Annotated in this window: 56 protein-coding genes (1 of these 56 only partly in view); 34 read left to right on the forward strand and 22 right to left on the reverse strand. The window is 67.1% G+C overall.

Going from position 1 to position 55973, the window contains the following annotated elements:
* The 4 genes from B4L36_RS15390 to B4L36_RS15405 all read left to right on the forward strand — a co-directional run.
* The coding region (locus B4L36_RS15390) for an acyl-CoA dehydrogenase C-terminal domain-containing protein (RefSeq protein WP_292958976.1) at positions 1-402 on the forward strand (402 nt) is incomplete at its 5' end.
* A gap of 35 nt (positions 403-437) precedes the next feature.
* Complete coding sequence (locus tag B4L36_RS15395) at positions 438-1421, forward strand: MBL fold metallo-hydrolase (RefSeq protein ID WP_292959096.1); 984 nt, start codon at positions 438-440, stop codon at positions 1419-1421.
* A 62-nt stretch (positions 1422-1483) separates the two neighbouring features.
* Positions 1484-1636, forward strand: coding sequence for an aa3-type cytochrome c oxidase subunit IV (locus B4L36_RS15400; RefSeq protein ID WP_292958978.1), 153 nt, complete (start codon positions 1484-1486; stop codon positions 1634-1636).
* 20 nt (positions 1637-1656) lie between these two features.
* Positions 1657-2283: a hypothetical protein gene (locus B4L36_RS15405; RefSeq protein WP_292958980.1), complete on the forward strand. Its 627-nt coding sequence runs from the start codon at positions 1657-1659 to the stop codon at positions 2281-2283.
* Here the strand turns inward: B4L36_RS15405 and B4L36_RS15410 are convergent.
* Both B4L36_RS15410 and B4L36_RS15415 read right to left on the reverse strand, forming a co-directional pair.
* Positions 2268-2603 carry an AzlD domain-containing protein gene (locus B4L36_RS15410; RefSeq protein ID WP_292958982.1) on the reverse strand — a complete coding sequence of 112 codons (336 nt, stop codon included), beginning with the start codon at positions 2601-2603 and terminating at the stop codon, positions 2268-2270. The two genes, B4L36_RS15405 and B4L36_RS15410, sit on opposite strands and share 16 nt — an antisense overlap.
* On the reverse strand, positions 2600-3280 hold the full coding sequence (locus B4L36_RS15415) for an AzlC family ABC transporter permease (RefSeq protein WP_292958984.1): 681 nt from the start codon (positions 3278-3280) through the stop codon (positions 2600-2602). Before B4L36_RS15415 ends, B4L36_RS15410 begins: the two co-directional genes overlap by 4 nt.
* A 160-nt stretch (positions 3281-3440) precedes the next feature.
* On the opposite strand from B4L36_RS15415, the gene B4L36_RS15420 reads away from it, so the two are divergent.
* The 3 genes from B4L36_RS15420 (at position 3441) to B4L36_RS15430 (ending at position 7315) form a co-directional block, all read left to right on the forward strand.
* A complete protein-coding gene (locus B4L36_RS15420) occupies positions 3441-3956 on the forward strand; it encodes a GNAT family N-acetyltransferase (RefSeq protein WP_292958986.1) in 516 nt (171 codons plus the stop codon).
* Between the two features lie 69 nt (positions 3957-4025).
* Positions 4026-6830, forward strand: a complete 2805-nt coding sequence (gene polA / locus B4L36_RS15425) for a DNA polymerase I (protein ID WP_292958988.1) — start codon at positions 4026-4028, stop codon at positions 6828-6830.
* A gap of 278 nt (positions 6831-7108) precedes the next feature.
* Positions 7109-7315 (forward strand): cold-shock protein, encoded by a 207-nt coding sequence (locus B4L36_RS15430; protein WP_292959097.1) that lies wholly within the window; start codon positions 7109-7111, stop codon positions 7313-7315.
* A gap of 145 nt (positions 7316-7460) precedes the next feature.
* On the opposite strand, the gene B4L36_RS15435 is transcribed toward B4L36_RS15430, so the two are convergent.
* Together B4L36_RS15435 and miaB are read right to left on the reverse strand one after the other, a co-directional pair.
* Positions 7461-8300: a universal stress protein gene (locus tag B4L36_RS15435; RefSeq protein WP_292958990.1), complete on the reverse strand. Its 840-nt coding sequence runs from the start codon at positions 8298-8300 to the stop codon at positions 7461-7463.
* 103 nt (positions 8301-8403) lie between these two features.
* Complete coding sequence (gene miaB / locus B4L36_RS15440; protein WP_292958992.1) at positions 8404-9738, reverse strand: tRNA (N6-isopentenyl adenosine(37)-C2)-methylthiotransferase MiaB; 1335 nt, start codon at positions 9736-9738, stop codon at positions 8404-8406.
* 62 nt (positions 9739-9800) lie between these two features.
* Between miaB and B4L36_RS15445 the strand changes: the two genes are divergently transcribed.
* The 4 genes from B4L36_RS15445 (at position 9801) to B4L36_RS15460 (ending at position 11835) form a co-directional block, all read left to right on the forward strand.
* Complete coding sequence (locus B4L36_RS15445) at positions 9801-10127, forward strand: TfoX/Sxy family protein (RefSeq protein WP_292958993.1); 327 nt, start codon at positions 9801-9803, stop codon at positions 10125-10127.
* A gap of 66 nt (positions 10128-10193) precedes the next feature.
* Positions 10194-10829: a TetR/AcrR family transcriptional regulator gene (locus B4L36_RS15450; RefSeq protein WP_292958994.1), complete on the forward strand. Its 636-nt coding sequence runs from the start codon at positions 10194-10196 to the stop codon at positions 10827-10829.
* Positions 10826-11290, forward strand: a complete 465-nt coding sequence (locus B4L36_RS15455; protein ID WP_292958996.1) for an SRPBCC family protein — start codon at positions 10826-10828, stop codon at positions 11288-11290. The genes B4L36_RS15450 and B4L36_RS15455 overlap by 4 nt, the downstream gene beginning before the upstream one ends.
* A 74-nt stretch (positions 11291-11364) precedes the next feature.
* On the forward strand, positions 11365-11835 hold the full coding sequence (locus tag B4L36_RS15460; protein ID WP_292958998.1) for a VOC family protein: 471 nt from the start codon (positions 11365-11367) through the stop codon (positions 11833-11835).
* Here B4L36_RS15460 and B4L36_RS15465 read toward each other — a convergent pair.
* The gene (locus B4L36_RS15465; protein ID WP_292959000.1) at positions 11832-12287 is read right to left on the reverse strand and encodes a DUF2380 domain-containing protein; all 456 of its coding nucleotides are present in this window, start codon (positions 12285-12287) and stop codon (positions 11832-11834) included. The genes B4L36_RS15460 and B4L36_RS15465 overlap by 4 nt on opposite strands.
* Before the next feature lie 73 nt (positions 12288-12360).
* A complete protein-coding gene (locus B4L36_RS15470; RefSeq protein WP_292959002.1) occupies positions 12361-14568 on the reverse strand; it encodes a ComEC/Rec2 family competence protein in 2208 nt (735 codons plus the stop codon).
* Positions 14569-14685: 117 nt separating this feature from the next.
* Here B4L36_RS15470 and gltX point away from each other — a divergent pair, with 117 nt between their 5' ends.
* The 3 genes from gltX to B4L36_RS15485 all read left to right on the forward strand — a co-directional run bounded on the left by gltX (position 14686) and on the right by B4L36_RS15485 (position 17892).
* On the forward strand, positions 14686-16083 hold the full coding sequence (gene gltX / locus B4L36_RS15475; RefSeq protein ID WP_292959004.1) for a glutamate--tRNA ligase: 1398 nt from the start codon (positions 14686-14688) through the stop codon (positions 16081-16083).
* Positions 16084-16160: 77 nt separating this feature from the next.
* Complete coding sequence (gene gltA, locus B4L36_RS15480) at positions 16161-17453, forward strand: citrate synthase (RefSeq protein ID WP_292959006.1); 1293 nt, start codon at positions 16161-16163, stop codon at positions 17451-17453.
* Positions 17440-17892 carry a DUF1284 domain-containing protein gene (locus B4L36_RS15485; RefSeq protein ID WP_292959008.1) on the forward strand — a complete coding sequence of 151 codons (453 nt, stop codon included), beginning with the start codon at positions 17440-17442 and terminating at the stop codon, positions 17890-17892. Before gltA ends, B4L36_RS15485 begins: the two co-directional genes overlap by 14 nt.
* 192 nt (positions 17893-18084) lie before the next feature.
* Here the strand turns inward: B4L36_RS15485 and B4L36_RS15490 are convergent, their stop codons facing one another.
* Positions 18085-20382: a transglycosylase domain-containing protein gene (locus tag B4L36_RS15490; protein ID WP_292959010.1), complete on the reverse strand. Its 2298-nt coding sequence runs from the start codon at positions 20380-20382 to the stop codon at positions 18085-18087.
* 399 nt (positions 20383-20781) lie between these two features.
* On the opposite strand from B4L36_RS15490, the gene B4L36_RS15495 reads away from it, so the two are divergent.
* Positions 20782-22110 carry an ammonium transporter gene (locus tag B4L36_RS15495; protein WP_292959012.1) on the forward strand — a complete coding sequence of 443 codons (1329 nt, stop codon included), beginning with the start codon at positions 20782-20784 and terminating at the stop codon, positions 22108-22110.
* 106 nt (positions 22111-22216) lie between these two features.
* Here the strand turns inward: B4L36_RS15495 and B4L36_RS15500 are convergent, their stop codons facing one another.
* A complete protein-coding gene (locus tag B4L36_RS15500) occupies positions 22217-23218 on the reverse strand; it encodes a polyprenyl synthetase family protein (RefSeq protein ID WP_292959014.1) in 1002 nt (333 codons plus the stop codon).
* Between the two features lie 75 nt (positions 23219-23293).
* Here B4L36_RS15500 and B4L36_RS15505 point away from each other — a divergent pair, with 75 nt between their 5' ends.
* From B4L36_RS15505 to B4L36_RS15515, 3 genes are all read left to right on the forward strand, one after another.
* Complete coding sequence (locus B4L36_RS15505; RefSeq protein ID WP_292959016.1) at positions 23294-23503, forward strand: DUF2007 domain-containing protein; 210 nt, start codon at positions 23294-23296, stop codon at positions 23501-23503.
* Entirely contained in the window at positions 23496-24254 is a 759-nt protein-coding gene (locus tag B4L36_RS15510) for a tRNA1(Val) (adenine(37)-N6)-methyltransferase (RefSeq protein ID WP_292959018.1), read from the forward strand. Before B4L36_RS15505 ends, B4L36_RS15510 begins: the two co-directional genes overlap by 8 nt.
* A gap of 61 nt (positions 24255-24315) precedes the next feature.
* Entirely contained in the window at positions 24316-24480 is a 165-nt protein-coding gene (locus B4L36_RS15515; protein ID WP_292959020.1) for a YdcH family protein, read from the forward strand.
* A gap of 80 nt (positions 24481-24560) precedes the next feature.
* On the opposite strand, the gene phbB is transcribed toward B4L36_RS15515, so the two are convergent.
* From phbB to B4L36_RS15530, 3 genes are all read right to left on the reverse strand, one after another.
* Positions 24561-25286: an acetoacetyl-CoA reductase gene (gene phbB / locus B4L36_RS15520; protein WP_292959022.1), complete on the reverse strand. Its 726-nt coding sequence runs from the start codon at positions 25284-25286 to the stop codon at positions 24561-24563.
* Positions 25287-25374: 88 nt separating this feature from the next.
* The gene (locus tag B4L36_RS15525) at positions 25375-26547 is read right to left on the reverse strand and encodes an acetyl-CoA C-acetyltransferase (protein WP_292959024.1); all 1173 of its coding nucleotides are present in this window, start codon (positions 26545-26547) and stop codon (positions 25375-25377) included.
* A 561-nt stretch (positions 26548-27108) separates the two neighbouring features.
* The gene (locus B4L36_RS15530) at positions 27109-27879 is read right to left on the reverse strand and encodes an EAL domain-containing protein (protein ID WP_292959098.1); all 771 of its coding nucleotides are present in this window, start codon (positions 27877-27879) and stop codon (positions 27109-27111) included.
* Positions 27880-28018: 139 nt separating this feature from the next.
* Between B4L36_RS15530 and B4L36_RS15535 the strand changes: the two genes are divergently transcribed.
* Positions 28019-28600, forward strand: a complete 582-nt coding sequence (locus B4L36_RS15535; RefSeq protein WP_292959026.1) for a DNA-3-methyladenine glycosylase I — start codon at positions 28019-28021, stop codon at positions 28598-28600.
* On the opposite strand, the gene B4L36_RS15540 is transcribed toward B4L36_RS15535, so the two are convergent.
* Entirely contained in the window at positions 28575-29123 is a 549-nt protein-coding gene (locus B4L36_RS15540; protein ID WP_292959028.1) for a TlpA disulfide reductase family protein, read from the reverse strand. The two genes, B4L36_RS15535 and B4L36_RS15540, sit on opposite strands and share 26 nt — an antisense overlap.
* A 23-nt stretch (positions 29124-29146) precedes the next feature.
* On the opposite strand from B4L36_RS15540, the gene argH reads away from it, so the two are divergent.
* The 4 genes from argH (at position 29147) to B4L36_RS15560 (ending at position 34508) form a co-directional block, all read left to right on the forward strand.
* Positions 29147-30553 (forward strand): argininosuccinate lyase, encoded by a 1407-nt coding sequence (gene argH / locus B4L36_RS15545; protein WP_292959030.1) that lies wholly within the window; start codon positions 29147-29149, stop codon positions 30551-30553.
* Positions 30550-30699 carry a lipoprotein gene (locus B4L36_RS15550; protein WP_292959032.1) on the forward strand — a complete coding sequence of 50 codons (150 nt, stop codon included), beginning with the start codon at positions 30550-30552 and terminating at the stop codon, positions 30697-30699. The genes argH and B4L36_RS15550 overlap by 4 nt, the downstream gene beginning before the upstream one ends.
* Complete coding sequence (gene lysA / locus B4L36_RS15555; protein ID WP_292959034.1) at positions 30700-31965, forward strand: diaminopimelate decarboxylase; 1266 nt, start codon at positions 30700-30702, stop codon at positions 31963-31965.
* Positions 31966-32060: 95 nt separating this feature from the next.
* Positions 32061-34508, forward strand: coding sequence for a DUF4175 domain-containing protein (locus B4L36_RS15560; RefSeq protein WP_349675831.1), 2448 nt, complete (start codon positions 32061-32063; stop codon positions 34506-34508).
* Positions 34509-34535: 27 nt separating this feature from the next.
* Here the strand turns inward: B4L36_RS15560 and B4L36_RS15565 are convergent, their stop codons facing one another.
* Complete coding sequence (locus tag B4L36_RS15565) at positions 34536-35300, reverse strand: zinc-ribbon domain-containing protein (RefSeq protein WP_292959038.1); 765 nt, start codon at positions 35298-35300, stop codon at positions 34536-34538.
* Positions 35301-35396: 96 nt separating this feature from the next.
* Here B4L36_RS15565 and B4L36_RS15570 point away from each other — a divergent pair, with 96 nt between their 5' ends.
* The 4 genes from B4L36_RS15570 to B4L36_RS15585 are packed head-to-tail and all read left to right on the forward strand — an operon-like array spanning position 35397 to position 38803.
* Complete coding sequence (locus B4L36_RS15570) at positions 35397-36071, forward strand: cell division ATP-binding protein FtsE (RefSeq protein ID WP_292959040.1); 675 nt, start codon at positions 35397-35399, stop codon at positions 36069-36071.
* Positions 36068-36997, forward strand: coding sequence for a cell division protein FtsX (locus B4L36_RS15575; RefSeq protein ID WP_414692193.1), 930 nt, complete (start codon positions 36068-36070; stop codon positions 36995-36997). The genes B4L36_RS15570 and B4L36_RS15575 overlap by 4 nt, the downstream gene beginning before the upstream one ends.
* The gene (locus tag B4L36_RS15580; protein ID WP_292959042.1) at positions 36994-37818 is read left to right on the forward strand and encodes a lysophospholipid acyltransferase family protein; all 825 of its coding nucleotides are present in this window, start codon (positions 36994-36996) and stop codon (positions 37816-37818) included. Before B4L36_RS15575 ends, B4L36_RS15580 begins: the two co-directional genes overlap by 4 nt.
* 34 nt (positions 37819-37852) lie before the next feature.
* A complete protein-coding gene (locus B4L36_RS15585) occupies positions 37853-38803 on the forward strand; it encodes a dihydrodipicolinate synthase family protein (RefSeq protein WP_292959044.1) in 951 nt (316 codons plus the stop codon).
* Here the strand turns inward: B4L36_RS15585 and glcF are convergent.
* From glcF to B4L36_RS15600, 3 genes are read right to left on the reverse strand one after another with little or no spacing between them, the layout of a single operon-like run.
* The gene (glcF, locus tag B4L36_RS15590) at positions 38800-40092 is read right to left on the reverse strand and encodes a glycolate oxidase subunit GlcF (RefSeq protein ID WP_292959046.1); all 1293 of its coding nucleotides are present in this window, start codon (positions 40090-40092) and stop codon (positions 38800-38802) included. The genes B4L36_RS15585 and glcF overlap by 4 nt on opposite strands.
* 1 nt (position 40093) lies before the next feature.
* Entirely contained in the window at positions 40094-41224 is a 1131-nt protein-coding gene (glcE, locus tag B4L36_RS15595) for a glycolate oxidase subunit GlcE (protein WP_292959048.1), read from the reverse strand.
* Positions 41221-42663 carry an FAD-linked oxidase C-terminal domain-containing protein gene (locus B4L36_RS15600; protein ID WP_292959100.1) on the reverse strand — a complete coding sequence of 481 codons (1443 nt, stop codon included), beginning with the start codon at positions 42661-42663 and terminating at the stop codon, positions 41221-41223. Before B4L36_RS15600 ends, glcE begins: the two co-directional genes overlap by 4 nt.
* Before the next feature lie 138 nt (positions 42664-42801).
* On the opposite strand from B4L36_RS15600, the gene B4L36_RS15605 reads away from it, so the two are divergent.
* Complete coding sequence (locus tag B4L36_RS15605) at positions 42802-43587, forward strand: FCD domain-containing protein (RefSeq protein ID WP_292959050.1); 786 nt, start codon at positions 42802-42804, stop codon at positions 43585-43587.
* Here B4L36_RS15605 and B4L36_RS15610 read toward each other — a convergent pair.
* From B4L36_RS15610 to B4L36_RS15625, 4 genes are read right to left on the reverse strand one after another with little or no spacing between them, the layout of a single operon-like run.
* Positions 43584-45086: a tripartite tricarboxylate transporter permease gene (locus tag B4L36_RS15610; protein WP_292959052.1), complete on the reverse strand. Its 1503-nt coding sequence runs from the start codon at positions 45084-45086 to the stop codon at positions 43584-43586. The genes B4L36_RS15605 and B4L36_RS15610 overlap by 4 nt on opposite strands.
* Before the next feature lies 1 nt (position 45087).
* Entirely contained in the window at positions 45088-45519 is a 432-nt protein-coding gene (locus B4L36_RS15615; protein ID WP_292959054.1) for a tripartite tricarboxylate transporter TctB family protein, read from the reverse strand.
* Positions 45516-46481, reverse strand: coding sequence for a Bug family tripartite tricarboxylate transporter substrate binding protein (locus tag B4L36_RS15620; protein WP_292959056.1), 966 nt, complete (start codon positions 46479-46481; stop codon positions 45516-45518). The genes B4L36_RS15615 and B4L36_RS15620 overlap by 4 nt, the downstream gene beginning before the upstream one ends.
* A 33-nt stretch (positions 46482-46514) precedes the next feature.
* Positions 46515-47201, reverse strand: a complete 687-nt coding sequence (locus tag B4L36_RS15625; RefSeq protein ID WP_292959058.1) for a GntR family transcriptional regulator — start codon at positions 47199-47201, stop codon at positions 46515-46517.
* 74 nt (positions 47202-47275) lie between these two features.
* Between B4L36_RS15625 and B4L36_RS15630 the strand changes: the two genes are divergently transcribed.
* Both B4L36_RS15630 and B4L36_RS15635 read left to right on the forward strand, forming a co-directional pair.
* Positions 47276-48229: a hydroxymethylglutaryl-CoA lyase gene (locus tag B4L36_RS15630; RefSeq protein ID WP_292959060.1), complete on the forward strand. Its 954-nt coding sequence runs from the start codon at positions 47276-47278 to the stop codon at positions 48227-48229.
* Positions 48222-49421, forward strand: coding sequence for a CaiB/BaiF CoA transferase family protein (locus B4L36_RS15635; RefSeq protein ID WP_292959062.1), 1200 nt, complete (start codon positions 48222-48224; stop codon positions 49419-49421). The genes B4L36_RS15630 and B4L36_RS15635 overlap by 8 nt, the downstream gene beginning before the upstream one ends.
* Positions 49422-49528: 107 nt before the next feature.
* Here the strand turns inward: B4L36_RS15635 and B4L36_RS15640 are convergent, their stop codons facing one another.
* Positions 49529-50488, reverse strand: a complete 960-nt coding sequence (locus B4L36_RS15640; protein ID WP_292959064.1) for an acetyl-CoA carboxylase carboxyltransferase subunit alpha — start codon at positions 50486-50488, stop codon at positions 49529-49531.
* Between the two features lie 162 nt (positions 50489-50650).
* Positions 50651-51901, reverse strand: a complete 1251-nt coding sequence (locus tag B4L36_RS15645; RefSeq protein WP_414692194.1) for an RsmB/NOP family class I SAM-dependent RNA methyltransferase — start codon at positions 51899-51901, stop codon at positions 50651-50653.
* A gap of 70 nt (positions 51902-51971) precedes the next feature.
* Here B4L36_RS15645 and B4L36_RS15650 point away from each other — a divergent pair, with 70 nt between their 5' ends.
* The 4 genes from B4L36_RS15650 to B4L36_RS15665 all read left to right on the forward strand — a co-directional run.
* On the forward strand, positions 51972-52148 hold the full coding sequence (locus tag B4L36_RS15650) for a DUF1674 domain-containing protein (protein WP_292959066.1): 177 nt from the start codon (positions 51972-51974) through the stop codon (positions 52146-52148).
* Positions 52149-52162: 14 nt separating this feature from the next.
* Positions 52163-53497: an amidase gene (locus B4L36_RS15655; protein ID WP_292959068.1), complete on the forward strand. Its 1335-nt coding sequence runs from the start codon at positions 52163-52165 to the stop codon at positions 53495-53497.
* Between the two features lie 148 nt (positions 53498-53645).
* Positions 53646-54839: an aminotransferase class I/II-fold pyridoxal phosphate-dependent enzyme gene (locus tag B4L36_RS15660; RefSeq protein WP_292959070.1), complete on the forward strand. Its 1194-nt coding sequence runs from the start codon at positions 53646-53648 to the stop codon at positions 54837-54839.
* A 20-nt stretch (positions 54840-54859) separates the two neighbouring features.
* Positions 54860-55973 carry the 5' end (the start) of a DNA translocase FtsK gene (locus B4L36_RS15665; protein WP_292959072.1) on the forward strand. It continues 1511 nt past the right edge of the window, so only the first 1114 of its 2625 coding nucleotides appear in the window; its start codon is at positions 54860-54862; its stop codon lies off the right edge, out of view.

Raw genomic sequence — 55973 nt, forward strand, 5'->3', positions numbered from 1 at the left:
GTCGGGCGCAAGCTGTCGGACGAGGGCGAGGCGGCGATGCGCCTGCTGGACGAGGTGCTGGATTGCGCCAAATCGGCGCAGGCCGATCATCCGCGACTGGCCAATGACCTGTGGCAGGCGGCCGAAACCCTGCGCGAGGCGACGCAGACGCTGCTGGACCGCGATCTGCCGGACCGGTTCGCAGGGGCCGTGCCCTATCTGGCGGCCTTCGCGCGGGTTCTGGGCGGGTGCTATCACCTGCGGGCGGCGCAGGCGGGTGGTGGGGCGCATCTGGCACTGGCGCGGATCTTCATGGCCCGCGTGCTGCCGCGCAACTCGGGCGATCTGGCCGAGGCGCTGGCCGGGCTGGACGACCTCTCGGCGATCAGCGATGCGGCGCTTGCCGGCGATTTCGGCGCGTGATCCACTATCCCTGGCAGGAGCCCCCGGCGGAGGGCATGGCGGTCGAGGTCGCGCCGGGCATCCTGTGGATGCGGCTGCCGCTGCCGATGGCGCTGGATCACGTCAATGTCTATGCGCTGGACGACGGCGATGGCTGGACGATTGTCGATACCGGCTTCGACACCGGTCGCGGCCGCGCGATCTGGGACGTGCTGCGGGCTGGTCCGCTGGCGGGGCGGCGGATCAACCGGGTGGTCGGGACGCATCACCATCCGGATCATATCGGGCTGGCAGGCTGGTTCATGGATCGCGACGGCGCCGAACTGGCCATCAGCCGCACTGCCTGGCTGATGGCGCGGATGCTGCAACTGGACGTGCAGGAACGGCCCAGCCCGCAGGCGCTGGATTTTTGGCGCCGCGCCGGAATGCCGCCCGCGATGCTGGCCGAACGCGCGGCGCAGCGGCCCTATAACTCGGCCGATGTCGTCCATCCGCTGCCCCTCGGGTTCACGCGCATCGCCGAGGGAGACGAGATCGCGGTGGGCGGGCGGCGCTGGCGGGTTGCGATGGGCCATGGCCATGCGCCCTGCCATGCGACCCTCTGGTCGCTGGATGACGATCTGGTGATCGGGGGCGACCAGCTTCTGCCCTCGATCTCGCCCAATCTCGGCGTCTATCCGACCCAGCCCGAGGCCGATCCCGTCGGCGAATGGCTGGAAAGCTGCACCCGGCTGGCCGGTCTGGCGCGGCCCGGTCACCTGGTCCTGCCCGGCCACAAGCTGCCCTTCACCGGGCTGCCCGACCGGCTGCGGCAATTGATCGACAACCATCACGGCGCGTTGCGGCGGATGCGCGAGGCGCTGGCAGAAAGGCCGCGCAGCGCGGTCGAGTGTTTCGACATCCTGTTCAAGCGCCGCATCGGTCCGGCGGAATACGGGCTGGCGCTGGTCGAGGCGGTGGCGCATGTGAACCATCTGCGGCGATCGGGCGCGATCCGGGCCGTCGGCACAAGGCAGGGTGCGACCCTTTGGGGGGCGTGACAGGACGGCGGGCATCCGCTATGGCAGGACAGGACCAGGAAAGATCGCGGAGAGCAGGGAACATGGCGAGCGAACACGACAATCAGGATCACAAGCACGGCTCGATGGATATCAGCCAGCAGCAGGCGACCTTCCACGGGTTCATCCGTTTCGCGACCTGGGTGGTGATCCTGTCGCTGCTCGCCCTGATCTTCATGGCGCTGACCAACGCCTGAACCATTCGGAACCAATCCCCATGAAAAGACGTGTCTTCCTGGCGGCCTCGCTGCCGGCCCTTCTGACAGCCTGCGGCGCCGACAACATCTGGGCCAGCGACGAGCGGGTGCGCGCTGCCCGCTACGTCTCGCCCGAGCCGCCTTCGATCGCGCTGTTCACCGTGATCGGGATTCCGCGCGGCCAGGGCGGGCATTCGGCACTGATGATCAATGGCAGCCAGCGGGTGATCTATGATCCGGCCGGCAGCTGGAGCCATCCGCAGATCCCCGAACGGTATGACGTGCTTTATGGAATTACCGACAATTTCAAGCGGTTCTATATCGATTATCACGCCCGCAGCACGTTCTGGGTCGCTCAGGACACGGTTCCGGTCAGCCGCGAGGTCGCCGACCTGGCGATTCGCCGGGCCGAGGAGAACGGCGCCGCGAACAAGGCGTTCTGCGCGATCGAAACCAGCGCCGTGCTGCGCGGCGTCCCGGGATTCGAAGGCGCGCCCTTCGGTTTCTCGCCGATCAGGCTGCGCAACTGGTTCCTGACCCTGCCGGGCGTGCAGTCGCAGAAATTCCAGGACGGCGACCCGGCCAACAACCATGACGTCCTGATCCGCCAGAAGAACGGCGTGCTTACCGGCTATCCCAGAACGTAAAGCATCGCGAACAGCACCGTCGCGCCTGCCACGATCGAAAGGATCACGTTCTTCGTCAGCACGCCGACGGCGATCGTGACCGCGGCGGCGGACAGGCGGGCGGGTTCGGGCTGGCCCCCGGTCGCGGCGGGCCACATCACCAGCGGCGCGACCAGCGCGGGCAGAACCGCGACGGCGGTATAGCGCAGCATCCGGATGACGATGGGCGGCAGATCGCGGTCGCCCAGCGTCGCGAGAAAGGACCAGCGGATCAGGAATGTCCCGATCCCGAGCGCCAGGATCACGATCCAGATGGACAGGTCCGAGGTGACCGGGCTCATCCCTGGGTCGCCTTTCCGCGTTCCATGACCGTCTCGACCAGCGCGCCGGTCGCCATGCCTGCGAGGGCCGCGATCATCAGCCCCAGCCCCGAGGGCAGGCCCGCGAAGACCAGCGCCAGCACGATCGCCACCCCGCAGGCCGCCAGATGCGCGGGCGTGCGCAGCATCGGCGCGATCATGGCCAGAAAGGTGATCGGCATGGCAAAATCCAGCGCGATGTCATCCGGGATGGCGCGGCCCAGCGTGGCGCCGGCCCATGTCGCAAGGCTCCAGGGCAGGCACAGCAGGGTCGCGCTGCCGAAGAAATAGGCCAGACGCTGCGGCAGCGTCAGCCGGGGATGGCGTTCGTAGTGCTGCAAGGACAGGGCAAAGCTTTGATCGATCAGCAGATAGGCGATCAGCACCTTCTTGCCGGCCGAAGCCCCGCGCAGCCATGGCACCAGCGAGGCCGAATACATCGCCATGCGCAGATTGACCGCCAGTCCCGACAGGATCACCAGCAGCGCGGGCGCCTGGTCGCTGATCAACTGGACCGCGGTGAATTGCGAGGCGCCCGCGAAGACCAGGATCGAAAAGCCCATGGTCTGCGCCAGATCCATCCCCGCCTCTTGCGACATGACCCCGAAAAGCAGCGCGAAGGGCACGACCACGATGAGAAACGGCGTCGTGGCGATCATGCCATGCAAGAAGGATGCGCGCGGGCTGCGGGCCAGCGCGCGAATCTCGGCCGGCGCCCGGGGCGGCGCTTTGCCGGCCCCGCCACCGCGGGCCGGCCCTGGGGCGGGAAAAGGTGCCATGGCACTTTCATTCACGGACGGTTCGCGCCACCTTGCTTGCATGACGCGCAACCGGACGCAAGACCGACCCGTGACCCTCGAAAGCCCGATTTCCGCGGCGCATCTGCCGGCGGCAGCCGCCCTGTGGGGGCGCCACTTCGCATGTCCGCGCGCGGCGCTGACGGCGCGCAGCGTCTGTGCGAGACATGGAATCGTTGCGTTGAACGCCACCGGCCGTGTCGTCGGCGTGGCCGGCTTTCGCGATGCGGGGGGCGGTTTCCTGCGCCGGGCGCCGTGGTGGGGCGGCCTGTTCTACCGTGACGCGCCCGCCACCGCCGCGCTGGTGATCGACGGTATCGTGGCGCTGCCGCGTGGCGAGGGGGTGGGCCGCGCGCTGATCCGCGCCGCTCTGGCCGAGGCGGGCAGGCAGGCCCGCCCCGGCCTGCGGGCCGAGGTGCGCGGCCGGAACGCGGATGCATTGCGGTTCTATCGCCGTCTGGGCTTTGTCGAGGAGGGGCGCGGGCGCTATGGCTGGGCCTGGTCGGGGCAGGCCCTGCTGATGCGGCTGCCGGCCTGATCGCCCCTTTGCGCCCGGCCCGGCTTTCTGCCAGAACGGTGCCGCGACTGTCGCGAAAGGAATGCCGCCATGACCTCGGACGCGCCCGCTTTCGGCAAGGGCTGCAATCTTCATCTGATCGACGGATCGGCCTTCATCTTCCGCGCCTATCACGCGCTGCCGCCGCTGACGCGCAAGTCGGACGGGCTGCCGGTGGGCGCGGTCGCGGGGTTCTGCAACATGCTGTGGAAATACGTCACCGACGAACATGGCAGCGATGCGCCAACCCATGCGGCGGTGATCTTCGACCATTCCGCCAAGACCTTCCGCAACGAGATTTACAACGCCTACAAGGCCAACCGCCCCGATCCGCCCGAGGATCTGCGCCCGCAATTCCCGCTGACCCGTGACGCCACCCGCGCCTTCAACATCGCCTGCATCGAGACCGAAGGCTACGAGGCCGACGACATCATCGCCGCGCTGGCCTGCAAGGCGCGGGATGCCGGCGGTTCGGTCACCATCATCAGCAGCGACAAGGATCTGATGCAACTGGTGGGCGATGGCGTGCAGATGCTGGACCCGATCAAGGGCAAGCCGATCGGCCCGGACGAGGTGAGGGAAAAGTTCGGCGTCGGCCCCGACCGGGTCGTCGATGTGCAGGCGCTGGCGGGCGACGCGGTGGACAACGTGCCCGGCGCGCCGGGCATCGGCATCAAGACCGCCGCGCTGCTGATCCAGGAATATGGCGATCTGGAAACCCTGCTGGACCGCGCCGACGAGATCAAGCAGCCCAAGCGCCGCCAGACGCTGATCGAGAATGCCGAACAGATCCGCATCTCGAAACGGCTGGTGACGCTGGATTGCGATACGCCGTTGGATTTCACGCTGGAAAGCCTGGAGGTGCGGGATCCTCATGCCGAGACGCTGCTGGGATTCCTGTCCGAGATGGAGTTCCGCACCCTGACCGCGCGCGTCGCCGAACGGTTGGGGGCCGAGGCGCCGCCGGTCGTGTCCGCGCCGCCTTCGGACGTGGCCGCCGCGCCCGAGATGCCGGCGATCGATCCCGCCAGCTACGAGACGGTGACCGACATGGCGGCGCTGGACCGCTGGATCGTGGCGATCCGCGAAGTCGGGCAGGTCGCCATCGACACCGAAACCACCGGCCTTGACGAGATGCGCGCCGATCTGGCCGGGATCTGTCTGGCCGTCGCGCCCGGACAGGCCTGCTATATCCCGGTGGGCCATGTCGCGGGGGGCGACGATCTGTTCGGGCAATCGGCGCTGGTCGATGGACAATTGGCCCTGGATCAGGTGCTGGCGGTGCTGAAACCGGTGCTGGAGGATGCTGCGATCCTGAAGATCGGGCAGAACCTGAAATACGACTGGAAGATTCTGGCCCGCCACGGCATCCGCATGGACCCCATCGCCGACACGATGCTGATGTCCTATGCGCTGAACGCGGGCACCCACAATCATGGCATGGACGAGCTGGCCGAGCGCTATCTTGGCCATAAATGCATCCCGATCAAGGGCTTGATCGGTTCTGGCAAGGCGCAGATCAATTTCTCGCAGGTTCCGATCGACAAGGCCGCGCCCTATGCGGCCGAGGATGCCGATGTGACCCTGCGTCTGTTCCGGCATTTCGCGCCGATGCTGCCGGCCCAGCGGGTCACGACCGTCTACGAAAGGCTGGAGCGCCCCATGGTCGCCGTTCTGGGCGAAATGGAGATGGCCGGCATCCGCGTCGATGGAGACCATCTGAAGCGGATGTCGAATGCCTTTGCTCAGAAGATGGCGCAGCTTGAGGAAGAGATCCACGATCTCGCGGGCCAGAGCTTCAATGTCGGCAGTCCCAAGCAATTGGGCGAGATCCTGTTCGACAAGATGGGCCTGGCTGGCGGCAAGCAGGGCAAGACCGGGGCCTATTCCACCAGCGCCGACGTGCTGGAGGATCTTGCGGTTGAGCATGACCTGCCCGCCCGGATCCTGGACTGGCGCCAGATAGCCAAGCTGAAATCGACCTATACCGACGCGCTGCAGGGCCATGTGAACCCGGAAACCGGGCGGGTCCATACCAGCTATTCCATCGCCGGGGCGCAGACCGGGCGGCTGGCCTCGACCGACCCCAATCTGCAGAACATTCCCGTGCGCACCGAGGAGGGCCGCCGCATCCGCGAGGCCTTCATCGCCGCGCCGGGGCATCGGCTGGTCAGCCTGGACTACAGCCAGATCGAGTTGCGAATCCTGGCCCATGTCGCCGACATCCCGGCGCTGAAACAGGCTTTCCGGGACGGCATCGACATTCACGCCATGACCGCCAGCCAGATGTTCGGCGTGCCCGTCGAAGGCATGGACCCGATGATCCGCCGGCAGGCAAAAGCGATCAATTTCGGCGTGATCTACGGCATTTCGGGCTTCGGCCTGTCGCGCAACCTGCGCATTCCGCGGGCGGATGCGCAAAGCTTCATCGACACCTATTTCGAGCGATTCCCGGAAATCCGCGCCTATATGGATCGCACCGTGACCGACGCGAAATCAGATGGCAGCGTGCGGACGCTGTTCGGGCGGCGCATCAACACGCCCGGAATCAACCAGACCGGGCCGGCCGCGGGCGGCGCGCGGCGCGCGGCGATCAACGCGCCCATTCAGGGGGCTGCCGCCGACATCATCCGCCGTGCCATGATCCGGATGCCGGATGGCATCGGCCATCTGCCGGCGCGGATGCTGTTGCAGGTCCATGACGAACTGGTCTTCGAGGTCGAGGAGGGCGCGATCGACGACCTGATCGCCGCCGCCCGCACCGTCATGGAGGGCGCGGCCGAGCCCGTGATCAGGCTGTCGGTGCCGCTGGTCGTCGATGCCGGGCACGGCGCGACCTGGGCCGAGGCGCATTGATCCGGACCTGCGGTTGCCCATGTCAGGACAGGCGGATGATCCGGCGGCCGCAGATCGCGCGGTCGCTGACCATCCCAGCCCGAGGCCCGTTTCAGTGACCATCCCCGATCGGTCTGGAATCGAGGGTGCTTGCGCGATGCTTCGCGATCCACTATATGAAATCCGCTATGTTATCTCTGCTTCGATCTGTCTCCCGTCTTGCGGCTTCAGTCTTCGAGTTGATCTGACCGGCCGGGCCGTCGCAATCTCGCGGGCGGCAAATGACAGGAGACATCACGATGGCCAATGGCACCGTGAAATGGTTCAATTCCACCAAAGGCTTCGGCTTTATCCAGCCGGAAAGCGGCAAGCGGGACGTGTTCCTGCACATCTCGGCGGTCGAACGCGCCGGTCTGCCCCATCCGCAGGACGGCCAGGCCGTGACCTTCGACATCGAAGCCGGCCGTGACGGCCGCGAATCGGCGACGAACCTGAAATTCGCCTGAGGCGTTTTTCTCGTCCCGCGATGACCGGGGGCCAGCCCCCGGACCCCCGGGGTATTTGAACACCGAAGAAGGCGGTCGAGAGGCCGCCTTTCTTGTTATGGCTCGGGGCGATGGTGCGCGACATCGCCCGCCGGCTGCATCGGCCCTATCGGGCCATGAAAACCGGGATTGTCGCCTTTTCCAGCATGTTGCGCGTGGCGCCACCCAGGATCGCCTCGCGAAAGCGGGAATGGCCATAGGCCCCCATCACGATCATTTCGGCGCCGATTTCGGCCGCGCGGCGATCCAGTTCCTCGCTGATCGCCGAGCCGGTCCGGGCGAGGACGGCGATTTCGGCGTGGACACCATGCCGCGTCAGCATCCGCGTCAGCGCGCTGCCGGGATCGGTGCCTTCGGGGCCGCCGCCGCGCGGATTGACGATGGTGATCTCGACGTTGTCGGCCGCCTGCAGCATCGGCAGGGCGCGCCGCACGGCCGCAAGCGCCTCGGTCGACTGGTTCCAGGCGACCAGGATGCGGCGCGGAGGCTGGGCCGGAACGCCGGGCTTGGGCAGGACAAGAACCGGGCAGCCGCCCTCGAAAAGCGCGGCCTCGATCACGGTCTCGGCCTCTCCGGGCGCGTCTTCGGCATAGGGGCGCGACAGAACCGTCAGGTCCGAAAACCGCGCCTTCACGCCGACCAGGCTGGTGACGCCCCCCATCTGCACCACCGCCGTATCGACCGACCAGCGCAGATCGCTGGCCGATGCAAGATGGTCGCGGACCTTTTGTTCCAGTGCCTCGGCATCTTCCATCGCGGCGTCAAGCGCTTCCTGAAAAGCATAGGGCGTGCCGCCGGGAAAGTAATATCCCGCCTGGCTGAGATCGACGCCGAGGCAAAGGATGTCGAGATGCGCGTCCTCGCGCGTGGCGAGTGTTTCGGCATCGTCCAGCAGGCTGATCTGCGTCGGTCTGGACAGCACGGTGAGGATCGTCTTGTAGCCCATCATCATCTCCTTCCGGGTTGGATTCGGATGGTATCAGGACAGCCTGCGCCTTGCCTTGATCGGCGTCAAATCCCGCCGTGGAAAGACGGGCAATGCTGGCGAGCTATGCGGCCAGAACGCCGCGCAGGGAATTCGGTGCGGATTCGACGATATCGACCTGAACCAGATCACCGATGGCGGCATTGGGCGCGTCCACGAAAACCGAATGCAGATAATCCGACTTGCCAACCATCTGGCCCGGCAGGCGGCCCGGTTTTTCGAACAGGACGCCAAGCCTGCGACCGACCATGGCCTGCTGCGCCACCTTCTGTTGACGGGCCAGCAGTGCCTGCAATTCCTGCAAGCGGGCATCGGCGACCGCCGCGTCGATTTCGGGCCGTTCACAGGCCGGGGTGCCGGGACGCGGTGAATATTTGAAGCTGAAAGCGGTGCCGAAGCCGACCTGCTCGATCAGGCGCAGCGTGTCGGCGTGGTCTTGTTCGGTCTCGCCGGGAAAGCCCACGATGAAATCGCTGGTCAGGATGATGTCGGGCCGCGCCGCGCGGATGCGGTCGATCAGGCGAAGATAATGATCGGCCGTATGCCTGCGGTTCATCGCCTTCAGGATCCGGTCGCTGCCCGACTGCACCGGCAGATGCAGATAGGGCATCAGTTGCGGCACCTCGCCATGCGCGGCGATCAGGTCGTCGGCCATGTCGTTGGGGTGGCTGGTCGTATAGCGGATGCGGTCGAGGCCGTCGGTCTGGGCCAGAGCCCGGATCAGCCGCCCGAAGCCCCATTCGCGCCCGTCCTGGCCTGTGCCGTGCCAGCCATTGACGTTCTGACCCAGCAGCGTGATCTCGCGGACGCCGCGCGCGACCAGGTCGCGGGCCTCGCGCAGGATCCGGTCGGCGGGGCGGCTGACTTCGGCGCCGCGGGTATAGGGGACGACGCAGAAGGCGCAGAACTTGTCGCAGCCTTCCTGCACGGTCAAAAAGGCCGCAGGTGCGCGGCGGGTGGCGCGGGGGGCGGGCAGGTGGTCGAACTTGTCCTCGGCAGGAAAGTCGGTGAGGATTCGCGGCGCCTGGCCCCGTACCATCGCGGGCAGGCGGTGATAGGTCTGCGGCCCGACGACCAGATCGACCAGCGGCATCCGGCGCACGATCTCCTCGCCCTCGGCCTGGGCCACGCACCCCGCCACGCCGATCGTCAGGTCCGGCTTTTCGGCCTTCAACGGCTTCAGGCGGCCCAGATCGGAATACAGCTTTTCGGCCGCCTTCTCGCGGATGTGGCAGGTATTCAGCAGCACCATGTCGGCGTCGGCCTGGTCTTCGGTCAGGACATAGCCTTCGGCACCCATCGCCTCGGCCATGCGCTGGCTGTCATAGACGTTCATCTGGCAGCCATAGGTCTTGATGAAAAGTTTTTTCACCGGCGCGGTGCTGGCCTTGTCGCTCATGTCATGCTGTCCTTGGAATCCGGGTGCTGATACAGCAAAGGGCGGGTCTTGGAAAGGCGGCCATGGACAGCGATCTCGTCACTATCGGCAATATCGGCCCCGCGACCGCGAGGGCGCTGACCGCCGCAGGGGTGGCCGACGCAGCCAGCCTGCGCCGGATCGGCGCGCACGAGGCCTATCGCGCGCTGCTGGTCGCGGGCGGGCGGCCGCATTTCATCGGCTATTACGTGCTGCACATGGCCTTGCAGGGTCGGCCGTGGAACGATTGCCGGGGCGAGGAAAAGGTCGCGCTGCGTCGCCGGTTCGATTCGCTCGTGGCCGAAATGAAAGGCGTTTCACGGTCGGAGATCGACGCTGCCCTGGACCAGATCGGCCTGCGACGAGGCTGATTGACCCTGAAACCAGAGGGAAATTTTTTCTTGTCGTAGATACCAACCGGTTGGTATATTCAGGACATGGGACGCAAGACACGGCATGATCCGGATCGGGGCGATGCGCGGACAAGGCTGCTGGAGGCGGCGCGCGACATCGTCCGGGCACAGGGCTTTGCCGCGACCAGTGTCGATCAGTTGTGCAGGGCGGCGGGTGTGACGAAGGGGGCGTTCTTTCACCATTTCGCCAGCAAGGAGGCCCTGGGCGTGGCGGCGGCGGAATACTGGACCGAGATGACCGGGTCGCTGTTCGAAGCCGCGCCCTATCACGACCATGACGACCCGCTGGACCGGGTGCTGGCCTATGTCGATTTTCGCCGCGACATCATCGCCGGCGATCCCGCGGCCTTCACCTGCCTCGCAGGCACCATGACACAAGAGGCGTTTCACCTGCATCCGGCGATTCGCGACGCCTGCGCCGCTTCGATCTTCGGCCACGCCGCCACGCTGGAGCCGGACATCGCCGCCGCGATGGCGGCCCGCGGCCTGACCGGTATCAGCCCCGCCAGCCTTGCCGCCCATATGCAGGCGGTATTGCAGGGGGCGTTCATCCTTGCCAAGGCTGCCGATGATCCCTCGGTCGCCAGAGACAGCGTCGATCATCTGCAACGCTATCTGAGGTTGCTGTTTTCAACACCACCCGAAGGGAGAACCACATGAAGGACGCCGAATTCGAACTGGTTCTGGACCGCGTGATGGGCGCCCCGCGTGAGGCCGTCTGGCGCTGCTGGACCGATCCGCACCTGCTGGAACAATGGTTCTGCCCCAGGCCGTGGCATGTCACCGATGCGGTTCTGGAATTGCGTCCGGGTGGGCAATTCTCGACCGTGATGCACGGTCCTGACGGGGAGGAGTTTCCCACGATGGGCGTGTTCCTGGAAGTGGTCGAGGGGCGCAAGCTGGTTTCGACCGACGCCTTCACGCCCGGCTGGCGTCCGGCGGGCAAACCCTTCATGGCCTCCGAGGCTGTGCTGGACGATGCCGGCGAGGGGCGCACCCGCTATATCGCCCGCGCCATGCACTGGAACGCCGAGACGCTGAAGGAACACGAGGCCATGGGCTTTCACGAAGGCTGGGGCAGAGCCGCCGACCAGTTGGAGGCGCTGGCGAAATCCCTGTGACGCGCGCAGCGAAACATTGGTGATCGGGAATCCCCTGGAACCGATGGCGGACACCTGGCGACGGGAGAGCAGCGATGAACCGCAAGGTTGCGACATGTTTCTGGTTCGATCATCAGGCGATGGAAGCGGCGGAATTCTATGTCTCGCTGCTGCCCGACAGCCGCATCGTCGACGTCAGCCATTATATCGAGGAACAGGACATGGCGCCGGCGGGACGCGTTCTGGCGGTCGATTTCACGCTGGCCGGCACGCCCTACATGGCATTGAACGGGGGGCCGCATTTCACCCTGTCCGAGGCCGCCTCGATCCGCGTGATGACCGAGGACCAGGCCGAGACCGACCGGCTCTGGGCGGCATTGATCGCGGATGGCGGGGCGGAATCGCGATGCGGTTGGCTGAAGGACCGTTTCGGCATGTCCTGGCAGATCGTCCCGCGCCGGGCGATGGCGCTGATCACCGGATCGGAGGCAGGCAGGGTCTGGCCGGCGCTGATGGCGATGGGCAAGATCGACATCGCCGCGCTGGAATCCGCCGCCCGCGGCTAGTTCGAGGCATCGCGCAACTGCCGCGCCAGAAAGCGGGCCGCGCGGCGCCAGCTTTCATCATTGTCGCCCCTGAAATTCAGGTTGCGGCTGACGATCAGGTCGCCCGTCCCGACATCGACGAGATTGGCGAAAATCTGCAAGATCAGCGTGCTGGTCTTCTGCACCACCACGAACAGCGCCCGGTCGGCCCCGGTCGCGCGGGCCTTGTCCAGCAGGCAGGCGGTGGTCTGCGGCTGGCAATCGGCTATCGCCGCCGCGTCCAGCAGAATCGCTCCCTTCGTCTCGGCCTTCAGAACATCGGCGAGCAACAAGAGCCGCGCCTCGTGCGCCGCGCCCTGATCGCCGGGCTCTCTCGACGTGTCCAGCAGCTTGACCGGCAGAATCGCCAGCGGCTCGGCGGCGATGGATAGCGGATGCAGCGTCAAGAGGGCAGCAAGCACAAGGTGGCGCATCGCTTTCTCCTTCCCGAGATCAGGCTAGCGCGCGGCCACGGATCGGACAATCATCCCTTGGTCTGTGCCGGGCTCAGTTCGGCGCAGGGCGGCGCCCTGACGCGGCCGTGATCCTTGGCCCCTCGGTCTTCATGTCGATGGAAACGGCTCCGCTTTGCCGCAGCCTTCGGGGATCGAAGGCCAGGCAGGGCGGCACCTCGGGCAGACCTTCGATCGGTTCGCTGGCCACGACGATGCGGTTCGGGCGGCAGGCCGCAAGCGCGCGCCGGCCCGATCCCTTGCCGGTGAAATGCAGAACCTGCCAATCTGCCGTCACAACCGCCTGGCGGTCGCGTCTGTCGCCCTGCCAAGCCGGACGCGCGGCCGATTCCTCTTGTGTGGCGGTGTCGCCATCCTCCAGCAGCCAGGTTCTGACAATGAAGGATCCGCCCGAGGGTTTCGACACCGCCCGGCCCGATGGCGTCATCAGCCCGACAGCCTCGCCCTCGGCTGCGATCAGGATCTGCGGGCGCGCGGCTGTCAGCCACAACGCGGCCGATCCCGCCAGCATCAGCAGACCCGCGACCAGACCCGCGGCCAACGGGCCGGGCCGGGACGCGGCCAGATCCCGCCGCCAGCACAGGACCGCCGCGACCGCGCCGAACCCCATCAGCGGCAGCACCGGGGCGGGCGGTGCCGCGACAGCGGTGACGGCCCCGTCCAGTCCGGCGACGAATTCGGCCACGCGAAGCATCCAGTCGGTGCCCAGGCCCATGATCCACAGGGCCGGTCCCGCCAACCCGATCGGGGCCAGCAACGCCGCGATGACCCCGGCCGGCATGACCAGGGTGCCCATGACCGGCACCGCCAGCAGATTCGCCAGCAGGCCGTATTGCGCCATGCGGTTGAAATGGGCCGCCGCAAGGGGCGAGGTCGCCATGGCCGCGACGAAGGACGAGACCAGCAACATCAACAAGGGCCGCAGCCAGAAGGGCAGGCGCGGTGCCAGACGTGACCACGGGCCATAGGTCAGGATCAGTGCGATGGTGGCCGCGAAACTCATCTGGAAGCCCGGCGAAATCAATGATTCGGGGCTGAGGATCAGGATGATCGTCGCCGCCAGCGCCACCGTCCGCAACGAGATCGCGCGCCGGTCTGCCAGAATCGCGCCCAGCATGACGGCAACCATCACGAAGGCGCGTTCGGTGGCGACGCCGCCGCCCGAAAGCCACAGATAGGCCGAGGCCGCCGCGATCGCCGCACCGGCCGCGATCTTGTGCACGGGCCAGCCACAGATCATCCCGATGCCCTGTGCCGCCACCAGCGCCATCCGCAGCGCGCCATAGACGAAACCCGCCAGCATTCCCATATGCAAACCCGAGATCGAGATGATGTGGTAGAGATTCGAGGCGCGCATCACCGCATTCGTGGCCTCTTCGATGCCCGAGCGGTCGCCGGTCATCAGGGCGGCGGCCACCGCTCCCTTCTGTCCGCCGATCCGGTCCTGCATCGCCCGGCTTATCGCGATCCGGGCGCGGTGCATCCACCACAGGCCGCCTTCGGGGGCGGCCACGGCCATGACCGGCGTGCGGCTGTAGCCGACGGCGCCCAACCCCTCGAACCACGCATATTGGCGGAAATCGAAACTGCCGGGCGCGGCCGGGCCAGAGGGCGGGCCCAGATTTCCGGTCAGCATGACGCGCTGACCCAGCGGCGGCAGATCCCCGGCCGCCATGTCCATCAGCGACAGCCGCACCTTGCCGGGTGTCCGCGCGGGCGACACGTCGCGCAGCACGACGCGATCCAGCGTCAGCCTGATACGGTCGCGGGCGGATCGGTCGATCTCGACCAGCCGTCCCTCGACCGGTCCGTAATAGCGCCATTCCAGAACCGGCGCCGCGACATGGGCCGAGCGAATTCCGGCAAGTCCGGCCCCCGCCACGACCAGCACGATCGCCATGCCGCCGATCCGCAAACCGTCGCTGAACGCCCAGCCGATTCGTCCGCGTTCGGCCAGCGGCTGAGACAGCCGGGCCGCGACGAATCCGGCAAGCCCCAGACCTCCGGCGATGATCCAGAACCCGGTTCCGGGCAAGGCGGGCCAGGCGAACCACAGCGCGATCCCCAGCGACAGGCAGACCGGCACCCAGGGAAACAATCCCGCGCGACTGGCCGCCGCCGGACGGGGGCGGCGGATGTCGGCAGGCGCGGCGGCGTTGGAGCGGGCCCGGGTCAGTCCCGGCAGCGCGGCCGCGGGCGCGGAGAGGATCGGAACAGGGCCGGGCCCCGCTGCGGCGCGCATTCTTGTCCTTTCGCGATGGCTTCTCTATCTCTGCCTCACGACCCTGGCACGGCGGCACTTACCAAAGTGTTAACGCAGCCCTGTCCGCCCCGAGATTGACCAGCGAAAAGTTTTCCCATGTCCGAACAAGCCCCGATCGTCACCCGATTTGCCCCGTCACCGACCGGCTATCTGCATATCGGAGGCGCGCGGACGGCGCTGTTCAACTGGCTTTTCGCGCGCGGCAGGGGTGGCAGGTTCCTGTTGCGGATCGAGGATACCGACCGCGCGCGATCCACCCCCGAGGCGACGGACGCGATTCTGAAGGGGCTGGAATGGCTGGGCCTGGACTGGGATGGCGAACCGCTCAGCCAGTTTGCCCGCAAGGACCGCCATGCCGAGGTTGCGCGTGACATGCTGGCGCGTGGCGCGGCCTACAGGTGCTATTCCACCCCCGACGAGATCGCCGCCTGGCGCGAGGCGCATCCGCGCGAGCCTTTCAAGAGCCCGTGGCGCGACGCGACCGACCTGCCGGATGCTGCCTATGCGATCCGCCTCAAGGCTCCGCAGACCGGCGAGACGGTGATCGAGGACGCCGTGCAGGGCCCGGTCCGCGTGGCCAATGATCAGCTGGACGACATGGTGCTGTTGCGCAGCGACGGAACCCCGACCTACATGCTGGCGGTCGTGGTGGATGATCACGACATGGGCGTGACCCATGTGATCCGGGGCGACGATCACCTGACCAACGCCGCCCGCCAGATCCAGATCTTCGACGCGATGGGCTGGAAGCGGCCGGTTTTCGCCCACATCCCGCTGATCCATGGCGAGGATGGCAAGAAACTGTCGAAACGCCACGGCGCGGTTGGCCTGCACGAATTCGCGACGCTCGGCTATCCGGCCGGGGCGATGCGCAATTACCTGGCGCGTCTGGGCTGGAGCCATGGCGATGACGAGTTGTTCGATGACGCGCAGGCACGGCACTGGTTCGATCTGTCCGGGATCGGGCGCGCGCCCGCCCGGCTGGATTTCAGAAAGCTGGAACATGTCAGCGGCCATCATATCGGCGCGATGGAGGATGACGTCCTGATGCAGGCGCTTGGGGATTATCTGGCCGATACCGGCGCCGCCCCGCTGAGCGCGCGCCACCAGGAGCGGCTGCGACCGGTCCTGCCGGCTCTGAAGCAAAAGGCCCGGACCCTGCCGCAATTGCTGGAACAGGGGCACTTTGCGCTGATCGACCGCCCGGTCCGGATGGATGACAAGGCGACCGGGATGCTGGACCCGGTATCCCGTGGTATGCTGAAATCATTGACTGCCGCGCTGCAGCATGCTAGCTGGCAGCGAGACGAGCTGGAGAAGGCGGCCAAGGCTGTCGCCGAGGAAAACGGCGTCGGGTTGGGCAAGCTGGCGGCGCCCCTGCGCGCTTCTCTGGCCGGCCGGACTGCGACCCCCAGCGTGTTCGACATGATGATGGCGCTAGGCCGCGACGAAACGCTGGCCCGGCTTCAGGACCAGACCGAATTGGCAGGCTGATCCCTGCTTTCACATTCCGGGTTGTCTTCCGAATATTCGCGCGCGGACGACCCGGCCAAGCCGGAAAGGACTTTTGGATGGCCGAGACAAAGACCGCCAAATTGCTGATCGACAATTCCGATTACGAGCTGCCCATCCTGTCCCCGACCGAGGGGCCGGACGTTCTGGACATCCGCAAGCTGTATGGCGAGGCGGGCGTTTTCACCTATGATCCGGGCTTCACCTCGACCGCAAGCTGCGATTCCACGATCACCTTCATCGACGGCGACAAGGGCGAATTGTGGTATCGGGGCTACCCGATCGAGCAACTGGCCGAGAAATCGCATTATCTGGAAGTCTGCTACCTGCTTCTCTATGGCGAATTGCCGACCGTCGAACAGCTCAGCGATTTCGAACATCGTGTCACGCATCATACGATGGTGCATGAACAGATGCACAATTTCTTCCGCGGCTTCCGCCGCGACAGCCATCCCATGGCGACGATGGTCGGCGTGGTCGGCGCAATGTCGGCCTTCTACCACGATTCGACCGACATCTCTGATCCCTGGCAGCGCGAGGTCGCGGCGATCCGCCTGATCGCCAAGCTGCCGACGATCGCGGCCATGGCCTATAAGTATTCCATCGGCCAGCCCTTCGTCTATCCGCAGAATGATCTGGATTACGCCAGCAATTTCCTGAACATGTGCTTTTCGGTCCCGGCCGGGAAATACGATGTCGATCCGGCGCTGGCCAAGGCGATGGACCGGATTTTCACGCTGCATGCCGATCACGAACAGAACGCCTCGACCTCGACCGTGCGGTTGGCGGGATCCTCGGGCGCCAATCCCTTTGCCTGCATCGCGGCCGGCATTGCCTGCCTGTGGGGGCCCGCCCATGGCGGCGCGAACCAGGCCTGCCTGGAAATGCTGAAACAGATCGGCACCGTGGACAAGATCCCCGAATACATTGCCCGCGCCAAGGACAAGGACGATCCGTTCCGCCTGATGGGCTTTGGCCATCGGGTCTACAAGAACTTCGACCCCCGCGCGACGGTGATGAAGGAATCGGCGGACGAGGTTCTGGACCTTCTGGGCATCCAGAACAATCCGACCCTTCAGGTCGCCAAGGAACTGGAGAAGATCGCGCTGGAGGACGAATACTTCGTCTCGAAGAAGCTGTATCCGAACGTCGATTTCTATTCGGGCATCATCCTGTCCGCGATGGGCTTTCCCACCTCGATGTTCACGCCGATCTTCGCGCTGTCGCGGACCGTCGGCTGGATCGCCCAATGGAAAGAGATGATCAGCGATCCGCAGAACAAGATCGGTCGGCCGCGCCAGCTTTATGTCGGTGCGGACCGGCGGGACTACGTCGGTCTTGACGACCGCTGAGCCCTGCCAGGACAACGAACGGCCCCGGAGCGGATCCGGGGCCGTTTCGCTGCGCCCGCATCATGTGCTGTGCGCGATCGGCTGGCAGGGCAAGGGCTATTCGCCGGATTTCACGCGGAACATGGACCGCATCGTGGTGCAGCGACTTCGTGCCGATCCCGCGACCGAGGTCGTCTTCACCCAGGGCGCGGATGCGATCTGCGGACCCTGTCCCTCGCGCCGCGGGACCGGTTGCCGGATGCAGACCAGGATCGACGGGCTGGACCGGCGCCACGCAGAAGCCCTGGGCATCGCGCCGGGTCAGCGTATGCCCTGGTCCGAGGCGCAGCGCCGCGCATCGGAACTGCTGCCCGCTGATCTGGACCGGATCTGCGCCGGTTGCCGCTGGCTGGACCTTGGCCTGTGCAAGGCGGCGCTGGCGGCCTTGCGGCGCGGATGACAGCCAAAGCCGCCGCGCGGCCGCGACGTGGCTGGATCGGTGACCGGGCGCTTGCGACTTCCAGGCGATTACCACCCATTCGCGGCCGGTGCACACATGGCCGCGTCGCAGCCCCTCGACCGAGCCGGAATAACGAAACCCCGCCTGAATGGCGGGGCTTGTCAGCAATCGCCCGCGGGCCGGGACGCGATGTCAATTGCCGCCGAGGATGCCGTTCAGGGCGCGGCTGAGAGCGTCGTCTGAATTGGCCGAGGTCGAGCTGCCCGGCGTTTGTGGCGCGCTGCCGCCCACCTCGGTCGGGGCCGCGCCAATGATTCGGCCGCGCTGCTGGCTACTGCCCTCGACGCTGTTCATCACGCCCGCCAGCGCCGCCGCCAGCGGATCATCGGCAGAACCCGAAGTGACCACTTTCGGCGTCGAATTGCCCTGGGACATGATCACCCCGCTGCCATCGGGCGAAACGGTGGACAGCGGCAGTTCGGGCAGGCCTTCGTGAATATCGGTCATCACCGCCTGCCAGATCTCGGCCGGCAATCCGCCGCCGGTCACGCCCTTCAGCGGCGTGTTGTCGTCATAGCCCATCCAGACGCCGACGACATATTGTTCGGTAAAGCCAACGAACCAGGCGTCGCGGTAGCTGCTGGTCGTGCCGGTCTTTCCGGCGGCCGGGCGCGAGCCCAGCTTGGCCCGCTTGCCGGTGCCCGAATCGATCACCTGCTGCATCATGTAGATCAGCTGACCGGCCGCGCGCGGGCTGATCACCCGCTGGCCCAGGCCGCCCAACTGCCCCATCAGCGGCTGGTCGTCGCCCTTGATGGACAATTCGACCAGGCCATAGGGCGCGACCGAGGTGCCGCCATTGCGGATCCCGGCATAGGCACCGGTCAGTTCCAGCAGCGTGGCCTCGGAGGCGCCAAGGGCCAGCGAGGGGCTTGTGGTCAGGTTGCTGACGATGCCGAAATCACTGGCCACCCGGCGCACCGCATCGCGTCCCACGATCTCTTGCAGGCGGACCGTCGCGGTGTTCAGCGAGTTCTTCAGCGCCGTCTCCAGCGTCACGTTACCATAGAAGCGGCGGGTATAGTTCTTTGGCGACCAGTTTTTTCCGCCGGGGATGCGGATCGTGATCGGCCCGTCCTCAATGATGTCCGAGGGCGAATATCCCGCCTCCAGCGCCGCGGCATAGACGAAGGGCTTGAAACTGGACCCGGTCTGCCGCTTGGCCTGGATGGCGCGGTTGAAGGCCCCGTTCACGGTGTTGTCGCGACCGCCGATCATCGCGCGCACCGCGCCATCGGCGGACATCACCACGACGGCGGCCTCGGCCTTGCTGTTGCCGCCCAGCTTCTCGTCGAAAATCCGTTTCAGTGCGCGTTCGGCCGCCCGCTGGATGTCCTGATCGAAGGTGGTCTTGATGGTAATGTCGTCGGTCGTCTCGCTGGTCAGGAAACCGGGGCCCGAATCCATGACCCAATCGGCGAAATAGCCGCCCGCGCGGGCCTGCGCCGCCTTGGACAGGACCGCCGGATTCGCCTTGGCTTCGGCATATTGCTTGTCGTTCAGATAGCCCTGCTGTTTCATCAGATCCAGGATCACATCGGCCCGACCCTGGCTGCGTTCCAGATCGGCGGTCGGCGCGAAATAGCTGGGAGCCTTGAGCAGCCCGGCCAGCATCGCGGCCTCGGCCGGGGTCACATCGGTTGCGGGCTTGTTGAAATACCGCTCGCTCGCCGCCTCGAAGCCGCGCGCGCCGGCCCCCAGATAGGACCGGTTCATGTAGATGTTGAGGATGTCTTGCTTGGAATACTTGGCCTCCAGCGCGAAGGCGAAGGGGACCTCCTTGACCTTGCGCCACAGGCTGCCGACGCGGCAGCTGGCCTCGAATTCGGCCTCGTTCTTCCAGCGGATCGGATCGAATGTCTCGCCGAGGCACAAAAGCTTGGCCACCTGCTGGGTAATGGTCGAACCGCCATTGCCTTCCAGCGGACCGCGGCCTTCGGCAAGGTTGATCCGGATCGCGCCCGCGATACCCCGCGGGCTGACGCCCAGATGGCTGTAGAATCGACGGTCCTCGGTCGCGACCACCGCATCGCGCAGGACCGGGGCGGTTTTCTCGCCGGTGACGGTGCCGAATGTCTCGCCCCGCCAGGCAAAGACGCGGCCCTCGCGATCCAGCATGGTGACCGATCCGCGCGCACGCGCGTCGAACAATTCCTTCGCGTCGGGCAGGCCCGCATAATAATAGGCCGAGGCCCCGCCGATGATCAGCAGAACCACCATCGTCAGCCGCCAGAACGAACCCCACAGGATGCGCCAGAACAGCCAGACCGTGCCCGCGACGGCCCGCACGACGACATTGCCCCGCTTGCGCTGGTTCGGCTTGTGCCGGCGCACGGCCGATTTCGAGGCCGCTGCGGCCTTGGGAGAACTGCGCTTGTCGGCAACAGGGCTTTTGCCCGTGCGCTTCGGGGTGCCGGTCGGTCGTTTCATGTGGTCCAGATGCCTGCTTGACTGCCCTGCCGGTTCTTTCTCCGGCCAAGTTGGCCATCAGCATACAGCAAGAATCGGGCAGAGGGAATTCTCCTGACCAATCCGTGAAGGGGCGGTGTCTTGCCGCCGAAAGCCCGGCTCGTCCGGGAACTTGCCGCGACCGCCGCCTGACGCGGCAAAATCCGCGAACATGCACAGGTGACGGGCAGCGGGCCGCGGCGCCGAACGCAATCTGCCCGTTTCTTGGGCCTTGGGCAGCCGGCAACGCCAATTTTGAGGCAGCCGATATTTCTGCCGGCGCCGGGCAGCGCGCCGCCTTGTGCCGAAGCCCCGGAATTTCCGATCAAAGGCCGGATGGCAGCCCGTCCGGCGGCTGCGGCACGGAAGTGAGGTAAACAGATGAAAAAGTCCCTCCCGCTCATCGCGACGCTTGCGTCCCTGGCAGCCCTGCCTGCCGTGGCGCAGGATGCGGCCCCGGCCGAGGTGGCGGCCGCGGTCAGCGCGGACGTCGTCTACATCTTCAACACGCTGCTGTTTCTGATCGGCGGTTTTCTGGTCATGTGGATGGCGGCCGGCTTTGCCATGCTTGAAGCCGGGCTGGTCCGATCCAAGAACGTGACCACCCAGCTTTTCAAGAACATCGCGCTGTTCGGCATCGCGGGCATCATGTACTGGCTGATCGGCTATAACCTGATGTATCCCGGCGACTGGACCGTGCCGGGCGTCGTCGGTGAGATCTTCAGCCCCAAGACCATCGATCCGGTCGGGGCAGGGGTCGCCGGTGACGGCTATTCGGCCGGATCGGATTTCTTTTTCCAGCTCATGTTCTGTGCCACGACCGCCTCGATCGTATCGGGTACCCTGGCCGAGCGGGTGCGACTGAACTCCTTCCTCGTTTTCACCGTCGTGCTGACCGGCCTCATCTATCCGGTTCAGGCAAGCTGGCAATGGGGCGGCGGCTTCCTGTCGGAAATGGGCTTTTCGGATTTCGCCGGCTCGACGCTGGTTCACAGCGCCGGCGGCTGGGCCGCGCTGGCAGGGGCGCTGGTTCTGGGCGCGCGGGCCGGAAAGTATCGCGCCGACGGGCGGATGCAGCCGATGCCCGGATCGAACCTTGCGCTGGCGACGCTGGGCACCTTCATCCTGTGGCTGGGCTGGTTCGGCTTCAACGGCGCCTCGCAACTGTCCATCGGCTCGGTCAACGATGCCGCCGATGTCAGCCGTATCTTCGTGAATACCAACATGGCCGCCTCGGCCGGGGCGGTGGCCGCAATCATCGTCACCCAGCTGGCCTATGGCAAGATCGACCTGACGATGGTGCTGAACGGCGCGCTGGCGGGTCTGGTCTCGATCACGGCCGAGCCGCTGACGCCGTCGATCTTCGCCGCGGTCCTGATCGGCGGCATCGGCGCCACCCTTGCCTGCCTGGCGGTTCCGATGCTGGACAGATTCAAGATCGACGACGTGGTCGGTGCGATCCCGGTTCACCTGATCGCCGGGATCTGGGGCACGCTGATCGTCCCGGCGACCAACCCCGACACCGGCTTCGTCACCCAGATCATCGGCATCGTGGCCATCGGCGCCTTCGTCTTCAGCGTCAGCCTGGTCGTGTGGCTGGCGCTCAGGGCGTTCGGCGGGATCCGTGTCAGCCAGGATGCCGAGATCACCGGTCTCGACATCTCCGAGATGGGGATGGAGGCCTATCCCGACTTCGTCCAGGCCAAATAGGCCGGGGCATTTCCCCGAAAGGGCGGGTTGCGCAAGCGGCCCGCCCTTTTGTCACGTCCGTCCCCGAGGCTTCTGCGGGCGGTGCCGGAAAATGCGGACGAAACGCTCAGGCGACGCGGCTGACGACGAAATCCGCCAGATCCGACAGCATGTCCCGGACCGGATGATCGGGCAGCTCTGCCAGTGCCGATTTCGCGCGCTCGGCCCAGTCCATCGCATCCGCCCGCGCGGCCCGCATCGAACCGTGCCGGTCCAGCAGGCGCAGGGCCTGCTCCAGATCCCCATCGTGCTGGTCGCCAGCCTCGATCACCCGCGCCCAGAAGGCCCGCTCGGCGGGATCGGCGCTGGCGACGGCCTTGATCACCGGCAGGGTCAGCTTGCGTTCGCGAAAGTCGTCACCGACATTCTTGCCGATCGTCTCGGTCGCGCCGCCGTAATCCAGGAGGTCGTCAACGATCTGGAAGGCGATCCCCAGGGCGTCGCCATAGTCGAACAGCGCCCGCACCTGGGCCTCGGGCGCGCCGGCGATCACGCCGCCGACTTCGGTCGCCGCCGAAAACAGCGCCGCCGTCTTGCCCCGCACCACCTGCAGATAGACGCTTTCATCGGTTCCCAGATCCTGCGCGGCAGTCAGTTGCAGCACCTCGCCCTCGGCGATGGTGGCGCTGGCATTGGCAAGGATTTCCAGCGTGCGCAGGTTGCCGGGCTCGACCATCAGCTGGAAGCTGCGGGCAAAGAGATAATCACCCACGAGGACCGAGGACTTGTTGTCCCACAACAGGTTCGCGGTGGGCCGGCCGCGCCGCTGCCGGCTTTCATCGACCACGTCGTCATGCAGCAGGGTGGCGGTGTGAATGAACTCGACCGTCGCGGCCAGATGAACATGGTAGGGCCCGTCATATCCCGCCAGTTTCGCCGCCGCCAGTGTCAGCATCGGGCGCAGCCGCTTGCCGCCCGCCTCGATCAGATGCGCGGTCACTTCCGGGATGCGCGGCGCATGGCGGCTGGCCATGCGCTGCCGGATCAGGGCGTTCACCGCCTCCATCTCGGACGCCAGCGCCTCGGCCAGACGGTCCAGCGGTTTCTGGACGTTTTCGTTCACACCCATGGCCATATCCCGTTTCTGGCCCAACGCATTGCCATGCCATCGACAATTGCGCAACCGCCGCCTATCGTCTGACCCATGAAAGAGCTTTTTCGCAGCACCGATCCTGTCCGAATCTCGCACGCCGTGGCGCTGCTGGAGGCCGAGGACATTCCGACCTTCGAACTGGACCAGCACATGAGCGTTCTGGAAGGCTCGATCGGGGTGCTGCCACGCCGCCTGATGGTCGCGGACCGAGACGAATTCATGGCCCGCGCGATCATGCGCAACGCCGGTCTGGATGAGTGATACGCGCGAAGACGGCTTTCTGGACGGGCGTTTGCGGCTTGCACAGCCTGTCCGGGGCTATCGATCGGGCGCCGATGCGGTGATGCTGGCGGCGGCCTGCCCGGCCGAGGCGGGGCAATCGGTGCTGGAGCTGGGCTGCGGGGCGGGAATCGCCAGCCTGTGCCTGGGCTGGCGGGTGCCGAACCTGGCGCTGACCGGGCTGGAACGGCAAGGGGTTTACGCCGAACTGGCGCGGCAAAACGCCGCGCGGAACGGCATCGCGATGCGGGTCGTGGTGGGCGATCTGATGCGGATGCCGTCGGGACTGCGTACCGAAAGCTTCGATCACGTCATCGCGAATCCCCCCTATTTCCTGGGTGGCACAGCCGCCGCGGAACCCGGTCGGGCCGAAGCGCGCCACGAGGATGCGCCGCTGCGGGCATGGATCGACGCTGGCCTGCGTCGATTGCGGCCGGGCGGGCGGATCACGCTGATCCAGCGATCCGACCGGTTGGCGGGGCTGGTTGCCGCGCTGGATCAGCGCGCGGGCGGGCTGACGATCCTGCCCATCGCCGCCCGGCGGGGTCGCGAGGCCGGGCGCGTCCTTGTCGTCGCCCGCAAGGGCGCGCGCGCGCCGCTGCGCTTGCTTGCGCCCTTCGTGATGCATCAGTCAGACCGCCACTCGGCCGATCGCGAAGACCTGACCCCGGCCGCGCAGGCGGTTCTTCGCGAAGGCGCGCCGATTGCGGAACTATTTGCGAAAGTCCCGTGACAGAATCGAAAAGCTGTGCTGCAATCGTCCCTGTTCGACACAACCTTTAGAGGAGGACGCAATGTCGGTTACTTCCCATGTCGAGGAACTTCGCAGAAAGCACCAGAACCTTTCGGATGCCGTTGAGAGGGCACAGAAAAGTCCTGGGTCCAGCGATCTCGAAATTACCGCGATGAAGCGCGAGAAGCTTCGCATCAAGGAAGAAATTACCCGGCTGTCCCACTAACCTGTTGAACGGTTTCATGTTTCTGAAAGCGGCCCGCACCATCGGTGCGGGCCGTGTCATGTTGTCGCCTGGTTGGGACGTCAGACGAAGAATTGCCCGCCATTGGCGCTGATGGTCGAGCCGGTGATGAAGCCCGCGTCATCCGAGGCCAGAAACACCACGCAGCGCGCGATTTCCTCGGGCTCGCCCAGGCGGCCCACGGGGATCTGCGGAATGATGCGTTCGTTCAGCACCTTTTCATCGATGGCGCGGACCATTTCGGTCCCGATATAGCCGGGGCAGATCGCGTTGACGGTGATGCCCGCCCGCGCGCCCTCCTGTGCCAGCGCCTTGGTAAAGCCCAGATCCCCGGCCTTGGATGCGGAGTAGTTCGCCTGGCCTGCCTGACCCTTCTGGCCGTTGATCGAGCTGATATTGATGACCCTGCCGAATTTGCGATCGCGCATTCCGCCCCAGGCGGGGTGGGTCATGTTGAACAGGCCGGTCAGGTTGGTGTCGATCACTTCGCGCCATTGCTGCGGCGTCATCTTGTGGAACATCGCGTCGCGCGTGATGCCCGCATTGTTGACCAGCACCGCGATCGGACCCATCTCGTCCTCGATCTGCTTCAGGCCGGCGACACAGGCATCGTAATCGGCGACCGACCACTTGTAGGTCTTGATCCCGGTTTCATCGGTAAAGGCCTTCGCGGCCTCGTCATTGCCGGCGTAAATGGCCGCTACCTGATAGCCTGCCTCTTTCAGCGCCTTCGAGATGGCCGCGCCGATACCTCGCGATCCCCCTGTGACTACGGCGACTTTCGACATGAATACCCCTCCTGAATTATCGTGTCGTTGAAATCTTGCTATCCAAACAGATGCCGGCGCGCAACATCATTGCGCGCCGGTGTCGCGATCAGCGCTCCAGGCACATGGCGACGCCCATGCCGCCGCCGATGCACAGGGTTGCCAGGCCTTTCTTCGCGTCGCGGCGCTTCATCTCGAACAGCAGCGTGTTCAGGATGCGGCAGCCCGAGGCGCCGATCGGGTGGCCGATGGCGATGGCGCCGCCGTTCACGTTCACGATCGAAGGATCCCACCCCATATCCTTGTTCACCGCGCAGGCCTGGGCTGCAAAAGCCTCGTTCGCCTCGACCAGATCCAGATCGCGGACCGACCAGCCGGCCTTTTCCAGCGCCTTGCGGCTGGAGGGAATCGGCCCGGTTCCCATGATCGCCGGATCCAGGCCCGCGGTGGCATAGGACGCGATGCGCGCCAGCGGCGTCAGCCCGCGGCGGTTTGCCTCGTCCTCGGTCATCACCATCACCGCGGCGGCGCCGTCGTTCAGCCCCGAGGCGTTCGCGGCCGTGACCGATCCATCCTTGGTGAATGCGGGACGCAGCTTCTGCATCGCTTCCAGCGTCGCACCGGGGCGGATATATTCGTCCTTGTCCACGATCGTGTCGCCTTTCCGGGTCTTGACGGTATAGGCCACGATCTCGTCGTCGAAGCGCCCCTCGTTCTGGGCCGCCTCGGCCTTGTTCTGGCTTGCGACGGCGAATTCGTCCTGGGTGTCGCGGCCGATCTGCCACTTTTCGGCCACGTTCTCGGCGGTCTGGCCCATGTGGTAGTTGTTGAAGGCGTCCCACAGGCCGTCGCGGATCATCGTATCGACCATCTTCACGTCGCCCATCTTCTGCCCGGCCCGCAGATAGGCCGCGTGCGTTGCCAGCGACATGCTTTCCTGGCCGCCCGCCAGAACGATCGTCGCATCGCCCAGCATGACCTGCTGGGCGGCCAGAGCCACCGCCCGCAGACCCGATCCGCACACCTGATTGATCAGCCAGGCGGCCGATTCCTGCGGCAGGCCGGCATTGATATGCGCCTGACGGGCGGGGTTCTGACCCTGACCGCCGGTCAGCACCTGACCAAGAATGGTTTCGCTGACCTCGGCGGGGTCGATCCCGGCGCGGGAAACGACCTCTTTCAGGACGGCCGAGCCCAGATCGTGGGCCGGAATGTTGGCAAACGATCCCAGAAAGCTGCCGACCGGCGTGCGGGCGGCGGAAACGATAACGGCTTTGGTCATGGCGGGCTCCTTCCCATCAGCGCCGGAATTGCGGCGAATCGAGGCTAGGATGCGGGTTCGTACCGTCAGGTCAAGCAGATCGGGTCCCGGCGCGCGCCTGCTGGCAGCCCGGAGGGGGGCGGCGCGACGCGAAATGACGCCTGGCGGGCCCCAGTTTTCCGCGATCCCATGGGCGCCTTGCAGACCCGGGCGACCTCCGCCCCGCCCAGAAGATCGGCACCGCCGCGCAGGCCGAATCCCGGATTGACCGGCCTTCGCTTTGCGCGATGGGATCTCCGATCCGAAATCTCCTCCATGATGTCTCCGCCTTCTGGCCGCAATTGCGCCGTTCGAGCCCTTGGCCTGACACGGGCCCGATCAGGGCGACCGACGGCGCCGACGGTTACTCTGTCTGCGCGGCGTCACAGGGTCTAGGCGGCGCCACCGGTCGCGCAATGCGCGGCCCGGCGGAAGCGACCGCGCCGGGCTGTGCCCGGGGCGCGCGCGTTTTCCGGCGGTGTCCCGGCCGGATCGCGATCCATGCGATCCGTGTTCGGATTGCCGGATACCCGCACGACGGCCTCAGCGGCGCGCCACCGAAGGCGGAGTCTTCCAGGGTGGCGCAATCGTCGGGGCGCCGAAATAATAGCCCTGCAGGCAGTCGATGCCGCTGTCGATGAGAAAGCTTGCATCCTCGGCCGTTTCCACCGATTCCGCGACGGTGAACATGTCGAAATGATGCGCGATGGACATCAGCGCGCGAGTCAGCACCTGATTGTCCGGATGCTCGGCGATCTCGCGGATGAATTGCCCGTCGATCTTGATCATGTCGAAACAGAAATCGCGCAGATAGCGGAACGAGGTATAGCCCGCGCCGAAATCATCCAGCGCCAAGCTGATCCCGTGCCGCTGCACCTCCCGCATGAAATTCCGGACCTGATCGGGCATCCCCATGGCCGAGCTTTCGGTGATCTCCAGAATCAGCCGCTCGCCCATATGCGGATCGGCCGAAATTCCGTCGCGCAGCGTCCGAATCCAGTCGGGATAGCCGATCGAGCGTGCCGACATGTTGACCGAGAGGCGCAGGCAGGGATCCTCGGCCAGGGCCTGAAGGCCCAGCGACAGGGACAGACAATCGATCTGGCGGCCCAGTTCGGTCGTTTCGGCCACCGGCATGAAGTCGCGCAGCGGCACGATCCGGCCGCTGTCGTCGATGATGCGGATCAACCCTTCGTAGAAGGCCGGCCGACCCGGCTGGGCGGCCTGCACGATCGGCTGATAGGCAAGGACCCCATTGCCCTTTTCCACCGCCAGGCGCACGGCGGGCAGCGTGATGCGGCTTTGCTGATCCATCGCATAGTCCAGCGGCGATCCTCTGGGTGGGGTGCCTTCCTTCACGTCAAGCCTCGTCTTCGGTCGTTTGTTGCACTTTGCCCATGATGTCTTAACCTGAGATGAATTCGCAGCGATTTCTGGAGTCAGGGTTAACGCTATGGTTGTGGGGCGCTGTGCCTGGTGCGGAACCGATCCGCTCTACGTCGCCTATCACGATACCGAATGGGGCGTACCCGAACGCGATGCGCGGGCCTTGTGGGAAAAGCTGGTCCTGGACGGTTTTCAGGCCGGGCTGAGCTGGATCACCATCCTGCGCAAGCGTGACAATTTTCGCGAGGAATTCGAGGGTTTCGACCCCGAACGTGTGGCCGGCTGGGACGAGGCGCGGATCGCGAGGGCACTGCAGAATCCGGGAATCATCCGTCATCGCGGCAAGATCGCGGCGACCGTAAAGGGCGCCCGCCTGTTTCTGCAGATCGAAGCGGCCGAGGGATTCGCGCCCTTCCTGTGGTCCTTTACCGGCGGCGGCCCGATCCTCAACCGTTTCGAGACCTCTGCCGAGGTGCCGACCGCCACGCCCGAATCGATTGCGATGTCAAAGGCGCTGAAGAAACGCGGCTTCAATTTCTGCGGTCCGGTCATCACCTATGCCTTCATGGAGGCGACGGGGATGGTGAACGATCACGTCACCACCTGTCACCGCCACGCGGCGATCACTCGGATGTCAGTTCGCGAATGACCTGTTTCGCGGCATCGCCCGACCAGTCGGCATCGCCCATCAGACGCGCGACTTCGCGGCCCTCGCGGTCCACCAGAACGCTGACCGGCAGGCCGACGACGCCCATTTCGCGGGCGAGCCGCTGTTTGGGATCCAGCAGGACGGGCAGGTTCCGGACCCCGGTCTGATCGAAGAAGGCGTCGATCTTGGAAACCGTGTCGCGTCCCGTGGCGATGGTCAGGACCTCGAAATCCTCGCCGCCCATCTCGGCCTGCAGCGCGTCCAGAGAGGGCATTTCCTTGCGGCAGGGCGGGCACCAGGTCGCCCAGAAATTCACCAGCAACACCTTGCCCCTGTAATCGGACAGGCGGTATTCGCGGCCGTCGCGGTCGGTGAAGGGGGTTTCGCCCACCGCGGGCGCATTCTCGGTCGGCAGCAGCCTTTCCAGCCCCGCCTCTCGCGCCGCCTGCCAGTCCACCTTGCCCGCGAAGGCGGGATTTGCACCGATGAACAGGGCCGTATAAAGCAGGGCGAGACGCAGCATGTGACCTCCGAAGGACTTTCCCTATGACCGACCGGCCCCAGGACAAGGACGCCGCCAACAGCATGTGGGGCGGTCGTTTCGCCGCCGGGCCGGACGCGATCATGGAGGCGATAAATGCCTCGATCGACTTCGACCGGCGGCTCTACGCCCAGGACATCCGGGGCAGCCGGGCCCATGCCGCCATGTTGGCCGCGCAGGGCATTATCAGCGATAGCGATGCGAAGGCGATCGGGGAAGGGCTGATCACGGTCTTGTCAGAGATCGAGACCGGTGATTTTCCGTTCAGCGCGGCGCTGGAAGACATCCACATGAATGTCGAGGCGCGGCTGAAGGACATTATCGGCGAACCCGCAGGCCGCCTGCATACGGGCCGGTCGCGCAACGATCAGGTCGCGACCGATTTCCGGCTGTGGGTGCGCGACCAATGCGACGCCGCGATCGCCGGACTGCAGGCGCTGATCCGCGCGGCCTTGTCGCAGGCCGAAAGCGGCGCGGACTGGGTCATGCCGGGCTTTACCCATCTTCAGACCGCCCAGCCGGTGACATGGGGTCATCACATGATGGCCTATGTCGAGATGTTCGGCCGCGATCTGTCGCGGTTTCGGGATGCTCGCCGGCGGATGAACGAATCGCCCCTGGGGGCGGCGGCGCTCGCCGGCACCGGTTATCCGATCGACCGAGAGGCGACGGCGAAGGCACTGGATTTCGCCCGGCCGATGGCCAACAGCCTGGACGCCGTCAGCGACCGCGACTTCGCGCTGGAGTTCCTGTCGTCGGCCTCGATCTGTGCGGTCCATCTGTCGCGCCTGTCCGAGGAGCTGGTGATCTGGTCCTCGGCCCAGTTCCGCTTCGTGTCGATGTCGGACAAGTGGTCCACCGGATCCAGCATCATGCCGCAAAAGCGCAATCCCGACGCCGCCGAGCTGATCCGCGCCAAGATCGGGCGGATCCTGGGGGCGACGGTGGCGCTGTTCACGGTGATGAAGGGTCTGCCGCTGGCCTATTCCAAGGACATGCAGGAGGACAAGGAACAGGTCTTCGATGCCGCCGATCACCTGATGCTGGCTCTGGCCGCGATGACGGGGATGCTGTCTGACCTGACCGCCAACCGCGACCGGCTGGAGGCCGCCGCCTCGGCCGGGTTCTCGACCGCGACCGATCTGGCCGACTGGCTGGTGCGCGAGGCCGGCCTGGCCTTCCGCGAGGCGCATCACGTCACCGGATCGCTGGTCGCGCTGGCCGAGAAGAAGGGCTGCGACCTGCCGGATCTGACCCTGTCCGACATGCAGGCGGTCAATCCGGCGATCAGCGCCGGCGTCTTCACCGTTCTGGGCGTGCACAATTCGGTCGCCTCGCGGCAAAGCTATGGCGGCACCGCGCCCGATCAGGTGCGCGCCCAGATCGCCCGCTGGAAGGAGATTCTTGCATGACACGATTGCTGCTGATTGCCACCCTTTTCCTGTCCGCCTGCGGTGTGGACGGGCCGCCCCAGCGTCCGGCGAAGAAACCCTTCGAGCAGAACGCCCGCGTCACCATTTCGGGAGATGCCCGGATGGGCGTCTCGACGGAGTTCTAGGTGGACCATTTCAACTATCGCGACGGCACGCTGTGCGCCGAGGACGTGCCGCTGACGCGGATCGCGGCCGAGGTCGGCACCCCGGTCTATGTCTATTCCGCGGCCACTCTGGCCCGCCATTTCGGCCTGTTCCGGCAGGCGCTGGACTGGACCGATCACCTGGTCTGCTTCGCGGTCAAGGCCAACAGCAATCTGGCCGTCCTGAAGCTGCTGGGCGATCTGGGCGCGGGCATGGATGTCGTGTCGGGCGGGGAATACACGCGGGCCCGCGTGGCGGGCGTGCCGGGCGAGCGGATCGTGTTTTCCGGCGTCGGCAAGACCCTGGCCGAGATGCGTCAGGCGATCGAAGGCGGTATCCGGCAGGTCAACATCGAGAGCGAGCCCGAGATGCGGGCGCTGTCGGACCTGGCCGTCACGATGGGCGCCGAGGTGCCGGTGGCGATCCGGGTGAATCCGGACGTGGACGCGAAGACACATGAGAAGATCGCGACCGGCAAATCGGAAAACAAGTTCGGCATCCCGATCGCCAAGGCGCGCCAGGTCTATGCCGAGGCGGCGGCCCTGCCGGGGTTGCGGGTGGTGGGCGTCGACGTGCATATTGGCAGCCAGCTGACCGATCTCGATCCCTATCGCGCGGCCTATGCGAAGGTCGCCGATCTGACCCGCGCGCTGCGCGCCGATGGCCATGCCATCACCCGGCTGGACCTGGGCGGGGGTCTGGGCATTCCCTATCGTCGCGACAACAATGCCCCGCCCCTGCCGCTGGAATACGGTCAGGTGATCCGCGAGACGGTCGGCGATCTGGGCTGCGAGATCGAGATCGAGCCCGGCCGCAACATCGTCGGCAATGCCGGTGTGCTGCTGTCGCAGGTGATCTGGCTGAAAGAGGGCGAGGGTCGCGATTTCCTGATCGTGGACGCGGCGATGAACGATCTGCTGCGACCGGCCATGTATGGCGCCCATCACGATATCGTTCCGGTGGCCCAGCCGGGGGTGGCAGCCGAGGTCCGGCGCGTCGATGTGGTGGGTCCGGTCTGCGAATCGGCCGATACGTTCCAGAAGGGCGTCGATCTGCCGACACTGGGCGCGGGCGATCTGATCGTCTTCCGCTCGGCCGGCGCCTATGGGGCGGTGATGGCCTCGGAATACAACTCGCGTCCGCTGGTGCCCGAGGTGCTGGTCAGCGGCGATCACTTCGCCGTCATCCGCGCCAGACCGACATTTGAGGAAATGTTGTCCCGCGATACCATCCCGGAATGGCTTTGACGCGACACCCGGTTCCGACGTCACCGCCGGGGGCTGTCCGCCCCCGGACCCCCGAGGGTATTTTCGCAACGAAGAAGGGCAAGATTGGCCGGGCCCTGCGTCTGACCCGGTGGGGGATGGTCTGGGAGCGCGGTGCGCGGGCCTTCTGGCCGCTGCTGGCGCTGCTGGCCGTTCTGTTCGCCGTCCTTGCCCTGGGCGGCGTGGAATCCTTGCCGACGATCGCCCTGCCGTGGTTGGGCGGGGCGGCGATGGCCGCGCTGATCGTTGCGGCGATCGTCGGGGGGCTGCGCTATCGCCGGGTGCGCGAGTCCGAGGCGCTGGAACGTCTGGACCGCACCCTGCCGGGCCGACCGCTGGCCGCGCTTGGCGATCATGCCGTTCTGGGCGGCGAGGGGGCCTTGTGGCGGGCGCATTTGGTGCAGATGCAGGCGCGGGCCGAGGCGGCGCGGGCCGTGCGCCCCGACGCCGATCTGGCCCGTCGCGATCCTTTCGCGCTGCGCCTGGCGGCGATGGTGGCGCTGGCCATGGCGCTGATCTTTGGCGGCGCCGGCCAGATGGGACAGGGGATCAGCGCCATCGCGGCGACGATGGGGCGGCCGCTGGCCAATGCGCCGGGCGACCCGGCAGGACCGTCCTGGGAAGGCTGGGCCGAGCCGCCGCGCTATACCCGCCGTCCAACGATCTATCTGAACGCGCTTCGCGAGGGAGAGGTGCTGGAACTGCCCAAAGGCAGCGCCGTCACCTTCCGCCTCTATGGCGAGGGCGCCGCGGTGACGCAGGATATCGGGCCTGCCGTTTCGGATGATGGACAGGCGCCGGGTTTCCGGGCCGAACGATCGGGCGCGATCACGGTCGCCGGACGTCGCTTTGACGTGACCGTCCTGCCCGACCGCGCGCCGGTGATCCGGGCCGGGGCGGCGCCCACGCGACGCGCGGATGGCCGCCTGATCCAGGAATTCCAGGCCAGGGACGACAACGGCGTCGTCTCGGGTCAGGCGCGGATCGCACTGGACCTGGCCTCGGTCGATCGCCGCTTCGGTCTTGCCGTCGATCCCGAGCCGCGCGATCCGATCGAATTGCAGCTTCCGCTGCCGCGGTCGGGCGACCGGCGTGAGATCCGGGGGCAACTGGTCGAGGACCTGGCCCGGCACCCCTGGGCGAACCTGCCGGTCACGCTGACGCTGGAGGCGGTGGACGGGATCGAGCAGGCCGGCCTGTCCCAGCCGTTGCAAACCCTGCTGCCGGGCAAGCGGTTCTTCAACCCGCTGGCCGCCGCCCTGATCGAGATTCGGCGCGACCTTCTGTGGTCGCGTGAAAATGCGGGCCGCAGCGCCGAGATCCTGCGGGCGGTCACCTGGCAGCCGCAGGGCTTTGTCGATCAGACCCTGTATCAGGAATTGCAGCGCGCCATCGGCATGCTCGAATCAGGCGATCTGTCGGCGCAGGACCGCGACAAGCTGGCCGAGGCGTTGTGGAAGGCGGCGATGCTGCTGGAAGATGGCGGGCTGTCGGATGCGCTCGAACGGATGAAGCAGGCGCAGGAAAAGCTGTCCGAGGCGATTCGCAACGGTGCCAGCAAGGACGAGATTCAGCGGCTGATGGACGAATTGAAGGACGCGACCGACGCCTATACCCAGATGCTGGCCGAACAGGGCCAGCAGGACCAGTCGGACCGCTTTGCCCAGAACCAGCAGGGCCAGCAGATCACCGGCGATCAGATCCAGCAGATGATGGACGAAATCCAGCGCCTGATGAACGAGGGCCGGATGGCCGAGGCGCAGCAGCTTCTGGAACAGTTCAACCGGATGATGGAGAACCTTCAGGTCACCCAGGGGCAGGGCGGCAGCGGCAGCGGCCAGCAGGGTCAGGGCAACCGGTCGATGAATCGTCTCGCCGATACCCTGCGGCAACAGCAGCGCCTGTCGGACGAGGCGTTCCGCGACATGCAGGAACAATTCGGTCAGGGCCAGAGCGGCCAGCCGTCGCAGAATTCGCAGGATTTCGCCGACCGTCAGAGGGGCCTGCGGGAGGAATTGGGCCAGCAGCGCGGGATGCTGCCGGGGCAGGGACTGGAGCAGGGGGACGAAGCCCGGCGGCAACTGGACGAGGCCGGGCGCGCGATGGATGACGCCGAACAGGCGCTGCGTGATGGCGATACCGGCGGCGCCTTGCAGCGTCAGGCCGATGCGATCCAGTCGCTGCGCGAGGGGATGCGGGCGCTTGGCGACATGCTGAACCAGGACAGCGGGCAACAGGCCGGCGAGGGTCAGCAGCAGGGCGGGCAGCAGGCCGGCGCGCAGGATGGTCAGGGACAACAGCCGGGAGGCGGGATGCGCAGCGAAGGCCGGCCGATGCTGGACCCGCTTGGGCGACAGCGGTCGGGCAACGGCAACGTCGTCACCTCGGGCGACCCTCTGGCCGAGGGGCTGGATCCGGCGAAACGCGCCCGTGACCTTCTGGATGAAATCCGGCGCCGCAGCGGCGACCGTCAGCGGCCGCAGGACGAACGCGACTATCTGGGCCGCCTGCTGGACCGGTTCTGAGCCCGCGCGTGGTTTGGGCCAAGCGGATCAGGCGAACAGCGCGCTTGCCCGATCCTGCAGCCACAGCCGCGCCTGATCCAGGCCCTCGCGGAGATCCATCAGAAAGGCGCCGAAGGGACCGGCATCCGCCATCGGCGGTGCCAACAGGTAAAGCGCGACGACCGAGGCCGCGATCATCGCCGAAAGCCCGAACCCCATGCCATAGCCCGAACGACGCGGCTGTGTCGGGTTCGCCTGCACGGCCGGTTGTGGCCGTCCATCGGCCGTCGCGGCGCTGCTTTTCGTGACTTCCGGGGCAGCGGTGGCGGGGGCCGTCGCGATTGTCGGTATGTCCTGCGCGGATCGCGCCGCCGGGATTTGTGCGGCCGGGTCGGCTGTGGCGTTGCGTTGAACGGCCGTCACCGTCGTCGCGGGCCAATCCGGATCGCCGCGTTCGGCGGCGCCAGGTCCGGCGCCTGCCGGTTCCTGCGCGGCTGCCGGCCAGCTTTCTAAGCCGTCCTCGTGAAAGCGGGCGCGGCGTTCGTGTTCCACCTCCTCGCGCAGGATAGACAGCACGTTGTCGGGCACGCGGCGGCGCGGTGGCTGGACGCGGGCTTGCGGAACCGGTGCCTCGGATTCGGCCACGCTGAAACGGCTCAGATCCATCGGCTCGGCGGTCCGCGCCGGACGTTCGCCATGCCAGACCCTGCCGCAATCGCTGCATTCGACCTCGCGGCCTTCGGGGGGAATCGCCTTTTCGGGGATGCGGTATTCCGCATCGCAGCCCGGACAGATCAACCTTATTTCCGCCATGCCGACCCTCGCATTCGCCTTGTCGCTGTTCTATCAAACGCGGGTCCGGCTTCCAAGCGGCCGGAGCAGGATCCCGGTAACGAATGGGGGTGGCGCTTGATCGAGATGCAGGATGTCGGCTTCGGCTATCGCGGAGGGCCTGCGCTGTTGTCGAACATGACGCTGAGCCTGCAGCCGGGCATGTTCCATTTCCTGACCGGCCCGTCCGGCGCGGGGAAGACGACCTTGCTGCGGATGCTCTATGCCGATCTTTTGCCGACTTCGGGACGGATCACGGCCTTTGGCGCCGATATCGGCAGCCTCGGGCGCGACGACATCGCCCATCTGCGCCGGCGCGTCGGCGTGGTGCATCAGGATGCACAATTTCTTGATCACCTGCCGGTGGCCGAAAACGTTGCCCTGCCGCTGAGCGTCGCCGGCCAGAATGTCGAGATCGAGGCCCTGCGCGATCTTCTGGGCTGGGTGCAGCTTGCCCAGCAGGCGCGGTCGCTGCCGCCGTCGCTGTCGGGGGGCGAACGGCAGCGGGCGGCGTTGGCGCGCGCGGTGATCCTGTCGCCCGACCTGATCCTGGCCGATGAGCCGACCGGCAATCTGGACTGGGACATGTCGATGCGGTTGATGCAATTGCTGATCGAGCTGAACAAATCCGGCAAGACGGTGCTGGTCGCCACGCATGATCTGAATCTGATCCGGGCGATCAAGGCCCAGGTCGCGGCGCGGGTGCTGCGGATCGCGGGCGGGACGTTGCAACTGGCGGGGAGCGATCTGTGAAACGCAAGGATTTTCGCAAGCCGAAGCTGGGCGCGCTGTGGCAGCAGCTTCTGCGCGGCGATGGCGGCAAGGGTGACCGGATCGTGCCGCCGACCGGCTTCACCGCGCAGTTGACGCTGTTCTCGGCCGCGGCGATGGCGTTTCTGGCGGTCTTCGCGCTGGCCCTGGCCCTGGCCACCGGGCGGCTTGCGGATCGCTGGTCCTCGGAACTGGCGGGCTCGGTCACGGTGCGGGTCAGCGCGCCGCTGGGTGAACAGCAGGCGCTGACGGAATCGGTGATGGGCATCCTGCGCACGACGCCGGGCGCCGGCGCGCCGGAACTGCTGGACGACGCCCAGGTCGCCGATCTTCTGACGCCCTGGTTCGGCCCCGACGTGCCGGTGGATGCGCTGCCGGTGCCTTCGCTGATCGAATTGCCGATCGCCAGCGGCGATTTCGACGCCGAGGGCCTGCGCCTGCGCCTGGAGGCCGAGGCGCCGGGCGCGATCCTGGACGATCACACGCAGTGGCGGCGGCCGCTGGTCTCGGCGGCCAACCGGCTGCGGGCCCTGGGGGTCGTGTCGCTGGCGCTGATTGCGGCGACCTCGGCGGCAATGATCGCGCTGGCCGCGAAGGCGGCGCTGGCCGCGAATCGGCAGGTGATCCGCGTCTTGCGCCTGATCGGCGCGCGCGACATCACCATCGCGACGGCCTTTGTGCGCCGCTTCACCCATCGCGCGGCCATCGGATCGGCGGCGGGCACGGTGATCGGGCTGATAGCGATCGCGGCCCTGCCCGAGATGGATGCGGCGGGCGGATTCCTGACCGGTCTGGGTTTTCGCGGCTGGAGCTGGCTGATGCCGCTGCTGATCCCGGTCGTCGCCGCCGCGGTGGGCTTTTTCGCGACCCGCTGGGCGGCGCTGAAGATGCTGGGCGCGGTCCGATGAGCGCGCGGCGTGACGATGCCACGCCCGGCCCTCTGGGCCCGTGGCAATATGTGCAGAACGCCCTGTTCTATCTGCATATCGCGCTGGCGACGGTCACCTACGGCCTGTTCGGCCTGCCGCTGGTGGCGTTTGGCGGCGCCAGGGGGGCAAACCGTGTCGCGACGGCCTGGATCGGCCATCTGCTGTGGGCCGCGCGTCTGCATCTGGGCGTGTCCTGCGAGGTGCGCGGCACGGCGCCCACCGGCGATTGCATCGTCGCGGCCAAGCATCAGTGTTTTCTCGACATTCTGGTGCTGGCCCATGCCCTGCCGCGCCGTGCCTTCATCATGAAGCGCGAGGTGATGCGGGTTCCCGTCATGGGCTGGTATGCGTGGAAGGTGGGTTGCATCCCGATCGACCGCAGCAAGGGACGCGATGCCCTGCGCGCGATCTCGGCCACCATCAACCAGCGGCTTGCGGGTGACGGACTGGGCCAGCTGATCATCTATCCCGAAGGCACGCGGACGCGCCCGGGCGAGCGGCGCAACTACAAGCATGGCGTCGCCACGATCCGGGCCGCGACGGATCTGCCGGTGGTCCCGGTCGCGGTGAATACCGGCCTGTTCTGGCCGCGAAAGGGCTGGGGTATCCGGCCGGGCCGCCCGGTGGTCGAATTCCTGCCGGTGATCGATACCGGGGTCCCGCCCGAAGGTTTCCTGCCCCGGCTGGAGGCCGAGATCGAAACCCATTCCGATCGTCTGATGGAACAGGCAGGCTTCACGCTGCCATCGGGCCGCGAGGCCGATCCCCTGCACGAGCCGCGCCCCCCCTTCGCGGACTGACGCGGCGGGGCGGCGCCAAGATATGGGGGACGACATGACGGCGGGTCTTGAGGCAAGGCGCAGCATCTTTCACGGCCTTTCGGCCTTTCCGATCACGCCCGCCGATACTGCGGGCCGGATCGAGGCCGCGGCATTGGGTGCCATCCTGGAGCGGCTGGCCTCGGCCGGGGTCGATTCGATCGGACTTCTGGGCAGCACCGGCAGCTACATGTATCTGGATCGGGATCAGCGACGCCGCGCGCTGCGGGTCGCGGTCGACCGGCTGGGCGGCAGCACGCCCCTGATCGTCGGCGTCGGCGCGATGCGTACCGACGAGGCACGGGCTCTGGCGCTGGACGCGGCTGACTGCGGGGCGGACGGCCTGCTGCTGGCACCGGTTTCCTACACACCGCTGACCGAGGACGAGGTGTTCGCGCATTTCCAGGCTGTGGCAGAGGCCAGCGATCTGCCGCTTTGCATCTACAACAATCCCGGCACGACGCATTTCACCTTTGGCCCGACCCTGCTGGCCCGGCTGGCCGGCCTGCCACGGGTCCGGGCGGTCAAGATGCCGCTGCCGCCCGGCGGCGATCATCGGGCCGAGATCGCGCGATTGCGGGCCGCCGCGCCGGAAGGTTTTTCCGTCGGCTACAGCGGCGATTGGGGATGCAGCGCCGCGCTGCTGTCGGGGGCCGATGCCTGGTTCAGCGTGGTGGCGGGAATTCTGCCCCGTCCGGCTCTGGATCTGGCTCGCGCGGCGCAAGCGGGCCGCCGCGACGAGGTGGCGCGGATCGAGGCCGGTTTCGCGCCGCTCTGGTCGCTGTTCCAGCGCCATGGCAGCCTGCGCGTGGTTCATGCCATCGCCAATCATCTCGGGCTCACCGATGCCCAGCCGCCGCGCCCGATCCTGCCGCTGGACGACCGGGCACGGGCAGACACGATCCGCGCCATCCGGCCCCTGATCGAGATCCGAGCGCGGCCCGGTCCGGGCAATCGTTGCCCCTAGGTGATCGGCAGCCCACGCGGGCGCGGGCCCCCGGTGGCCCAGTCCAGCAATTGCACGGTATGGACGACCGGAACGCCGGCCTCGCCGCCGATCTGCATCATGCAGCCGATATTGCCCGCGCTGATGACCTGCGGCGACAGCGCCTTCAGCGTCGCGACCTTGCGTTCCTTCAACTGCGCCGAGATGGCGGGCTGCATCAGGTTGTAGGTTCCGGCCGAACCGCAGCAGATATGCGAATCCTTCGGCTCCAGCACGGTAAAGCCGGCCGCCGCCAGCAGATCCTTGGGCGCGCTGCGAATCTGTTGGCCGTGTTGCAGCGAACAGGCCGCGTGATAGGCCACGCGCAGCGGCGCGGCGCGGGTGGCGTCACGCAGGCCAAGTTCGGTCATCACCTCGGTGATGTCCCTGGCCAGGCCGGCCACGCGGGCCGCATCCCCGGCCAGCGCGTCGTTGCGGAACATGTGACCGTAATCCTTCACCGTGGTTCCGCAGCCCGAGGTGTTGATGACCACGGCGTCCAGACCCTCGCCCTCGATCTCGGCTGTCAGCGCGGCGATATTGGCCGCGGCCGCGGCATGGCTTTCGCCGGTCCTGCCCATGTGATGGGTCAGCGCCCCGCAACAGCCGATGCCGCGCGGGATCACCACCTCGCAGCCATGCCGGCGCAGCAGCCGGATCGTGGCGTCGTTGATATCCGTGTTCAGCGCCCGCTGCGCGCAGCCGGTCAGCAGGGCGACGCGCCGGCGGCGCGGGCCATCCGCCGGGAAGACCTGCGGCTCGTCGTTGCGGCTGGGCGGGGGAATCTCGGACGGCGCCATGTCCAGCATCGCGCGCAGGCGCGCATCGGGAACCAGCCGCCGGAACGGGCGCGCGATCCTGGCGCCCAGCAGGGCCAGCCGGAAGCGCCCCGGATAGGGCAGGATCCGCGACAGGATCCAGCGCAGCGCCCGATCGGACCAGGGACGGCGATAGGTCTGTTCGATATAGGCGCGCGCATGATCGACCAGATGCATGTAATGCACGCCCGAGGGACAGGTGGTCATGCAGGACAGGCAGGACAGGCAGCGGTCGATGTGCAGAACGGTTCTGGCATCGGGCACCTTGCCGTTTTCCAGCATGTCCTTGATCAGGTAGATGCGGCCGCGCGGGCTGTCCAGTTCGTCGCCCAGCACCTTGTAGGTCGGGCATGTCGCGGTGCAGAAGCCGCAATGGACGCAGGATCGCAGGATCTGGTTGCTGCGCGCGGTGTCCGGGTCGGCAAGCTGGTCGGGGGTGAAGTTGGTCTGCATGTCAGCGGTCCATCAGGCCGGAATTGAAAATGCCCGCCGGGTCGAAGACCTGACGCAACCCTGCCGACAGTGCCGCCAGCTTGCCCGCAAGCGGCGGAAAGGCCGGCCCGTCCAGCCCGGCGCGCCGGATCAGCGTGGCGTGGCCCCGATGGCAGGCGGCGCGCACCGTCCCTGCGTCGCCCGGCCCAGCATACCAGATCAGCCCGCCGCCCCAATCCAGCGAGACCTGCCCGCCGGTCGCCGTCAAAGCGGTGCAGATCGCCGGCGCATCGCCGGGTTTCGCCAGGATCCGCCATAACGGCATCTTGCCCGCGAAATGCGCGACATCGCGCAGATCGCGCCACAGCCGGGCGGTTTCGCCGGCGTCCAGAACCTCGATCCGCCGGTCGCCGAACATCGCCGCCAGCCGGTCGCGGCGGTAGGCCACCTGCCTGTCCAGGCCCTCGATCCGCAGGAAGGCCGCGCCGTCGCGAAACGCCGCGCCAGAGACCTCGAACGGGGTCGCCAGCGCCTGCGAGGAAATGCGCACGGCATCGGTCACGTCCAGACCATGGAAGGCCAGCGTGGCCGAGGCCGGGGCCAGCGGCAGCGTCTTCAGCGCCACCTGGGTCAGGACGCCCAGCGTGCCGAAGGATCCGGCCAGCAGCTTTGACAGATCCAGCCCGGTGACGTTCTTCATCACCCGGCCGCCATTCTTCAACATGCGGCCCTGCCCATCGACGAAGCGCACGCCCAGAAGATGATCGCGACAGGCCCCCGCGCGCAGCCGCCGCGGCCCCGAGGCATTGGCGGCGACCACGCCGCCGATCGTCGGCGTGCCCTCGGTCCCAAGCACGCCACGCATGTCCGGCGGTTCGAAGGCCAGCGCCTGTCCTTCGGCGGCCAGCATCGACTGGATGTCGGGCAGCGGCGTGCCCGCGCGGGCGATCAGCGTCATCTCGCCCGGCTCGTAGGTCACGACGCCCGACAGCCCGGCCGTGTTCAGACGCGGGCGGTTCATGGTCATCTCGACCCGGGTGCCGCCGCCCGCGATGCGCAGGCGCCGCTGCCGGGCAAAGCAATCGGCGACGAGGCCGGTCAGATCGGACTCGCTGGCCGGGGCCAGATCGTCGCGGGTCAGCGTCTCGCTCATTCGGCGGCCCTGCTGCGGTGGCTGGCGCTGCTGTCCAGCGGGAATACCTTCGACGGGTTCAGAAGCCAGCCGGGATCGAACAGATCCTTCACCTCCATCTGGATCGCCAGATCGGCGGCATCGTATTGGCTGGTCATCAGGTCGCGCTTTTCGACGCCGACGCCATGTTCGCCGGTCAGGCAGCCGCCGACCTCGACACACAGGCGCAGGATGTCGGCGCCCATCGCCTCGGCCCGTTCCAGCTGGCCGGGTTGGTTGGCGTCGAACAGGATCAGCGGATGCATGTTGCCGTCGCCCGCGTGGAAGACGTTGGCGACCTCCAGCCCGTGCTGACGCGACAATTCCCCGATCCGACGCAGGGTATGGGGCAACTGTCCCACCGGCACCGTGCCGTCAAGACAGATGTAGTCGCCCAGCCGCCCCATCGCGCCGAAGGCCGATTTGCGGCCCTTCCAGATCGCCAGCGCCTCGTCGGCATTGCGGCTTTCGCGGAATTCGACCGGGTTCAGCGCATCGGCGATCTGGCGGATGCGGGCCAGCTGGTCGGCGATCTCGTCGGGCGATCCCTCGACCTCGACGATCAGCACGGCGGCGCAATCGGGATAGCCGGCATGGGCGAAATCCTCGACCGCGCGCAGGCAGGGTTCGTCCATGTATTCGATGGCGACGGGCAACACGCCCGACCGGATGATGTTGGCGACGCATTGCCCGGCGATTTCGGCGTCGTCAAAGCCGATCAGGACCGGACGCGCGCCCTCGGGGCGGGGCAGGATCTTCAGGATCGCCTCGGTCACGATGCCCAGCTGACCTTCCGAGCCGCAGAACAGGCCCAGAAGGTCCAGCCCGGCAGGCCCGGATTCGGGGCCGCCCAGTTCCACGATCTCGCCGGTCGAAAGGACCACCGTCGCGCCCATCAGGTTGTTGGTGGTGACCCCGTATTTCAGGCAATGCGCGCCGCCGGAATTCATCGCGATGTTGCCCGCGATGGTGCAGGCCAGTTGCGATGACGGGTCCGGCGCGTAGAAGAAGCCCTCGGGTTCAAGCTCGGCGCTGACCGACAGGTTGGTGACGCCGGATTGCACGCGGATGAAGCGGTTCTCGGTGTCGATGTCCAGAAAGGCATTCAGCCGCATCGTCCCGATCACGACGCAATCGGCCGTGGGCAGCGCCCCCCCGGCCAGCGAGGTGCCTGCCCCGCGTGGCACGACCGGCACCCCCAGGCGATGGCAGACGCGCATTGCCGCCGCCACCTCGTCGGTGGACCGCGGCAGAACCACCGCCAGCGGCGCGCAGCGATAGGCGGTCAGCGCGTCGCATTCATAGGCCCGCGTCTCTTCGAGGTCGGCGATCACGGCGTCGTCCGGCAGGGCGCCGCGCAGGGCCGCAACGATCTGGGACTTGCGGGCGATCACCGCCGGATCGGGCGGTGGCATCAGGATCGTGGACATGGGCCTTCCTCCCTTCGGTCAATCTTGGTAAATTAAATTGACCATCGCTGTCAATGTGCCGGTCTTCCGGTTGCAGCGCAGAGCGTTTCGTCAAAGGATGCCCCAGCCCGGCCCATCATGCGAGTCCCGATGTCCGATCCCAGCATCAAGCCCGAACGCGCCGCCGATTCTGTCGCGCGGCATCTGGAAACGCTGATCCTCGAAGGTTCGCTGCGCCCCGGAGAGGCGCTGCTGCCCGAACGCGATCTGGCCCTGGCGCTGGAGGTGTCGCGGCCGACCCTGCGCGAGGCCTTGAAGATGCTGGCGGATCGCGGGCTGCTGGAGCCTGTCAGGGGCCGCGGGATCCGCGTGGCGTCGCTGGGTCGCGAGGCGATCGCGGATCCGCTGATGGCCTTGCTGGAGGCGCGGCCCGACGTGGCCGACGACTACCTCGAATTTCGCGGCATCGTCGAAAGCCAGGCGGCGGCGATGGCGGCGGAACGGGCGAACCGGGTCGATCTGGACCTGATCCGCGCCTGTCTGGACCGGATCGACGCGGCCCATGCGGGTGGCGATCCCGACGACGAGGCAGCGGCCGATGCGGCCCTGCATCAGAACATCTGCGAGGCCAGCCACAACCTGGTCCTGTTGCAGATCATGCGGGCGCTGTCGGGCAATCTGCGCAGCGACGTGACAAAGAACCGCGCGCGCCTGTTCGCCCTGCCCGCGATCCGCGATTTGCTGCGCGACCAGCACCGGGCCATCGCGCAGGCGATTCTGGATCGCGACCCGGCACGCGCGCGAAACGCCGCGCAGACGCATCTGGATTACGTGCGCGAGGCCGTGCTTGGCATCGAGGCGGCCGAGGCCCGGCTTGACCTGTCGCTGCGACGCTCGCGCAGCGGCGGGCTGGGCCGGCGCCCCGGCGGCGCCTAATCCTCGGTTTCGGGGATCGGCATCATCCGGCGCCGCGACAGCCACAGCGACAGGGCCAGAAAGGCCGCCGTCAGCGCATAGATCGCCAGCGCGATCGGGCTTTGCAGCAGGATCAGGAAATCCCCGCCCGAGATGGACAGCGCCCGGCGCAGGTTGTTTTCCATGTCCATGCCCAGCAGCAGGCCCAGAACCACCGGCACCAGCGAGAAATCCAGCTTGCGCAACACGAAGCCCAGAATTCCGAAGCCGACCATCACCATCAGGTCGAACGCCGCATGGGTGATGGCATAGACGCCCAGATAGCTGATCGCGACGACCAGCGGCATCAGGCCCCAGGCGGGCAGGCCCAGCACGCGGGTGAACAGGCCGATCAGCGGCAGGTTCAGCACCAACAGCACGAAATTCGCCAGATACAGCGCCGCAACCAGACCCCAGACCAGATCCGGGCTGCGCTGGAACAGCAGCGGCCCCGGCTGGATGTTCAGCGAGATCAGCATGGCCAGCATCACCGCAGTCGTCCCCGATCCCGGCACGCCCAGCGTCAGCATCGGGATCAATGCTCCGCCGCTGGCCGCGTTGTTGCCGGCCTCGGGCGCGGCGACACCGCGCGGATCGCCCTTGCCGAAGGTGCCCTTGTCGCTGATCCGCTTTTCGAAACTGTAGGACATGACCGCGCCCAGCGAGGCGCCCGCGCCGGGCAGGATACCGGCGATGAAACCGATGATCGAGCCGCGAAAGGATGCGCCCAGCCCCTCCCTGATGCGGGAAAAGCGCGGAAAGACGCTGCCTTTCGGGACCAGCCCGCCGCCATGGGCCCGGGCTTCCAGGAAGAACAGGATCTCCGAGATGGCGAACAGGCCCACCAGCGCCACGATCGGATCGAACCCGTCATAAAGATTGAAGCTGCCGAACGTATAGCGGGCCACCCCGGTCGATGGGTCAAGGCCCACCGTCCCCAGCATCAGCCCCAGCAGCGCCGCCAGCAGCGTCTTGCGGGGATCGCTGCCGGTGATGCCGCCGATCGTGGCGAAGGCCATCACATACAGCGCGAAGTAATCCGCCGGGCCGAAATAGATGGCGGCCTTGGCCAGCAGCGGCGCGAACAGGGTCAGCCCGATCGTGGCCAGCGTCGCGCCGATGAACGAGGCCACGCCCGAAATCGCCAGCGCGTCGGCCGCCTGACCCTTCCTCGCCATCGGAAAGCCGTCCAGGGTGGTCATGATCGCGGGCTCGTCACCCGGAATGTTCAGCAGGATCGCGCTGATCCGCCCGCCATACATGCAACCGTAATAGACCGCCGACAGCAGGATCATCGACGAGGTGGCGTCCAGCCCGAAGGCGAAGGTCAGCGGAATCAGGATCGCCACGCCATTGACGGGCCCCAGCCCCGGCAGCGCGCCGATCAGCGTGCCGGCGAAACAGCCACCCACGATCAGCGCCAGATTGATCGGCAGCGCCGCGACGGCAAAGCCCGCCCAGAGCGAATTCAGAATGTCCATCCTAGCCGAACCACGTTCCAAGCAACGGCAGGGGCAGGCCCATCAGCCGGTCGAACAGAAGATAGAGGCCGGGCGCGGCGATACCGGCCGTCGCAAGGCCCGGCAGCACGGGCGCGCCCATCAGCAGGCCAAGACCCAGCACCGCCCCGAAGGTCGTGGGCACGAAGCCCGCGGGCTCCAGCAGCAGGGCATAGCCGATCAGGATCGCCATCGCCGCCGCCTGCCGCGCAAGGCCGGCCGAACCGGCCCATTCGGCGTTGTGGGCAGGCCAGATGATCAGCGTCAGGCCCAGCAGGATGGCCGGGATACCGATCACGCGCGGAAAGATGGCAGGCCCCAGCGGATCGCCGAAGCCTGCCGTGTATCCGGCCGACAGCCAGACATAGCCGGCCGCCAGCACGAAAAAAGCCAGTCCGGCCAGCCGGTCTGTCACTGAATGACCCCGATCCGGCGCGAGATATCGGCCATCTCCTTTTCCTGTTGGGCGACATAGTCGGCGAATTCCTGGCCGCCGCGCCAGATCGGCTCCAGTCCGCTGGACCTGGCGGTTTCCTGCCAGCCGTCGGATTCATAGAGCTTTTGCAGCTTGTCCACCCAGGCCTGGTAATCCTCGTCGCTGACATCGCCTCCGGTATAGAAGCCGCGCCAGTTGTAGCCGGTCACGTCGTAGCCTTGCGACTTGGCCGTGGGCAGGTCCGGAAAGGCCGAGACCGGCTGGTCCGACAGCACAGCCAGAACCCGGATATCGCCCGATTCGACAAAGCCCTTGATCTCGCCCAGGTCGGCCGAGACGACCTGCACCTGACCGCCCATCATCTGCGTCACCGCCGGGCCGCCACCGTCGAACTGCACCCAGCGGATGCCGGTCAGATCCTCGATACCCGCGGCCTGCGCCAGCATCATCAGGCGGATATGATCCCAGCCGCCCGCCCCGGTCGAACCCGAGGTGACGACCGAGGCCGGATCGGCCTTCAGCGCCTCCAGCAGCTGGTCCAGCGACTCGTAGGGGCTGTCCTTGGCGACCGCGATGATGCCGACATCGGCGCCCAGCATCGCCAGCCAGCGCATCGTGCCGATATCCGAGGGGTATTTGCCCTGCGCGATCTGCGTCACGCCGACGGTCGAGGTGGCGACGATCAATTCGGGATCGTCGGCCCGCTTCGAGGCCACATTGGCCCATGCCACCGCGCCCACGCCGCCCGGCATGTTCGTCACCTGAACGTTGCCGTCGACCAGCTTTTCCTCGGACAGAAGGCGGCCGACCTCGCGGCAGGTAAAGTCCCAGCCGCCGCCGGGATCGGCCGGGGCGATGCATTCGGCGCCCAGGGCGGGCAGGGCGAACAGCATCGCCGCCCCGATCCCCGCGACCTTCAATCCGTTCAGTTTCCAGATCATCCTTGTCCTCCCTCGATGATGATGATGGTTCGTCTAGCCGCCGACGACTCCGCGACGACCGATAAAGCGTCGTGCGTTCCGGATCGTGTCAAGAACTTCCAGCCGCACATCGGCGGAATGGGCCAGGACCGCGCGGGCGGCACCGTCGCCGTCGCCCGCAGCGATCAGGTCCAGGATCCGGCTGTGGTCGCGATGCGTCGTGGCGCGGCCTTCGTCGGATGCAAAGCTGAGCCAGCGCGCCCGCAGCGTCCGCGTGGTCACGTCCTGCATCGCCGCCGTGATGCAGCGATTGCGCGACAGGGCGGCGCAGCGGACATGAAAGTCCAGAGCCATGTCCAGCCAGCGTTCCGGCGTGAACTCGTCATGGCTGAAATTGATGCTGTGGCGAATGGCGACGATCTCGTCCGGCTGCGCCAGGCGCGCGGCCAGCCTGACGGCCTGCGGCTCGACGATGTCACGAAAGGCGAAAACCTCGTCGATCTCGTCGATGTCGAAGGGGGCGATGGCATAGCTGCGCCCCTCGCGCACCACCAGCCCGTCGCGGACCAGATTGAACAGCGCCTCGCGGATCGGGGTGCGCGAGACCGCGAACCTGGCCTCCAGCGCGCGTTCGCTGATCGCTTCGCCCGGTACCAGATCCAGCGACAGGATCGCAAAACGCAGCCGCGACAGCAGATCGCGGTCGCCGTTCGTCTCGCCGATGCTCGTCTGTGCCGTCATTGACGCCTCCCCATCCGTTGGTATACCGGTCTGGCATTCAATTGCAACGCTGTTGGCCAACAAAGGGGGTTCGGATGCAGAACAGGGTGGCGGGCTTTCCCGATCGTGCCGTGATCACCGAGGTCGGGCCGCGTGACGGGCTGCAATCCGAGCCGGTCTTCGTGCCGACAAAGCGCAAGATCGCGCTGGTCCAGGCGCTGCTGGATGCCGGGCTGCGGCGGTTCGAGGTGACATCCTTCGTCTCGCCCCGCGCGGTGCCGCAGATGCGCGATGCCGCCGAGGTGATGGCCGCGTTCCGCGACCGCCAGGACGCGCATCTGACGGCGCTTGTGCCCAATGCGCGCGGCGCGGCGGCGGCAATCGAGGCGGGCGTGGATGCAATGGTGCTGTTCGCCTCGGCCTCGGAAAGCCACAATCTGAAGAACGTGAACCGCAGCCGAGCCGAATCGCTGAAGGGTTTCGCCGAGATTGCCGCGCTGGCCCAGGGCACCGGCGTCGCGTTGCAAGGCGCCATTGCCACTGCCTTCGGTTGCCCGTTCGAGGGCGATGTGGACGTGGCCGCGGTGATCGATCAGGCCGCAGCCTATCGCGATCTGGGAATGGATTACATCACGCTGGGCGACACCACCGGCATGGCCACGCCCGCACTGGTGGTGCAGCGGATCGAGGCGCTGCGCCCGGTTCTGCCCGGCGTCGATCTGGCGCTGCATTTCCACAATACGCGCGGCGTCGGGCTGGCCTGCGCCTATGCCGGGCTGTCGCTGGGCGTGACGCACTACGAATCCAGCATCGGCGGGTTGGGGGGATGCCCCTTCGTGCCGCGCGCGACAGGCAACGTCGCGACCGAGGATCTGGTCTATCTGTTCCACGAAAGCGGCGTCGCGACGGGCACCGATCTGGACCGGCTGATCGCGGCTGCGCAGTTGGCCGAGACCGCTGTCGGCCGGGAATTGCCCGGCCAGGTGATGAAGGCCGGGCCACGCCTGCAGACCGCCCGGATGGACAGCGTCAGGACCGCCAATGGCTGAACCGGTGAAAGGTCCGCTGGAAGGATTGCGCGTCATCGACCTGACCCGCGTACTGTCGGGGCCCTTCTGCACCATGATTCTGGGCGATCTGGGCGCCGACGTGATCAAGATCGAGCCGCCCAAGGGCGATCCGGTCCGCGCACAGGGCACGATGACCGACGGCCATTCGGGCTATTTCGCGGGGTTCAACCGCAACAAGCGCTCGGTCGTGCTGGATCTCTATGGCGAGGAGGGCAAGATGGTCCTGCGCCGCCTGCTGGCCGGGGCCGATGTGCTGGTCGAGAATTTCCGCCCCGGCACCCTGGACAGGATGGGGCTGGATCCGGGGGCGCTGAAGGCGCTGAACCCCCGGCTGATCGTGGCCAGCGTCAACGGCTATGGCAGCAGCGGCCCCTATGTCGATCGGCCCGCCTTCGATTTCATCGCCCAGGCGATGAGCGGGTTCATGGGCGTGAACGGCGAACCGGGCGGGCCGCCGATGCGGGCGGCGGCGCCGATCAGCGATCTGGTCGCGGGCATCTATGCGGCGCTTGGCGTGCTGGCGGCGGTGATCGGACGCGAAAGGACCGGCCAGGGTCAGGCGGTCGAGGTGGCGATGGTGAACGGGCTCCTCAGCCTGATGGCCTATCTGTCATCGGAATATTTCGCCACCGACGCGGTGCCGCAGCGGACCGGCAACGATCATCCGCTGGTGTATCCCTACGGGCTGTTTCGCTGTGCCGACGGACAGGTCGCGGTGGCCAATTCGCATGACCAGATCCTGCAGCGGTTCCTGGACACGCTGGATCTGGGCTGGGTCATGGCCGATCCGCGCTATGACACCAACCGCAAGCGGATGGCGGCGCGCGAGGAATTGCGCGACCTGATCGACAGTCGGATGGAGGGTCGCAGCCGCGATCACTGGCTGGCCGTCCTGAACGCCGCCGGGGTGCCCTGCGGGATGGTGCAGGATCTGGCGCAGGTCTTTGCCGATCCGCAGATCGCCGCGCAGCAGATGGTGATCGAGGCGCCTTTGCAGGATGGCCCGGCGCTGAAGGTTCTGGGCTTTCCGATCAAGCTGGACGCGACACCCTGCGCGGTGCATCGCCCGGTCCCGAAACTGGGCGGCGGAACGCGGCAGGTGCTGGTCGAGGCCGGATATTCCCAAGACGAGATCGCGGCGCTGATCGCCTCGGGTGCGGCTGCGGAATAGGGCGGGTCGCGACGCGCAAAAGGCTGCGGCCGGGTTCTCGACCGGCCCTGTGACGCGACAGCGGCGGCCTGATCGCATCGACGGCGGATGATGGCTTCGGCCCTCCGTCAGGCCAGAGACGAGGCCCCCATGGACAGGAACTTCTGTCGCCGGTCCCTGATCAGATCGGCGGGCTTCCTGCCCGCCAGATCCTTCAGCATCGCGGCGATGTCCTTGCCCACGGCGGCGATGGCGGTCGCGGGCATGCGCTGTGCGCCGCCCACGGGCTCGGGAATGATGCGGTCGATCACGCCCAGCTTCTTCAGATCCTGCGCGGTCAGGCGCAGGGCCTCTGCCGCGTCGCGCATCTTGTCGGCATCCTTCCACAGGATCGAGGCGCAGCCCTCGGGCGAGATCACCGAATAGATGGAATGTTCCAGCATCGCCACCCGGTTCGCCGTGGCGAAGGCCACCGCCCCGCCCGAGCCGCCCTCGCCGACGATGACGCTGACCAGGGGCACGCCGATTTCAAGGCTTTTCTGGGTGCAGCGGGCGATGGCCTCGCTTTGCCCGCGTTCTTCGGCGCCCTTGCCGGGATAGGCGCCGGGCGTATCGACCAGCGTGATCACGGGCAGGCCGAAGCGGTGGGCCATGTCCATCAGCCGGATCGCCTTGCGATAGCCTTCGGGCCGGGCCATGCCGAAATTGTGGTGGATGCGGGATTTGGTGTCATTGCCCTTTTCGTGGCCGATCACCACGCAGGGCGCGTCGTTGAACCGCGCCAGCCCGCCCATCACCGCGTGGTCGTCACCGAAGGCCCGATCGCCCGCCAAAGGCGTGTATTCCGAAAACAGCGCCTCGACATAGTCGCGGCAATGCGGCCGGTCGGGATGGCGCGCGACCTGGGTCTTTCGCCACGGATCGAGGTTCTTGTAGAGATCCTTCAGCAGATCGCCGGCCTTCTTGTCCAGCGCCGCGGCCTCTTTCTCGACATCGACCGCATTGTCGGATTTGCGCGCCATGGCACGCAATTCCTCGGCCTTGCCTTCGATATCGGCCAGCGGCTTTTCGAAATCCAGATAGACCATGTCTAGGGCTGCCTTCGGGCTGTTCGCATTCGCGCCCCTATATGAGCGGGGACGGGGGGAAATGCAACGCGAGGCGGGCGCGGGCCTTCCGGACGGCGGCTGCCGGGATATCGGCCGGCGCCCCGCCTGCGGCACCTTGCGCAAGCCGCCGTCGGGCGCGGATCAGGACAGGCGCAGCCTTGCCATGAAGAACCCGTCCATCCCGCCCCGCTCTGGCCAGTAATCGGGCCGCAGCCGCAGCCCGCCGCCGGTTGTGACCCAGCCAGGGTCGGTTCCCGTCAGCGCGGATGTCTCGACCGTCAGGCCGGGATGCCGCGACAGGGCGGCCGCGATCTGGGCTTCGCCCTCGTCGGGCAGCAGCGAGCAGACCGCATAGACCAGTCGCCCGCCCGCTTGCAGCAGCGACAGCGCATGGTCGATGAGGTGCGCCTGCAGGCCGAGCAGGTCGGCGATGGAGGATCCGTCGCGGCGGAAGGGCAGGTCGGGATGGCGGCGGATCGTGCCCGTCGCGGAACAGGGCGCGTCCAGCAGGATCGCGTCGGGCGCGGTCTCGGGCCGCCAGTCCAGCGCATCGGCGCGGACCAGATCGGCCGCCAGCCCGCAGCGGGCAAGGTTCTGCGCCAACCGCTTCAACCGCGCCGCGCTGATATCGATTGCGGTGACCTGCGCACCGGCGGCGGCCAGTTGCAGTGTCTTGCCGCCCGGCGCGGCGCAGAGATCGGCGATCCGTTCGCCCGGCTGGGGATCCAGCAGGCGCACGGGCAGGGCGGCGGCGGCGTCCTGCACCCACCAGTCGCCCTCGGCGAATCCGGGCAGGGCCGAAACCTGCGCCGGGACGTGCAGCCGCACCGATCCCGTCGGCAGCGCCAGGCCGCCCTCGAACGTCGTGCCGGGTTTCAGAGTCAGGTCCAGCGGCGCACCGGTTTGATGTGCCGCCTCGATCGTCCGGGCCGCGTCCTCGCCCCATGCGGCCACGACCGGATCGCGCAGCCAGCCGGGCAGGCGCTGCGGCGGCAGATCGCCCCAGCCCTGATGCCGGGATACCTTGCGCAGCACGGCATTCACCATGCCCGAGGCCGCCTGTCCGCGCTGGCCCAGGCCGCGGCTCAGCGACACCGCCGCATCGACCACGCCATGGGCCGCGCCGCCCAGTTCCAGCATCTCGACCGTCGCCAGCCGCAGGACATCGGCGACCGGCGGTGCGGGCTTTCGCGTGACATGCAGCGCCAGAACGGCATCGGCGCGATCCCGATGACGCAGGACCTCGGCCGCCAGGCGCCCGGCGCGGGCCTGATCGGCAGGAGGCAGGGCGGCCAGCGCGCCAGCCTGATCCGCCAGCGACAGCCCGTCGCGCACGCCTTGCAGCAGCCGCAGCGCGCCCTTGCGCGCCCCATCCGTTCCCGGCTTTGCCAAACCGCTTTCCTTCGCCTAGATGTTTCTGACAGAGTGACGCGACCCATAATCCCATTCGGCAGAGGTTTCCATGAGCGATCGTCCAGACCTTCCCCCCGCCGCGCGGCGCGCGCTGGCCGAGGCGGCCCGCCGCCGCGAGGAGGCCGCGAAAAAGCCGCCCCTGCCCAAGGAACATGGCGGCCGGGACGGCGCGGAGCCGGTGCGGTTCGGCGATTACGAGAAGAACGGCATCGCCGTCGATTTTTGAATGGGGACTTCCGAATGAAGGACTGGCTGCGCGCCTCAGCGATGGAACAGGGCCGGGCGATCATGGCCGGCCTGCTGGATCCGATCGACCAGACCGAAGCCTATCTGGAGGCGGCGAAGGCCCATCCGGACGGCAGGCGCATCTATGCACGGCTGACCGAGGCGCGCGCCCGCTCCGAGGCCGTCGCCGCCCATGACCGCGCCAAGGACGAATTGCGCCACGGCCTGCTGGACGGGGTGGCGATCAGCTGGAAGGACAATATCGACAGCGGCGGCACCGTGACCGAGGCCGGATCGAAACTGCTGGAGGGCCGGGTGCCGCGCAAGGATGCGGTGGTGCTGTCGCGCGTCGCGCGCGAGGGCCTGGTCTGTCTGGGCAAGACACACATGACCGAACTGGCCTTTTCGGGTCTGGGGCTGAATCCGGTCACGGCGACTCCGCCCAATGCGCTGGATCCTGCGCTGGCGCCCGGCGGGTCGTCATCGGGTGCCGCGGTCTCGGTGGCCCTTGGGCTGGCGGCGGCGGCGGTCGGATCGGATACAGGCGGCTCGATTCGGGTGCCCGCGGCGTGGAACGGGCTGGTCGGGTTCAAGCCCACCCATGACGCGGTGCCGGAAAAGGGCGTGGTGCCGTTGTGCCGCAAGTTCGACGTGGTCGGCCCGATCGCGCGCAGCGTCGAGGATTGCGCCGGATTGCTGGCGCTGATGGCGGGCGACCGCGCCGCCGATCTGGAGGGCGCGACGGTCAGCGGGCTGCGCCTGATGGTGCTGGACGGGTTGCCCTTCGATCAGGCCGAGGAAGGCCCGGTCACCGCCTTCGAGGACGCGCTGCAGCGCCTGTCGAGGGCCGGGGCCACGATCACCCATGTCACGACCGATTGGCTGGATCGCGCCATGGCCCTGTCGCCGCAGCTTTTCGCGCCCGAAGCCTATGGCATCTGGCGGGCGCAGATCGAGGATGCGCCGGAACTGATGTGGAAGCCGATCCTGGAGCGGTTCCGCGGCGGTGCCGAGATCAGCGGTCCCGATTACGTCGCCGCCTGGGAACATCTGACCCGGATCCGGCGCAAGTGGATCAAGGAGGTCGCCTCGGTCCATGACGCGGTGATCCTGCCCACCGTTCCGATCCTGCCCCCCGATGCTGGCAGGCTGATGCAGGACGAGGCCGAATTCGTCCGCGCCAACATGCTGACCCTGCGCAACACCCGCATCGCCAATCTGCTGGGCTTGCCCTCGGTCACGCTGCCGACGGGTCAGCCGGCCTGCGGGCTGATGCTGATGGGCCATGCCGGGCGCGACCGGCATCTGCTGCGCGTCGCGGCGGGGGCCGAGGCCGCGCTGCGGGCCTGACCACGCGGACGGCCGCGTCGAGGGGTATTTGGGCAACGAAGAAGCGCGGTGCGGCTGCTGGCGGGCCGGCTTTCGCTGGACGCAAGCGATTGATGACGCTAATGTCGCGGGTAATGAACGGGGCACAGACCCCGAGAGCGAGGCAGACATGGCAATCCCCGAGCGGTTCTCGAACCTGCCGGAATACGCGTTTCCGCGTTTGCGGGCGCTGTTGTCGGGTATCGAACCCGGCCTGCCGCCCGGCACGGCGCCGATGGTGATGACCATCGGCGAGCCGCGCCATGCCATGCCCGATTTCGTCGCCGATGCGATCTCGACCAGCATCGGCGGTTTCGCAAAATATCCGGTCAACGAGGGCACGTCCGGCCTGCTGGAGGCGATCTCGGGCTGGATCGGGGCGCGGTATGGCGTCGCGGTGCCGCCGCAGCAGATCATGGCGCTGAACGGCACCCGAGAGGGGCTGTTCAACGCGGTCCTTGCCCTGTGCCCCGAGTTGAGCAACGGACAGCGCCCGGCGGTGCTGACGCCCAATCCCTTCTATCAGGTCTATGCGGCCGCGGCGGCGGCCGTCCAGGCCGATTCGATCTTTGTGCCTGCCATCGCCGAGACCGGCGATCTGCCCGATTATGCCGCGCTGCCGGCCGATCTGCTGGACCGGACTGCCATCGCCTTCATCTGTTCGCCAGCCAATCCACAGGGCGCGATCGCCGATCGCGCCTATCTGGAACGGCTGATCGGGCTGGCGGATCAGCACGATTTCCTCGTCTTTTCCGACGAATGCTATTCCGAGATCTACCGTGACACGCCGCCGCCCGGCGCGCTGGAAGTGGCCGATGCAATGGGGTTGACGGACCGGGTGGTGGTGTTCAACTCGTTGTCCAAGCGTTCGAACCTGCCGGGCCTGCGGTCGGGCTTCGTCGCCGCCGGCGAGACGCAGAGCCGGCTTTTGCGGCAGCTCCGCTCGTTTGCCGGCGCGCCGCTGCCGCTGCCGCTGCAAGAGGTGGCCGAGGCGGCCTGGCGCGACGAGGCGCATGTCGAGGCCAGCCGGGCGCTGTATCGACAGAAATACGACATCGCCGACCGGATCCTGGGCAATGTTCCGGGCTATCGGCCGATCCAGGGCGGTTTTTTCCTGTGGCTGCCGGTCGAGGATGGCGAGGCCGCGGCCCGAAAGCTGTGGTCGCGGGTGGGAATCCAGATTCTGCCGGGGGCGTATCTGTCGCGCGAGGTGGATGGGTTCAATCCGGGCAAGGGTTTTGTGCGGGTGGCGCTGGTCGCGGATGCAGAGGCGACGGACGCCGCGCTGACGCGGTTGCGCGACGTGCTGTACGATGACGGATGAGGCCGGGGAAGGGTAGAGGGATGGCAAGCTGGCAGGCAAAACAACGCGATCCGCTGTTCGACCGGAACACGCAGGCGGCGCTGGAACGGCGTGGCAAGGAACTGGCCGGGGCCGGGCTTGTCGTGCTGGGCGTCATCATCGCGATGATGCTGGGCAGCTGGTCGGCGGATGATCCCAGCTTTCTTTCCGCGACTGACGAGCCGGCGGAAAACCTGCTGGGCAGTATCGGTGCCTATATCGCCTCGCCGCTGATGATGATCGCGGGCTACGGGTCGTGGATGCTGGTCGTGGCGGCCTTTGTCTGGGGGCTGCGGCTGATGCTGCACCGGGGCGAAGACCGGCTGATGCGCGGCATCTTCACGCCGATCGCCGTGGCGCTGGTCTCGGTCTATTTCAGCACCGTCGTGCCGCACGGAGCCTGGCAGCAGACCTACGGCCTTGGCGGGCATTTCGGCGACATGGTGATGGGCGCGCTGCTGAATCTGATGCCGGTCAAGGCTCAGATCGGCATCCGGCTGGCCGCGCTGGTGTTGGCGCTGGCCGCGATCATCGCCATCGCCTTCGTGCTGGGATTCGAACGATCCGAACTGCGCGCGCTGTGGCGGCGGTTTCTGATCGGGCTGATCACCGCCTATGACACGGCCATGCGGTTGGCCGGGCGCGGCGCGCGCGCCTCGGCCGGGATCGCGCGGCGGGCCCGTGACAAGCAGGCCACGGCACCCCGGACGCCTGCGAAAACCGCGCGTGCACCGATCCTGACCCGCCGTCAGCCGGGCAGCGAGGCCGGCCATCGTGATCTCGACGCGGAACTGCCCGAACCCGAACTGATCGAACGCGACGCCGATTACGACGGCGATGCGCCCTCGGCCGACGAGGTCAGCGGCCGCATCAGCGACGCGATACGCAGCCGCTCGGCCAAATCCTCGGTGCTGGCCGCCGTTGCCCGCAGGCTGGTGCGCGAGGGTGCCGTCCCCGATGCAGCGGGCGATCCGCCCGCCCCCGCCGATGCGGCCGATCCCGCGCCCTTTGGCGAAAGCCACGCGCGCAAGCTTACGCCCCCGCGCAAGCCGGTGCCCGCCTCGCGGCAGGCCCGCGCCGAGGCCGAGCCGCAATTGTCCTTTGACGACAATCCCG

The organism is Paracoccus sp. UBA889, assembly GCA_002294185.1.
GTDB lineage: Bacteria > Pseudomonadota > Alphaproteobacteria > Rhodobacterales > Rhodobacteraceae > Paracoccus.

Bases quoted from the DNA above. Each gene is read 5' to 3' on its own strand.
- B4L36_RS15635 (WP_292959062.1), top strand. From the start codon at position 48,222: ATGGCTGAACCGGTGAAAGGTCCGCTGGAAGGATTGCGCGTCATCGAC.
- B4L36_RS15550 (WP_292959032.1), top strand. From the start codon at position 30,550: ATGACACGATTGCTGCTGATTGCCACCCTTTTCCTGTCCGCCTGCGGT.
- B4L36_RS15640 (WP_292959064.1), bottom strand. From the start codon at position 50,488: ATGGTCTATCTGGATTTCGAAAAGCCGCTGGCCGATATCGAAGGCAAG.
- B4L36_RS15450 (WP_292958994.1), top strand. From the start codon at position 10,194: ATGGGACGCAAGACACGGCATGATCCGGATCGGGGCGATGCGCGGACA.
- B4L36_RS15585 (WP_292959044.1), top strand. From the start codon at position 37,853: ATGACGGCGGGTCTTGAGGCAAGGCGCAGCATCTTTCACGGCCTTTCG.
- B4L36_RS15490 (WP_292959010.1), bottom strand. From the start codon at position 20,382: ATGAAACGACCGACCGGCACCCCGAAGCGCACGGGCAAAAGCCCTGTT.
- B4L36_RS15410 (WP_292958982.1), bottom strand. From the start codon at position 2,603: ATGAGCCCGGTCACCTCGGACCTGTCCATCTGGATCGTGATCCTGGCG.
- B4L36_RS15465 (WP_292959000.1), bottom strand. From the start codon at position 12,287: ATGCGCCACCTTGTGCTTGCTGCCCTCTTGACGCTGCATCCGCTATCC.
- B4L36_RS15500 (WP_292959014.1), bottom strand. From the start codon at position 23,218: ATGGGTGTGAACGAAAACGTCCAGAAACCGCTGGACCGTCTGGCCGAG.
- B4L36_RS15530 (WP_292959098.1), bottom strand. From the start codon at position 27,879: ATGGATCAGCAAAGCCGCATCACGCTGCCCGCCGTGCGCCTGGCGGTG.
- polA (WP_292958988.1), top strand. From the start codon at position 4,026: ATGACCTCGGACGCGCCCGCTTTCGGCAAGGGCTGCAATCTTCATCTG.
- B4L36_RS15400 (WP_292958978.1), top strand. From the start codon at position 1,484: ATGGCGAGCGAACACGACAATCAGGATCACAAGCACGGCTCGATGGAT.
- B4L36_RS15470 (WP_292959002.1), bottom strand. From the start codon at position 14,568: ATGCGCGCCGCAGCGGGGCCCGGCCCTGTTCCGATCCTCTCCGCGCCC.
- B4L36_RS15620 (WP_292959056.1), bottom strand. From the start codon at position 46,481: ATGATCTGGAAACTGAACGGATTGAAGGTCGCGGGGATCGGGGCGGCG.
- B4L36_RS15510 (WP_292959018.1), top strand. From the start codon at position 23,496: ATGAGTGATACGCGCGAAGACGGCTTTCTGGACGGGCGTTTGCGGCTT.
- B4L36_RS15460 (WP_292958998.1), top strand. From the start codon at position 11,365: ATGAACCGCAAGGTTGCGACATGTTTCTGGTTCGATCATCAGGCGATG.
- B4L36_RS15580 (WP_292959042.1), top strand. From the start codon at position 36,994: ATGAGCGCGCGGCGTGACGATGCCACGCCCGGCCCTCTGGGCCCGTGG.
- B4L36_RS15395 (WP_292959096.1), top strand. From the start codon at position 438: ATGGCGGTCGAGGTCGCGCCGGGCATCCTGTGGATGCGGCTGCCGCTG.
- B4L36_RS15540 (WP_292959028.1), bottom strand. From the start codon at position 29,123: ATGCTGCGTCTCGCCCTGCTTTATACGGCCCTGTTCATCGGTGCAAAT.
- B4L36_RS15430 (WP_292959097.1), top strand. From the start codon at position 7,109: ATGGCCAATGGCACCGTGAAATGGTTCAATTCCACCAAAGGCTTCGGC.
- B4L36_RS15505 (WP_292959016.1), top strand. From the start codon at position 23,294: ATGAAAGAGCTTTTTCGCAGCACCGATCCTGTCCGAATCTCGCACGCC.
- gltX (WP_292959004.1), top strand. From the start codon at position 14,686: ATGTCCGAACAAGCCCCGATCGTCACCCGATTTGCCCCGTCACCGACC.
- B4L36_RS15650 (WP_292959066.1), top strand. From the start codon at position 51,972: ATGAGCGATCGTCCAGACCTTCCCCCCGCCGCGCGGCGCGCGCTGGCC.
- B4L36_RS15660 (WP_292959070.1), top strand. From the start codon at position 53,646: ATGGCAATCCCCGAGCGGTTCTCGAACCTGCCGGAATACGCGTTTCCG.
- glcF (WP_292959046.1), bottom strand. From the start codon at position 40,092: ATGCAGACCAACTTCACCCCCGACCAGCTTGCCGACCCGGACACCGCG.
- B4L36_RS15605 (WP_292959050.1), top strand. From the start codon at position 42,802: ATGTCCGATCCCAGCATCAAGCCCGAACGCGCCGCCGATTCTGTCGCG.
- B4L36_RS15515 (WP_292959020.1), top strand. From the start codon at position 24,316: ATGTCGGTTACTTCCCATGTCGAGGAACTTCGCAGAAAGCACCAGAAC.
- B4L36_RS15525 (WP_292959024.1), bottom strand. From the start codon at position 26,547: ATGACCAAAGCCGTTATCGTTTCCGCCGCCCGCACGCCGGTCGGCAGC.
- B4L36_RS15495 (WP_292959012.1), top strand. From the start codon at position 20,782: ATGAAAAAGTCCCTCCCGCTCATCGCGACGCTTGCGTCCCTGGCAGCC.
- argH (WP_292959030.1), top strand. From the start codon at position 29,147: ATGACCGACCGGCCCCAGGACAAGGACGCCGCCAACAGCATGTGGGGC.
- B4L36_RS15455 (WP_292958996.1), top strand. From the start codon at position 10,826: ATGAAGGACGCCGAATTCGAACTGGTTCTGGACCGCGTGATGGGCGCC.
- B4L36_RS15655 (WP_292959068.1), top strand. From the start codon at position 52,163: ATGAAGGACTGGCTGCGCGCCTCAGCGATGGAACAGGGCCGGGCGATC.
- B4L36_RS15535 (WP_292959026.1), top strand. From the start codon at position 28,019: ATGGTTGTGGGGCGCTGTGCCTGGTGCGGAACCGATCCGCTCTACGTC.
- B4L36_RS15420 (WP_292958986.1), top strand. From the start codon at position 3,441: ATGACGCGCAACCGGACGCAAGACCGACCCGTGACCCTCGAAAGCCCG.
- B4L36_RS15630 (WP_292959060.1), top strand. From the start codon at position 47,276: ATGCAGAACAGGGTGGCGGGCTTTCCCGATCGTGCCGTGATCACCGAG.
- B4L36_RS15415 (WP_292958984.1), bottom strand. From the start codon at position 3,280: ATGATCGCCACGACGCCGTTTCTCATCGTGGTCGTGCCCTTCGCGCTG.
- phbB (WP_292959022.1), bottom strand. From the start codon at position 25,286: ATGTCGAAAGTCGCCGTAGTCACAGGGGGATCGCGAGGTATCGGCGCG.
- B4L36_RS15565 (WP_292959038.1), bottom strand. From the start codon at position 35,300: ATGGCGGAAATAAGGTTGATCTGTCCGGGCTGCGATGCGGAATACCGC.
- gltA (WP_292959006.1), top strand. From the start codon at position 16,161: ATGGCCGAGACAAAGACCGCCAAATTGCTGATCGACAATTCCGATTAC.
- B4L36_RS15435 (WP_292958990.1), bottom strand. From the start codon at position 8,300: ATGGGCTACAAGACGATCCTCACCGTGCTGTCCAGACCGACGCAGATC.
- B4L36_RS15610 (WP_292959052.1), bottom strand. From the start codon at position 45,086: ATGGACATTCTGAATTCGCTCTGGGCGGGCTTTGCCGTCGCGGCGCTG.
- B4L36_RS15405 (WP_292958980.1), top strand. From the start codon at position 1,657: ATGAAAAGACGTGTCTTCCTGGCGGCCTCGCTGCCGGCCCTTCTGACA.
- B4L36_RS15625 (WP_292959058.1), bottom strand. From the start codon at position 47,201: ATGACGGCACAGACGAGCATCGGCGAGACGAACGGCGACCGCGATCTG.
- B4L36_RS15445 (WP_292958993.1), top strand. From the start codon at position 9,801: ATGGACAGCGATCTCGTCACTATCGGCAATATCGGCCCCGCGACCGCG.
- miaB (WP_292958992.1), bottom strand. From the start codon at position 9,738: ATGAGCGACAAGGCCAGCACCGCGCCGGTGAAAAAACTTTTCATCAAG.
- glcE (WP_292959048.1), bottom strand. From the start codon at position 41,224: ATGAGCGAGACGCTGACCCGCGACGATCTGGCCCCGGCCAGCGAGTCC.